The sequence below is a fragment of the Nostoc sp. FACHB-110 genome, assembly GCF_014697425.1.
Classification (GTDB): Bacteria; Cyanobacteriota; Cyanobacteriia; order Cyanobacteriales; family Nostocaceae; genus Nostoc_B.
In genome coordinates, this window is the sequence record NZ_JACJRU010000021.1 from 57,672 (window position 1) to 115,342 (window position 57,671).

Annotated in this window: 47 protein-coding genes and 1 tRNA gene (1 of these 48 only partly in view); 17 read left to right on the plus strand and 31 right to left on the minus strand. The window is 38.4% G+C overall.

Annotated features, from left to right (window positions below; translation table 11 throughout):
* Positions 1-81 precede the first annotated feature (81 nt).
* Positions 82-1,920 carry an ATP-dependent zinc metalloprotease FtsH3 gene (gene ftsH3, locus H6G69_RS19165; RefSeq protein WP_190690736.1) on the minus strand — a complete coding sequence of 613 codons (1,839 nt, stop codon included), beginning with the start codon at positions 1,918-1,920 and terminating at the stop codon, positions 82-84.
* A 78-nt stretch (positions 1,921-1,998) separates the two neighbouring features.
* Complete coding sequence (locus tag H6G69_RS19170) at positions 1,999-2,820, minus strand: aminotransferase class IV (protein WP_190690780.1); 822 nt, start codon at positions 2,818-2,820, stop codon at positions 1,999-2,001.
* Between the two features lie 112 nt (positions 2,821-2,932).
* Here H6G69_RS19170 and H6G69_RS19175 point away from each other — a divergent pair, with 112 nt between their 5' ends.
* On the plus strand, positions 2,933-4,099 hold the full coding sequence (locus H6G69_RS19175) for a transporter substrate-binding domain-containing protein (RefSeq protein WP_190690737.1): 1,167 nt from the start codon (positions 2,933-2,935) through the stop codon (positions 4,097-4,099).
* A gap of 112 nt (positions 4,100-4,211) precedes the next feature.
* Here the strand turns inward: H6G69_RS19175 and H6G69_RS19180 are convergent, their stop codons facing one another.
* From H6G69_RS19180 to H6G69_RS19195, 4 genes are all read right to left on the minus strand, one after another.
* Positions 4,212-5,069 (minus strand): oxygenase MpaB family protein, encoded by an 858-nt coding sequence (locus H6G69_RS19180; protein WP_242072114.1) that lies wholly within the window; start codon positions 5,067-5,069, stop codon positions 4,212-4,214.
* Between the two features lie 153 nt (positions 5,070-5,222).
* Entirely contained in the window at positions 5,223-6,173 is a 951-nt protein-coding gene (locus H6G69_RS19185) for an RpoD/SigA family RNA polymerase sigma factor (protein ID WP_190690739.1), read from the minus strand.
* Positions 6,174-6,544: 371 nt separating this feature from the next.
* A complete protein-coding gene (locus tag H6G69_RS19190) occupies positions 6,545-7,183 on the minus strand; it encodes a ThiF family adenylyltransferase (RefSeq protein WP_190690740.1) in 639 nt (212 codons plus the stop codon).
* Between the two features lie 2 nt (positions 7,184-7,185).
* The gene (locus tag H6G69_RS19195) at positions 7,186-8,016 is read right to left on the minus strand and encodes a hypothetical protein (RefSeq protein WP_190690741.1); all 831 of its coding nucleotides are present in this window, start codon (positions 8,014-8,016) and stop codon (positions 7,186-7,188) included.
* A 119-nt stretch (positions 8,017-8,135) separates the two neighbouring features.
* Here H6G69_RS19195 and H6G69_RS19200 point away from each other — a divergent pair, with 119 nt between their 5' ends.
* From H6G69_RS19200 to H6G69_RS19215, 4 genes are all read left to right on the plus strand, one after another.
* Entirely contained in the window at positions 8,136-8,537 is a 402-nt protein-coding gene (locus H6G69_RS19200; protein WP_190690742.1) for a hypothetical protein, read from the plus strand.
* A 48-nt stretch (positions 8,538-8,585) separates the two neighbouring features.
* Positions 8,586-8,966: a hypothetical protein gene (locus H6G69_RS19205; RefSeq protein ID WP_190690743.1), complete on the plus strand. Its 381-nt coding sequence runs from the start codon at positions 8,586-8,588 to the stop codon at positions 8,964-8,966.
* A gap of 493 nt (positions 8,967-9,459) precedes the next feature.
* The gene (locus H6G69_RS19210; RefSeq protein ID WP_190690744.1) at positions 9,460-9,705 is read left to right on the plus strand and encodes a hypothetical protein; all 246 of its coding nucleotides are present in this window, start codon (positions 9,460-9,462) and stop codon (positions 9,703-9,705) included.
* Positions 9,702-10,106: a PIN domain-containing protein gene (locus H6G69_RS19215; protein ID WP_190690745.1), complete on the plus strand. Its 405-nt coding sequence runs from the start codon at positions 9,702-9,704 to the stop codon at positions 10,104-10,106. Before H6G69_RS19210 ends, H6G69_RS19215 begins: the two co-directional genes overlap by 4 nt.
* A gap of 153 nt (positions 10,107-10,259) precedes the next feature.
* Here H6G69_RS19215 and H6G69_RS19220 read toward each other — a convergent pair whose 3' ends face one another.
* From H6G69_RS19220 to H6G69_RS19250, 7 genes are all read right to left on the minus strand, one after another.
* Complete coding sequence (locus H6G69_RS19220; RefSeq protein WP_190690746.1) at positions 10,260-11,693, minus strand: vWA domain-containing protein; 1,434 nt, start codon at positions 11,691-11,693, stop codon at positions 10,260-10,262.
* A 239-nt stretch (positions 11,694-11,932) separates the two neighbouring features.
* Positions 11,933-12,313, minus strand: a complete 381-nt coding sequence (rplL, locus tag H6G69_RS19225; protein WP_190690747.1) for a 50S ribosomal protein L7/L12 — start codon at positions 12,311-12,313, stop codon at positions 11,933-11,935.
* Between the two features lie 81 nt (positions 12,314-12,394).
* Positions 12,395-12,465 (minus strand) — tRNA-Leu (locus tag H6G69_RS19230).
* A gap of 33 nt (positions 12,466-12,498) precedes the next feature.
* Entirely contained in the window at positions 12,499-13,218 is a 720-nt protein-coding gene (locus tag H6G69_RS19235; RefSeq protein ID WP_190690748.1) for a hypothetical protein, read from the minus strand.
* A gap of 281 nt (positions 13,219-13,499) precedes the next feature.
* Positions 13,500-13,700: a hypothetical protein gene (locus H6G69_RS19240; RefSeq protein WP_190690749.1), complete on the minus strand. Its 201-nt coding sequence runs from the start codon at positions 13,698-13,700 to the stop codon at positions 13,500-13,502.
* 557 nt (positions 13,701-14,257) lie between these two features.
* Entirely contained in the window at positions 14,258-14,494 is a 237-nt protein-coding gene (locus tag H6G69_RS19245; protein WP_190690750.1) for a hypothetical protein, read from the minus strand.
* Between the two features lie 153 nt (positions 14,495-14,647).
* The gene (locus H6G69_RS19250) at positions 14,648-14,842 is read right to left on the minus strand and encodes a hypothetical protein (RefSeq protein ID WP_190690751.1); all 195 of its coding nucleotides are present in this window, start codon (positions 14,840-14,842) and stop codon (positions 14,648-14,650) included.
* 583 nt (positions 14,843-15,425) lie between these two features.
* Between H6G69_RS19250 and H6G69_RS19255 the strand changes: the two genes are divergently transcribed.
* The 9 genes from H6G69_RS19255 to H6G69_RS19295 all read left to right on the plus strand — a co-directional run bounded on the left by H6G69_RS19255 (position 15,426) and on the right by H6G69_RS19295 (position 26,305).
* Positions 15,426-15,578: a microviridin/marinostatin family tricyclic proteinase inhibitor gene (locus H6G69_RS19255; protein ID WP_190690752.1), complete on the plus strand. Its 153-nt coding sequence runs from the start codon at positions 15,426-15,428 to the stop codon at positions 15,576-15,578.
* Between the two features lie 455 nt (positions 15,579-16,033).
* Positions 16,034-17,011: an MvdD family ATP-grasp ribosomal peptide maturase gene (locus tag H6G69_RS19260; protein WP_190690753.1), complete on the plus strand. Its 978-nt coding sequence runs from the start codon at positions 16,034-16,036 to the stop codon at positions 17,009-17,011.
* A gap of 307 nt (positions 17,012-17,318) precedes the next feature.
* A complete protein-coding gene (locus H6G69_RS19265) occupies positions 17,319-19,442 on the plus strand; it encodes a patatin-like phospholipase family protein (RefSeq protein ID WP_190690754.1) in 2,124 nt (707 codons plus the stop codon).
* Positions 19,443-19,552: 110 nt separating this feature from the next.
* Complete coding sequence (locus H6G69_RS19270) at positions 19,553-19,957, plus strand: hypothetical protein (protein ID WP_190690755.1); 405 nt, start codon at positions 19,553-19,555, stop codon at positions 19,955-19,957.
* Between the two features lie 250 nt (positions 19,958-20,207).
* The gene (locus H6G69_RS19275; RefSeq protein ID WP_190690756.1) at positions 20,208-22,259 is read left to right on the plus strand and encodes an ABC transporter ATP-binding protein/permease; all 2,052 of its coding nucleotides are present in this window, start codon (positions 20,208-20,210) and stop codon (positions 22,257-22,259) included.
* Positions 22,256-22,789: a GNAT family N-acetyltransferase gene (locus H6G69_RS19280; RefSeq protein ID WP_190690757.1), complete on the plus strand. Its 534-nt coding sequence runs from the start codon at positions 22,256-22,258 to the stop codon at positions 22,787-22,789. Before H6G69_RS19275 ends, H6G69_RS19280 begins: the two co-directional genes overlap by 4 nt.
* A 79-nt stretch (positions 22,790-22,868) precedes the next feature.
* Positions 22,869-24,554: a GUN4 domain-containing protein gene (locus H6G69_RS19285; protein ID WP_190690758.1), complete on the plus strand. Its 1,686-nt coding sequence runs from the start codon at positions 22,869-22,871 to the stop codon at positions 24,552-24,554.
* A gap of 300 nt (positions 24,555-24,854) precedes the next feature.
* Complete coding sequence (locus H6G69_RS19290; RefSeq protein WP_190690759.1) at positions 24,855-25,520, plus strand: phytochelatin synthase family protein; 666 nt, start codon at positions 24,855-24,857, stop codon at positions 25,518-25,520.
* A gap of 176 nt (positions 25,521-25,696) precedes the next feature.
* Entirely contained in the window at positions 25,697-26,305 is a 609-nt protein-coding gene (locus tag H6G69_RS19295) for a PEP-CTERM sorting domain-containing protein (protein WP_190690760.1), read from the plus strand.
* A 74-nt stretch (positions 26,306-26,379) separates the two neighbouring features.
* Here H6G69_RS19295 and H6G69_RS19300 read toward each other — a convergent pair whose 3' ends face one another.
* From H6G69_RS19300 to H6G69_RS19330, 6 genes are all read right to left on the minus strand, one after another.
* Positions 26,380-29,898, minus strand: a complete 3,519-nt coding sequence (locus H6G69_RS19300; RefSeq protein ID WP_190690761.1) for an AAA-like domain-containing protein — start codon at positions 29,896-29,898, stop codon at positions 26,380-26,382.
* A gap of 589 nt (positions 29,899-30,487) precedes the next feature.
* On the minus strand, positions 30,488-31,852 hold the full coding sequence (locus tag H6G69_RS19305) for an AAA-like domain-containing protein (protein ID WP_190690762.1): 1,365 nt from the start codon (positions 31,850-31,852) through the stop codon (positions 30,488-30,490).
* Positions 31,853-32,416: 564 nt separating this feature from the next.
* Positions 32,417-33,823 (minus strand): AAA-like domain-containing protein, encoded by a 1,407-nt coding sequence (locus tag H6G69_RS19310; protein WP_190690763.1) that lies wholly within the window; start codon positions 33,821-33,823, stop codon positions 32,417-32,419.
* A gap of 441 nt (positions 33,824-34,264) precedes the next feature.
* Positions 34,265-34,669 carry a response regulator gene (locus H6G69_RS19315; RefSeq protein ID WP_190690764.1) on the minus strand — a complete coding sequence of 135 codons (405 nt, stop codon included), beginning with the start codon at positions 34,667-34,669 and terminating at the stop codon, positions 34,265-34,267.
* Positions 34,670-35,088: 419 nt separating this feature from the next.
* Positions 35,089-37,419, minus strand: a complete 2,331-nt coding sequence (locus tag H6G69_RS19320; protein WP_190690765.1) for an NACHT domain-containing NTPase — start codon at positions 37,417-37,419, stop codon at positions 35,089-35,091.
* Between the two features lie 266 nt (positions 37,420-37,685).
* Positions 37,686-38,330: a PleD family two-component system response regulator gene (locus H6G69_RS19330; RefSeq protein WP_190690766.1), complete on the minus strand. Its 645-nt coding sequence runs from the start codon at positions 38,328-38,330 to the stop codon at positions 37,686-37,688.
* 1,404 nt (positions 38,331-39,734) lie between these two features.
* Here H6G69_RS19330 and H6G69_RS19335 point away from each other — a divergent pair.
* Positions 39,735-44,864 carry a PAS domain S-box protein gene (locus tag H6G69_RS19335; RefSeq protein ID WP_190690767.1) on the plus strand — a complete coding sequence of 1,710 codons (5,130 nt, stop codon included), beginning with the start codon at positions 39,735-39,737 and terminating at the stop codon, positions 44,862-44,864.
* A gap of 132 nt (positions 44,865-44,996) precedes the next feature.
* On the opposite strand, the gene H6G69_RS19340 is transcribed toward H6G69_RS19335, so the two are convergent.
* The 3 genes from H6G69_RS19340 to H6G69_RS19350 form a co-directional block, all read right to left on the minus strand.
* Positions 44,997-46,835 (minus strand): AAA family ATPase, encoded by a 1,839-nt coding sequence (locus H6G69_RS19340; RefSeq protein ID WP_190690768.1) that lies wholly within the window; start codon positions 46,833-46,835, stop codon positions 44,997-44,999.
* A 47-nt stretch (positions 46,836-46,882) separates the two neighbouring features.
* Positions 46,883-48,757 (minus strand): ArsA family ATPase, encoded by a 1,875-nt coding sequence (locus tag H6G69_RS19345; RefSeq protein ID WP_190690769.1) that lies wholly within the window; start codon positions 48,755-48,757, stop codon positions 46,883-46,885.
* Positions 48,758-48,830: 73 nt separating this feature from the next.
* Positions 48,831-49,517, minus strand: a complete 687-nt coding sequence (locus H6G69_RS19350; RefSeq protein WP_313951482.1) for a GvpL/GvpF family gas vesicle protein — start codon at positions 49,515-49,517, stop codon at positions 48,831-48,833.
* Positions 49,518-49,664: 147 nt separating this feature from the next.
* Here H6G69_RS19350 and H6G69_RS19355 point away from each other — a divergent pair, with 147 nt between their 5' ends.
* Entirely contained in the window at positions 49,665-49,982 is a 318-nt protein-coding gene (locus H6G69_RS19355; protein ID WP_242072115.1) for a gas vesicle protein, read from the plus strand.
* Between the two features lie 211 nt (positions 49,983-50,193).
* Here H6G69_RS19355 and H6G69_RS19360 read toward each other — a convergent pair whose 3' ends face one another.
* From H6G69_RS19360 to gvpA (H6G69_RS19395), 8 genes are all read right to left on the minus strand, one after another.
* A complete protein-coding gene (locus H6G69_RS19360; RefSeq protein WP_190690771.1) occupies positions 50,194-50,571 on the minus strand; it encodes a gas vesicle protein GvpG in 378 nt (125 codons plus the stop codon).
* A 14-nt stretch (positions 50,572-50,585) separates the two neighbouring features.
* Positions 50,586-51,320, minus strand: coding sequence for a GvpL/GvpF family gas vesicle protein (locus H6G69_RS19365; protein WP_190690772.1), 735 nt, complete (start codon positions 51,318-51,320; stop codon positions 50,586-50,588).
* 121 nt (positions 51,321-51,441) lie between these two features.
* Positions 51,442-51,909 carry a gas vesicle protein K gene (locus H6G69_RS19370; RefSeq protein ID WP_190690782.1) on the minus strand — a complete coding sequence of 156 codons (468 nt, stop codon included), beginning with the start codon at positions 51,907-51,909 and terminating at the stop codon, positions 51,442-51,444.
* A 74-nt stretch (positions 51,910-51,983) separates the two neighbouring features.
* Positions 51,984-52,412: a gas vesicle protein gene (locus H6G69_RS19375; RefSeq protein WP_190690773.1), complete on the minus strand. Its 429-nt coding sequence runs from the start codon at positions 52,410-52,412 to the stop codon at positions 51,984-51,986.
* A complete protein-coding gene (gene gvpN / locus H6G69_RS19380) occupies positions 52,409-53,650 on the minus strand; it encodes a gas vesicle protein GvpN (protein WP_190690774.1) in 1,242 nt (413 codons plus the stop codon). Before gvpN ends, H6G69_RS19375 begins: the two co-directional genes overlap by 4 nt.
* 416 nt (positions 53,651-54,066) lie before the next feature.
* Complete coding sequence (gvpC, locus tag H6G69_RS19385) at positions 54,067-54,456, minus strand: gas vesicle protein GvpC (RefSeq protein WP_190690775.1); 390 nt, start codon at positions 54,454-54,456, stop codon at positions 54,067-54,069.
* Between the two features lie 197 nt (positions 54,457-54,653).
* A complete protein-coding gene (gene gvpA, locus H6G69_RS19390; protein ID WP_045871251.1) occupies positions 54,654-54,869 on the minus strand; it encodes a gas vesicle structural protein GvpA in 216 nt (71 codons plus the stop codon).
* Positions 54,870-54,970: 101 nt separating this feature from the next.
* Entirely contained in the window at positions 54,971-55,186 is a 216-nt protein-coding gene (gvpA, locus tag H6G69_RS19395) for a gas vesicle structural protein GvpA (protein WP_045871251.1), read from the minus strand.
* A gap of 453 nt (positions 55,187-55,639) precedes the next feature.
* On the opposite strand from gvpA (H6G69_RS19395), the gene H6G69_RS19400 reads away from it, so the two are divergent.
* The gene (locus H6G69_RS19400; protein WP_190690776.1) at positions 55,640-55,906 is read left to right on the plus strand and encodes a hypothetical protein; all 267 of its coding nucleotides are present in this window, start codon (positions 55,640-55,642) and stop codon (positions 55,904-55,906) included.
* A 315-nt stretch (positions 55,907-56,221) separates the two neighbouring features.
* On the opposite strand, the gene H6G69_RS19405 is transcribed toward H6G69_RS19400, so the two are convergent.
* A protein-coding gene (locus H6G69_RS19405) for a CHASE2 domain-containing protein (protein ID WP_190690777.1) crosses the window boundary here: on the minus strand, positions 56,222-57,671 show its 3' portion. It continues 803 nt past the right edge of the window; only the last 1,450 of its 2,253 coding nucleotides appear in the window; its start codon lies off the right edge, out of view; it ends in the stop codon at positions 56,222-56,224.

Here is a 57,671-nt window from a genome sequence, read left to right on the forward strand (position 1 = left end):
ACGTAACCCTAAATAAAAAAATGGGATAATTCCGTTCAGAATTATCCCAAGTCTAGAGTTTAAATTTTCACCACAATTGATTTAAGCAAAGGCGGCGGTTTTTACGTCGTTATTTGCGAGAATTTCTTGCAATTCTTCAGCATCTACGGTTTCTTTATCAACTAGCATTTGTGCTATTTGATCGAGAATGTGGCGGTTGTTAACTAATACTTCCTTAGCGCGGTTGTAAGCTGTATCTACCAGTTTACGAACTTCTTCATCAATGGCAGCAGCAGTTTCTTCCGAAAAGTCGCGCTCTGACATGATATCGCGGCCGAGGAACATATTGCCTTGTTGACGACCGAGGGCAACTGGGCCTAGTCTGTCGCTCATCCCAAAGCGTGTTATCATCTGGCGAGCAACTCTCGCTACCTGTTGCAGGTCGTTAGAAGCACCTGTGGTGACTTCTTCTTCACCAAAGATGATTTCTTCAGCTAGACGACCACCTAAGGCCACAGCCATCTGATTTTCAAGATAGGCGCGGCTATATAAACCAGTGTCCATCCGGTCTTCGCTGGGGGTGAACCAAGTTAAACCACCTGCACGACCGCGAGGAATAATGCTAATTTTCTGTACGGGGTCATAGTCGGGCATTAATGCACCAACTAAGGCGTGACCAGCTTCGTGATAAGCTACCAAGGTTTTGCGTTTTTCGCTCATTACCCGGTCTTTCTTTTCTGGGCCAGCTAACACGCGATCGATGGCATCATTAATTTCATCCATCGAAATTTCAGTTAAGTTGCGACGCGCTGCCAAAATTGCCGCTTCATTCAGCAGGTTAGATAAATCTGCACCAGTAAAACCAGGAGTCCGACGGGCAATTTTATCTAAGTCTACATCTTTGGCTAAGGTTTTGCCACGCGCATGAACTTTGAGGATTTCGCTGCGGCCAGAGTAGTCGGGGCGGTCAACCACAACTTGACGGTCGAAGCGACCAGGACGTAATAACGCTGCGTCTAGTACGTCGGGACGGTTGGTAGCGGCAATAATAATGATGCCTGTGTTACCTTCAAAACCATCCATTTCGGTGAGTAACTGGTTGAGGGTCTGTTCCCGTTCGTCGTTACCACCACCTAAACCTGCACCCCGTTGACGACCTACTGCGTCAATTTCATCGATGAAGACGATACAAGGAGCGTTTGATTTAGCTTGTTCAAATAAGTCGCGGACGCGGGAAGCACCCACACCAACGAACATTTCTACGAATTCGGAACCGGAGATGGAGAAGAAAGGTACACCTGCTTCACCAGCAACAGCACGAGCAAGGAGAGTTTTACCTGTACCTGGAGGGCCAACTAATAGTACACCTTTAGGAATTTTTGCACCGACGGCGGTGAAGCGATCGGCATTTTTAAGAAAGTCTACGACTTCATTTAACTCCAGTTTGGCTTGGTCAATCCCAGCAACGTCACCGAATGTTACTTGGGTTTGCGGTTCCATTTGCACTCTGGCTTTAGATTTGCCAAAGTTCATGGCTTGGCTACCGGGGCCATTTTGGGCGCGGCGCAGCAAGAAAAATAAACCAACTAGAAGCAATACAGGGAAGAATAAGCTGCTTAATGCCTTAAACCAAAAACCTTCGTCGGTTTGGGGCAGAACTGAAATATCAACACCTTTAGAGGCAAGATTATTAACTAGGTCAGGATCGTTGACTAAGTTGACGACTTTTTTCGTACCGTCTCTAGATGTCACAAGAGCAGTAGACCGATCTGCACTTAAGCTAACTTTATCTACTCGGCCTTTGTCAACTTCTTGCATAAATTGACTGTAGCGCCATGTTTCTCTGCTTTGTGGTTGTTTGTCAAAGAATGCTGTTCCTAGCGCAATGACAACAATAAATAGCAGTGCGTACAGCCCAGCATTTCTCCATCTTTTATTCACTGAGGTCTATCCTCCTGTATTTTTTGTGCTTTCGCGGAGCGTCTCAATTGAGAGGGCGTTATTAAGAATTATGTTAACTTATCTTAAGGTATAACAAAATGAACCGCCTGTCATGTTAAAAAGCCTCCTAATTTCCTGAAAATTCGTATGGTAGGGATTATATTGTAGCGACCCTGAAGTTTGCTCAACAGTATGAATCGGGATAATTTCAACCACACTATTAGTGTAGGCGATCGCGTCAAAACCCGTGACAAGCTCTGGTGTCCAAGGTTCTTCGCACACCTGTATTTGCTGATGTTGCAGCCATTTGAGGATGGTTGAGCGCGTAATTCCGGGTAAAATCCCTACTTCTAAGGGCGGTGTCCACCAACGCTCATTTCGCCATCCCCAAAGATTACCCGTAGAAGTTTCTAACCAATTACCCGCAACATCAACTAAAATCGCTTCTTGGGCAGCTAAACTTTGTACACTAGCTTTAGCTAACCAAGCACTGAGATAATTCCCAGTTTTATGAGAAGGCAGGTTGCGCGAAAATTCCGATTCGGATATGGCACATTTGACCCCGTGTTGTTGTTTTTCGGCTAAATCTGGGGGTAAATTTCTGCCAATTATCCACTCTCTGCCATCGGGAAACAAGGCAATTCTCAAAACTGGGAAATGACTAGATAGGATTTGTGCGCCTTGATAGATTCTGTTCCAGTCTGGTTGCGACCAAGCAAAAGTTTGGATGCTGGAGTTGAGGCGATCGCAATGAGCCTGCCAGTTAGTTAAACTACTATCGAGAGAATTTTGATAAATCCGCAGTGTAGTAAACACCGTAGCCCCATAAAGCAAGCCCGGATCGTTAATATCTAATTCCAGCGTTTGGGACTGGATTAATTTGCCGTTATACCAATAAATAATTTTTACCTGCCTTATTTAGCCATCTGTGACTGAATATTTAACGCGATGATGGGATTTTTGTGATGGGTTGGGAATGATAGATATTGCATATAAACCTTAGATAATACTTATGGTAGATGCGATCGCTCAAAAATTGAATCAATTTTTCGCGGCTAGAAAAATGAAACGTTTCCTAAAACAACATCTCTGGTTGGGGCTAGTTTGTGGAATTTTAGTGTTTTTGCTGGTAGTCCATCCAGCACAGTCACAACAACCTGCAGCACAAACTACTCAACCACCATTAACTGTAGCAACCAGAGCCATTCCCCCGTTTGTATTTGTGGAAAAAAATGAACTCTCTGGTTTCAGTATTGAACTTTGGCGCAGTATTGCCAAGAACATAGATGCAGAATTTAAATTTGTTGAGTATCCTAACGTCGCTGATTTGCTATCAGCCGTTCAAAATGGCAAAGCTGACGCAGGTATAGCAGCCATCTCGATTACAGCAGAACGTCAGCAACAATTTGATTTTTCCTTACCCATGTTTACGGGGGGATTACAAATTTTAGTCCGTGACTCCAAAGGCAGTTCTGGTAGTACACCTAATATACTGTCATTATTTTTCTCGGCTGCGCTTTTACAAGTGATTGGCTTGGCTTTGTTGCTTATTGTCGTAGCGGCTCACATCATTTGGTTATCTGAACGTAATCACAAAGAAGGTATGATTCCTCAATCTTACTTTCCTGGGATTTTTAAAGCTGGTTGGTGGGCTGCGGCTACCTTAGCGACTCAAGCGGATGAAATGCCCAAAGGAGTTATTGGTCGTGTGTTAGCTATTATCTGGATGTTTATTGGCGTTTTGTTTGTTGCTTACTTTACAGCCGCCGCGACTACTTCTTTAACTGTGCAACAACTACAAGGAGATATTAATAGTGTCGATGATCTGCCCGGAAAGGTAGTGGCGACAACAACCGGTAGTACTGCTGCAACATACTTAAAAGAACACAAAATCTCAATTTTAGAAGTGCCAAAAATTGAGCAGGCTTATGAAGCTTTAGAAGCTAAAAAAGCTGATGCTGTTGTATTTGATGCTCCTGTACTTTTGTATTATGCAGCCAATCAAGGTCAAGGGAAAGTAGAAGTTGTGGGCAGTGTTTTCCGGGAAGAAAATTACGGTATTGTCTTACCCAATAATAGCCCCTACCGCAAATCTATCAATCGTGCTTTGCTCAAACTCAAAGAGGATGGCACTTATCAAGCGTTATATGATAAGTGGTTTAGTGTGAAAAAATCTTGAATTGGATATAGCAATCATATTTGATTGTTAAATTACTGGTGAAGTTAGGAAATGGGGAGTAGGAAGTGGATGTGTTCACAAACTTAATGTGAAACAGGATTACAGGCTTTTGTCACTTTCTCTCCTCTGGCCCTACACTAGGAATTTCGTAACCATTTGGATAACTAGGAATTGGAGAATCAATATAAAAATCTGATTGACTGCGAGGTGGAAATAAATGCATTAATTTGGCTCGCAATTTCAGCAAGTTGACCATTCTAGAACGTAACAATGGTGAAGGATGTTCAAACCCGAAAGCATCGAGCATTGTCTCATCAAGCAAAGCATAAATAATCGGTTTTAAAGGGTTTTGCATCCACGAAGGAAACCAACTCAAAAATAAAGCGAGGGTTGCTTCTCCGACACGACGATTAGCATCGCAATAGCGAAAGTTAGCGCGCTCGTAGTCTAGTTTATAGCTTTCTAACTGAGCGTAGGTTTCGGGAATATTTTGAATGTGCATCCGTTTACCTACTTCGCGCCAGAAATAAAAAGAAGCTAATTTTTCCTGTTCGCACATCTGTCGCCAACCAAAGTTAGCATTCCAGTGAATAGGATCGTAAATAAAAGTTGAAAGTACATATAAAAAGTCTGCGTTATCTATCTTAAAACGCCCGTGAATGGCATTCATCCGTTGCAATGCTTGTTTACCGCGATCGCTCTCATAACCCCACTTGACGATTTCCACAATAATAATCGATGTGTCGTCGTACCTTTTTTGCGGATACTGGTAAAATTCTTTCGTCTTATCTAATAGTTTAGCAATGCTGGGAACGCAGAAAGTACGCATTAAGGCCAATTCTAGCGATCGCTGCATTTCCCAAGGAAATTCATAACCCGACATCAGATAATAAATGCGGCTATGGTCTTGCACCGGGTCAAGTTGCTGAATTAAATTTAAGTTTTGATAGCGATTAGGAAACATCGGCATAAATGACAATGACTGTATCTATTGTTAATCATTGTCATCAGATTTGAATCTGATTATTTCACTAGCACTTAGGCATAAAAACGCAAAATCAACAGTTTGGGTACGGCTGTAAGGGTTTTAGAGATATACACCCTTACACCCCATTCCCTATTTTCAAGAAAATAAATACTGTTCAATAGATGGCTGTTGACGGCGCAGCGCAGTCATGGCTTGCTGTTGGATTTGACGAACTCTTTCTCGACTCACATTGAGCTTTTCGCCAATTTGAGCTAAACTTCGTTCTTGATTATCCAACAGTCCAAAGCGCAAAATTAAGACTTCGCGTTGCACAGGTTTGAGTGATGCTAATAAATCATTCAAATCTTGGCGCAGCAATTCTTGAGTAATTTGATCGTTTGGTGAGATGCTGTCATCGCTGAGGAGTTCACTCAGTTCTGTATCTTGGTTATCCCCAATCTTCATATCTAGAGAGACTGTTGCGCTAGCAGCAGACAGATATTCTCGAATCTGGCTAGGGTCTAAATCCAATTTTTGAGCAATTTCTGTGACATTTGGACGACGACCGAGGGTTTGCAACAATTCTCGTTGGGCTTTTTTAATTTGATTGAGCTTTTCGTTAACGTGAATTGGTAGCCTCACCGTGCGAGACTTTTCTGCGATCGCTCTGGTGATTGCTTGGCTAATCCACCAATAGGCGTAAGTTGATAATTTATAGCCTCGGTTAGGATCAAACTTTTCAATCCCTCTTTGTAAACCTATTGCTCCTTCTTGAACTAAATCTAAAAATTCTAGATTGCGACGCTGATATTTTTTAGCAATGGAAACCACCAATCGCAAGTTGGCTGTAATCATCTTTTGCTTGGCTCGTTGTCCTAGCTGCAAGATTTGATTGACTTCCAATTCGCTTTTATTGACAAAATTAGCTAATTCTGTTGTTGTTGGTTGGCGATTTAATTGTTGACTAAGCTGCTGTTTTTGCTCCTCAATGGCAATCATTTGTTGTACTTGTCTGCCATAAGTTATTTCTTGGTCGGAGGTTAATAAAGGGAACTGACCAATTTCTTGCAAATATACGCGTACCATGTCAGAACTCAGGCTGGACATACAACTTTCAAACTTCTCCAAAAATAGACGGACTTAAAAGTATAAATCAAATAGCCTTACAAAAAATATCTGCCAAAAATTGCCATCTTATGCTGTGGTAGCTAGTTTGAATACCTACACCCTCTCTCAAACCCTGGATTTTGTGTCTAATATCAAGTTCTGTGTAATTTAGTGATATTCCGGAAATCTATGCAGAAAGACACAACTCTTTTTCTCCCTGCACCGTATCTGACAGGTGTAGGTTTTTACCTTCTGCCCCAAAAACATTGATTTTGGGTGTAAGGGTTTGAGGGTGATGGTTTTGTCGTTTCTGTACAAATTTGTCGAATCACCACTGATTAGCCGGAAACGATATAAGATACTACGGTAATTCACAGGTTCAAAGATTGAACGGCTAAATCTTTCAGAGTGATTGTGAAATTACGCTGCTCTTCTGTAGCAATAAATGAAACGATCGCCTCACAAGTCACCGCCACAGTTAACATCACCAAATTTCGTGCTAAAGGATAGTCACAGACATCATCGTTCACATCAGAAGGGACGCGGTAAACGTCATTCCAAATGATTTCTGCATAATCAGCAGCTAACCCAGCGTGAATACAAGGAATGCTAAATTGATCAGCATAATCTTTCACCGCTTGGCGTGACACACTGTTATCAAAAACATCAACAATTAGCTGACTATCTTTGAGTAATTGATTGGTATTTTCTGATGTCAATTCTTTAGTTTTGGCATCAACTTTAGTACCAACTGCCCGATATAAATTATTAGCCAAAATTTTCGCTTTGAATGCACCGACATCAGCACGGTAGTAAGGTTGAGTCGAAAGGTTGCGTTCTTCAATGCGATCGCGGTCGATGATTGTCAGTTTATCAAAACCAGACCGCGCCAAGTTTTCTGCAATGTTAGCGCCTAATGCACCAGCACCACAAATTGTTACAGGATAATTTTTGAGTTTTGCCATAACAGCATTGCTGCGATAAAGCTGTTCGTGAAAAAATATGCTCATCACTACTCCTGCTGTTCCATAACAGCGACTAAAGATTGCAAATCGAAATCGCGATCGCGTCCACTCAGACAAATACCAGAACTAATCACCGTCAAATCAGTTTTTGCGATCGCACTACTGTGACGCACACCATCCGCAGTTGTCCAATCGACTGTCCAGTAATCACCCCTATCGTGAAATTGGTTTAAATCACCACCACCCATCTGCAAAGCTTTTTTCAATCGCTTTTCATCTTGTTTGGTTTGATCAAAACCCTCAATTCGCTTCGTTGCTAATTCATACACTGTGCGAATTTCTGGAGTCATGTCTTTAAACTGCAATTCCTCCACGGGAATCAGTTGCTTCACAGCAGATTGCAGAGTTTCTACAATTATTGGATCTGTACGGCGATCGATATCCTCAAACCAGCAAGATTCTCCATTCCAACGAGCGATAATTTGCTCAAATACTCCAGCCTCAGTTACTAAATGTACTGCGATCGGTTTTACTACTTGCGATCGTTGACGCATATCTACTTCATTCACCGGATATGCTAACCAAGTTTTTCCCTGTAATTGATGTGCTAACCGCAGCCTGATTTGGGGAAAATGTTGCAAATATTCTCCAATTTGGGGTAAGTCGGCTTCTTCAATAACCTTTGCTGTCTTCGTATCCAAAGGCTGAAAAATACCCCAACCTTCAAATTGACTCGGCTTTGGTATGAAGGTGTAAACCATCCCCGCAACCTTTGTGCGAACTCGTCCACCTTTGACACAAGGCGCGAGAAATTGAGTAGCAAATAACTCGGCTTCTGCATTAGCAATTTGGTTAATTAGCTGACGGATGTTAGTCATAGAGAAGGGTTATTTCAGGGTAATTACACAAGCTTTTTTGGTTAATTTAAGTATATAAAATAACATATTGTCTGCCTGAGCTAGTAGCCTTTAGACAATTCTTGTCACAGGGTGCAACAATGTTTTTACGTTTCGCATATATCGGTCTAACTTTGTTATCTATTGGCTTAACTTTTTATCTCAAAACTCAACTTGAAGCATTTCTACAAGCCAATACCGCAATTACCAATGAAAAATCCCTAGAAGAGTATAAAAAAATTGTGCGCCTTGATATGTACATAGTACTAACTCAAATAATCTTACTAGTTGGTGCATTTGGTAGTTGTATTGCTTCTATTTGGGTTCAAGGTTTCAAAGGAGCATTTTCATTATTTTTATTAGGCTTTGCTCTCAGTTTTACCAAACAAGTAGGCGAGTTAGAAGAAAAAGCACGCACTCTCAATTGTGGGACTACTGAACTAGAAAGCCAATACAAAAATATTTCTCATGTTTGGCGAAAAAAAGCTTTGCCTGATTTTTAGGTTTGATATTTCTCATCTCTCCTTTCCCCTCAATACTCTAAAAAAAGCATGACTACCGAAATACAACAGATATCCGAGTCACGAAAAAAATTAGCCTCTGCTTATCGTGCAGTTTACGCAATTGGTGTTTTAAGTACATTTTTCAGTGTAATCTTTTTTGTTGTAGGAAATCAGAATCCTGAGTTTTTGCTAGTAGGAATTGTTTGTTTATTTTTTGGGATACTTTATCTAGTGCTAGGTTTTTTAGTACAACGGAAATCAACAATTGCTCTAGCGATCGCAGTAGGACTTATGTCACTCAATGTATTAGCAGCTATTTACAATATGGTTCAAACAGGAAAACCATTTGGTCTAGCTATTCCCATGATATTTTTAAGTCAGACTGTAGAAGGATTTAAAGCAATACAAGTATTAAAATCCAAGACTTAAGGTTAAATTTAATTTTGTTAGTCAAGAGGTTTCAGCACCCCGCCTTGTTTTGAGAAGTCGGGGTTTTTAGTTCCTATAAATAATTAAAGATTACAATATAATCCCGCGTGCAAGTTGGTAGAGCATTGCGTTTTCTCAGTTACTAGAGGGACTCCACTGGTGAGTTGTTACACACTCTTTCAAAGATGGCTACTTTTAAGCCAACTTCCCAGCTTCTTCGCACTCCCCGTTCACAAACGCCCACTGCATTTGACAGTGTTACTTTTCCTCTCGTACTAGTATGTAGGCTCCAAGAGTCGGGTCACGCAGGATTCATATTACATCATACTACAAAAGTTCCCATAGATAGCAAGAAAGTTTTGTAGTAGAGCCTAGTCGTCTGAATATCAGTCATCCATATCATCAGCTTGGGTTAATGTTGATGCAAGTAAAATCCTAGAAAGTACAATATAAATGTATTATGATTCTCTTGACAAATAAAGTGATAACCAATATGACCCCCGAACAAATACTGGATAAATTGCAAGAATTAAATGCAGATGAACAAGAAAAAGTTTTAGCATTTATTGATTCACTTGAAAGCCAAAAGCATCAAATAAAACATAGTTATAAGTTAGGTATAAAATTAAGAGAAATTCGTCAAGAAATTATTGACTCTGGGCTTCCTTTGTTAACTGCGGAAGAAGCAGATAGAGAGAAAGCAGAACGTCGGGGTGGTTATGGAGAAGACCTCAGATGATTCGTACATTCATTGATGCTGGTGTTTTAATTTATGCTGCTCGTTCTCAAGGAGATATTGCTGAGAAAGCTTTACAAATTTTGGAGGATGAAAACCGAGAATTTGCTTCTAGTATTTTTCTGAAGTTAGAAGTATTGCCGAAAGCAATTTATAATCAGCAAAAAACTGAAGTTAAGTTTTATGAAGCCTTTTTTGATGAAGTTTCTTATTGGGCAAATGATATAAATTCAATTATTGAGATAGCTTATGAAGAATCAAGTAAATTTGGCGTGGGGGCAATGGACGCTTTACATATTGCATCTGCAATATCTGTAAAAGCAACTGAATTTATTACTAATGAAAAACCCGAAAAATCGATTCATCGTACTCAAAGCATTAAAATGATTTCTATTCATTCATAAGATGAGTGTAAGAGGTTATTTATAAAGTAAAAATAAAATTACTGTAGTGGACTGACTGCGGGAAGCAGCTAACACGTCTATGCGGTTCGTTAAAAAAATTGCTTGAAGTTATCAGGTGCGTCAAGTATAAACATAACGCACCCATTTTTCAGTCTACTTATCCTCACGCACAGGTAATGGCATATCTAAAATCTCCATTAGCAACTCTAAACGAGAGGGACGTGTTAACAGTGGAACAAGATTAGGCAAGCTGTAGTAGTCGCCAGCAAAGGTGAAAGTTTCTACAGGTGCTTGCTGTTGCTTGAGTTGAGTTTCTACCCAGTTGTAATAAGTACCAAGACGAACAATTACAACATTAGGCATCACTGCAAACTCTCGACAGTAAGTCTTGTAGGCTTCACTGAAGTAAGGTGTAGCATTTTCACCTTCATCTGTCACCAGAATAATTTGGTCAACTACCTGCTTTTTCTTCCGCATTGCTTCCAATGCACAACCGATACTCGTACCACCACCTGCATTGATGTGCTGGAAAGCACGTTCCCAATCTGTTAACTCTTTGCCTTTAGCGGTGACAGGGTAGGGAATGGTATCGAAGGCGTAGACAAACAATTCTGCTTGGGTGATACCAGAGATCAGCGCCGCAAGTTGCTTACCAAGAGCGATCGCATTATCCATTGAACCAGATTTGTCAATCAGCAAAGCGGTTGGACGGGCAATTGTCCCGCGTCGTTTCACCTGCTCGTTAGTGACTTTTTCTAGTCGCGCAACGGTATCTGCGTCGAAGTCTGCGGTGTCTGCGGCAATCTGGGCTTTGAATGCAGCCACACGCCCACTTTTAGATGCTTCTTCCAGCTTAGAATCAATCAGCTTTTTGACTTCTGGATGATCCATTGCACCCCGCGCCTGGAGTGACTTGAGGTTGTTGATCACTTCTTGGGGAGTCATGCTGTTGATTAACGCCACCAAGACAACTGGTGTAAGTTGTTTGATTGCACCGATCGCAATAGTATAAGGAATCTTAAATTCCACAATCAACCTTGCTTGTTCTGCGGTACTGTTTGCCTTAGCCAGTTGCTTCAGCACATTTGCTAAAGAACCTTCTGGCGGAGTGTCGCGGAACAAAATCGCATTTGCGCGTTCGTTTGGCTTGATGTGCAGAGACGCATACAAATGCTTCATTGCTTTACGTCCTCGCAGCGCCGCGCGATCGAATAAAACTGGATTGCTTTCTCTGGTTTTGAGGTAACGTCGCACCGCAGTCCGCGCTGAACGTGGCATTTTATTTTGCTGCTGCTTCATAAAATCGACAACACGAGCCACCTGATAAGGCGGAAACTCTTGCAGCATCATAAATCCAGCATCTCTGTGTTCAGTCAAATTGCTAGTTAGCAAATGAGCCACAAACACTTCCTTGTGGTCGCGGACATCACCATAACGTTGATACCAAACTGCCAAATGTCCGTAAAATATGGGGTCGAGTTCAACAATTAACTTATGAATTTCTGCAACTTGCTCAAGTTTGCGGTGAGGCGTTGTCAGCAAACTGTTGAGCATTTCTAAGCGCAAGTCGCGTTCTGTAGTATTCATAATACCTCCTCTAATTATGTTGCATCAGGAGGCAGTGTTGCACGCGGGGTGATATTGTCACCGCGCAAGTTTTAGAAGCATTTTTGTAACTGATTCAGAGTTATTTAATACCAATTTAAGAAAAGAATGCGACAGATAGAAATCAGGAAAGTCTTACTGGAGCTAGATTTCTTAATTGCGAATTGCGAATTGGTATAAGCTTCTGCGATCGGGGCGCGGCAACAACTGCCGATATTATGTTATTGGAGAGAAACAACAGCACCAGTTTCCTCTAGTTGCTGTTTGAGAGTTTCAGCCGCTTCTTGATTCAATCCCGACTGCACCACTTGAGGGAGAGAATCTACAAAATCTTTTGCTTCTTTGAGTCCCATTCCAGTTAGCGTACGGATGACCTTGAGTAAGGTAATCTTTTTTTCTGCCGGAACCGATACCAATAAAACATCAAATTCGGTCTGAATTTGCGGTTGAATTTCATCTTCATCTCGTTTACCAATCCGAACTAATTTCGGTGTGGAACTATCAACATTGAAGGTTGCTTCAATCTGCTTGACTAATTGAGTAGTTTCGTTGACAGTGAGAGACTTGAGTTGTTCTAAAATTTCTAAAGTTTTCACAGACATAGCAACCTCCAATGAGTTGCATTTAACTCATAATTTGTGATGAATAAAATCACTTCATGTAAGTCGAAAAAGCTGTTGATTCATACACAGGATTTGAACCTGTATTTGCTTGCTTTTAAGTCAAGTGCCTATTCCAATTCGGCTAGTATGTAGGCTTTTACGGTTAGGACACGAAGTGAAAAATTTTAAGTTTGAGAAAGTTGTTTTAAAATCCATCGGAGTTGTTTTTTATTACACTGTTGTTTTTTCACAGCGTAAACGTCACCGGCTAAATAATACCTATTCAGTACACCTTTAAAAATATCCTTTGTATAATCTTTTGGGTCAGGGGGAAAATCTTCAAAAGTAACGAGATACCATATATCGTTTATTTTTTGGTATTGATGATAATCATCAATGCTAATAACATCATTATTGCTTGGGTAATTCCACCTACGAGCTACTCGCCTTGCTACACAAAGAATCCCAGTTTCTGGATGAACATAGAAGCAATTGCGGTCAATCCCATCTAATTTAATTCCATACCACCGATAAGACTTCCCATACAAGACACCATCAATGATTTCTACGTGGCGTTCAACGACATCCCACAAGTGACCAATAACGTGTTGTCCTGTCATTGTGTTAGTCTTTAAACGTTGACAGAGTTTGCTATAAACATCATCCCAAGGTTGTCCAATATGAGAGCGCAAAAAGCGACGCAAAGGGCCAAGCTGATCTGAAGAATGCTTTGTTCTATGTCTGCGGTTAGTTTTAATTATGTAGGGATTGAATAACCCATATTCAGTTGCTTCTTGAGTGAGTTTATACAGTTGCTTTTTATAGCCTGTCTGCTTTTTTAGACTAATTCTTTTACCATGACGAGGACGTTCAATCACCACTTCGCTCAAACGATGTTCGCTCATAACTTATGTTCTTTAAAGATAGTTTTACTGATGGGGTTTTGTGGCTACATAAGTTATGGGACATCATGGAACTCACCTCTCTATGATTGAATTAATGTTTTAGTTAAATACAATTTCAATTATTGGAATTCCGCACAAGTTAGCAAAGCAGTTTTAACAATTGCCTTTACCATTTTGGCTACGCTCCCATTAGCGGGAGCGACAGGAATCGAACCTGTATATCCATTACTGGATAGTGTGTAGGCTTTACAAGTTAGGGTGCGGAATAAATTTTTAAATCTTCAACCGTAGACAGCTTCAGGACGCACAATCAAATCACCACTAGGGCGACGATCTACTATGTAAGCAGAAAGGCGATCGCTCTTGACATCTAAATGTCGCGCTACCTGTTCTTTGACTGTTACATCATTCATTCCTGCAACAATTCCTAGTTTTCTTTCTGCAACATCAACAGAACGTCCTTCAAATCGAATATGAACCATTGGCATCACCTCTTTTAAATTACAAATGAGTATTAGTGGATCTGATCGGAATTGAACCGATACCCTCCCTGTGAGAGTTGCACTCACTCCTCATGCAAGTTGAAAAAGCCGTGGTAACACACGCAGGAGTCGCACCTGCAACTTATCGTTTCCAAGCGATCGCTCTACTATTGAGCTAGTATGTAAGCTTTTTCTGTTAGGACACAAGTGGAATCCGGGAACTCTACCACTAGAGCTACAGACCCATGTTTTGATGATTGCAATGCTCTGATTGAAATCAAAGTCAATGCAAATGGAGCCGTCGGGAATCGTAGGCTTTGCCTTCCCGAAGGGTACACGACTCCTGCAACCGTCCGTTTGTTGGTTTCGGAGTCGCTTCTATATAGTTGTCAACATTCCCAAAGGATTTATTATTGATTTTTGAGTAGATGCCGATTTCATATTACAAATGTAATACGTCACTTACATGATGTCAAGGGGGTGGATAAAGTTACTGTAGTTAGGTTAATTTGGGAATTAGTTTATGATGTTGGGATGAAATCGCCCCCTGTTGTGCATTATCGCTGGTTAGTTTGAGTTAATCGCTGCTTTGGTTGTCTGATTACGACTTTTTGCCGCTTTCTTCTATGATCCAACGCCTGACCGATGTGCCAGCCAGCACCTAATCCAAACATTCCGGCACTAATGCCATACATTACAGTTTTACCAAATATCTGAACCCCGAAATACCCAATTGCGATCGCCGCTAATGTGCCGATGATACTTGCAATAATTAGTTGATTTCGTTTCGTCATGGAAATTTTTCCTGGTTATTCTAATTTCAATAATTTCGCTGTTAAGAGATCGCCCTTTTCCTGAACAATATGAACATTTAAGAACTTAAGACATTGAGTGTATAGTTATATTGTGTACATGATTACGGGCACGAGCCAACAGCGATCGCTTACCTATAACAATTTAATTTTGATAGATAGAGTGCTAGTAGGTGGATTTTCAGGTTTCGGTGGTTCGTTTTGTGACAATAAGTCACCAAAATCATAGATTGTGACTTGGGGCTGTGGTTCTACTTCGGATTGTAGTACAGGTTCTGGTGTAATTTGAGGGCTATCTAGACCCATAGCTTCTATTAAATATCGCTCCATCAGTATTACCTCCGTAATGATTTTCAGTATTATTCCCATTCCAACCCAGCATTTACACAAGCAATCCTTAAAACCCTGACCCACTTACTAGCATTTTCCCGCAACATAGGTTATTTCGCGCTTACCAGTTGTATTAATTGTTAAAGAAGGATTCAGGAGCCAGAATCAAGACACTCGAAGCCTCGCGCTCCGCTACGCTATCTGTTGGGGATTGAATGATAGGGCAAATTGATATGAATATGTCAATTATCGAAAATGGAGCGATCGCATAGGCACAAGCAAGTCTTAAATTGTAGTACCAAAATAAAATATTAAGTCTTATTTTAATTCTCCATCTTATATTCCTAGCTTATTTAGAATATAAAAAATCTTCCTCGCTCCAATGAGATTTATCTTAATACAGATTAATATTTATTAATTATTTTTAAATTAACTATCTATGGCTGAGATTGCGGCTTAACTGTCTTAACTGTCTTAAATGCTGAGGATATTTACTTGTTAACTGTCTTAACTGTCCTTGCACACACATTTGATTACTGATATATCTTTAGTGGCAAAAACAATTTCCGTTAGGAAAAATACTATGTCTACAAAAACATTCAAGACAGGGGATATCGTAGTACCATTCTTTGCTCGTTTCTTGGAAGCACAAGCAGAGGGTGAAGGGGAAGACACTCCTACTCCTCCTTCTTTCCCTTGGACTTTCAAGTATCCTTCAGACTTTGAAGACGCTTAAGTTCCGTCTTTTTCATCTGTAAGAGCAAGAATAACTGCTAGTCTTGGGTAGAAAATATATCTAAAGAATAATACTATGTGTACAAAAGCTGTCAAAGTAGTACCATTGGTAGCTAGGCTCTGGGTTTACCGAGTGGCTAAACATGATGGTATTATTTATGCTGCGCTTGGTGATACATAGAAATTTCCTCTTGAGGAGGATAAACCACTTTCCCTAGATTCTTAATCTTCATTAGATGATGACTATGAAGTTAGTGGTTATCCTGTAGAAATTCTACTTTTGGGAAGGCGATCGCTGTCATATTATCATATCCATACTATGGAGGCGATCGCCTTTGATCGCTAGATAATTTTAAAATTTACTGCTGAAAGTTTGGCGAAAAAATATTATAGGCTTCTGTCTTGATGATGCAGAGAATTGGCATCAGATAAATAATTAAATATGATCTACTGTTTATGACCGTTTTAATAGTTACATTTAGCCAAGATAACGAAAGCATTCCTTTAGTCATCAAAGAAGTTGAAGCTAGAGGAGAAAAAGCTTTTCGTTTTGATACAGACAGATATCCTACAGAAGTTAACTTAGATATTTATTCTAGCGATCGCGCGCAGGTAGTGATTACAGATGGTGAAAACAAGCTCGATTTGAGTGAAGTTTCATCTGTTTGGTATCGGCGGATGCGCTACGGGCAGAAAATCCCCAAATCGATGGATAAGCAATTGCGAGAGGCATCAATTCAAGAATGTCGTGCTACCGTCAGAGGGATGATTGCCAGTCTTGCCGGATTCCACTTCGATAAAATGTTCAATGTGGATCGAGCAAATAATAAGCAACTACAATTACAAATTGCTCGCCAAATCGGTCTCAAAACTCCTCTAACCCTAACTTCTAATCATCCAGCAGCAGTCAAACAATTTGCCAAAGAGTGTCCACAAGGCATAGTTACCAAAATGCTTTCTTCTTTTGCTATTTATGATGAGCAAGGGCGAGAAAATGTTGTGTTTACTACTCCAGTGACATCTGAGGATCTAGAGAACATGGAAGGGCTACGTTTTTGTCCAATGACATTTCAAGAAAACGTCCCTAAAGCCTTAGAATTACGTACAATTATTGTCGGACACCGCCTATTTACTGCGGCTGTAGACTCACAAAGCTTGGCAGGCTCTACCTTTGATTGGCGCAAAGAAGGAAAAGCCTTATCGGAAAATTGGCAACCATACAACTTGCCAGAAGATATAGAGAAACATCTGCTCAAACTTACGGCTGAATTGGGTTTACACTATGGAGCAATTGATATTATTGTCACCCCCGATGGTGAGTATGTATTCCTCGAAATTAATCCCGTCGGGGAATTTTTTTGGTTAGAGATATATTCACCCCATTATCCAATTTCGCAGGCGATCGCAGAAGTATTGTTGACCAACAAAGGTTAGTATGAACAATTGTATACAGATAAGTAATCAACTAGCACGTTGTCACGCCCTTTAATAGTAGTATTATTTTATTAGTTGTATCCAGTTTGACTTCTAAACTATCTGTAATCTCTGACAGATATTTTCCAGCAAACTATCAAGGGACTCAACAATTAAAGATAACCTGGATAAAAATTACTTGAGGATAAAAAAACAATTAAATATTATTGGCAAGAAAATTAATTTAGACATCACTATATTTTTAATATTTTATTGAGAAATTACTAACTACAAACTACGAGTTATTTGATTTGGAGTTGAAGATTTCGTGACCAACCAAATATATACACAAGCAGTTTTAACGTTTGATGGTATTGATGACTATATAGATTTTGGCAGAAATGATATTGGTGGCGTGTTTGCTCAAGGCAACTCGGCATTTACAGTTTCAGGATGGATAAATCCACATGAGCTAACAAATAAATCCACGAGTTACGGAACTCGCAATGTATTTTTTGCTCGTTCCTCAGAACGCTACAGCGATAACTTTGAATTTGGCATCAGTGAAACTGGCAGCCTAGATGTTTACATAGATGAAACCGTGAGCAAAGGCATCAAAACCTTTGGCAATGGAGAATTAACCGTAGGGCAATGGCACTTTTTTGCGATCGTTTTTGATAGTGGCCAAGTCACAGTTTATCTCGATCACAATGAATACAAAGATTCGCTGCGGGGTTCATCATTAAATAAAGCCACCAGTTCTGTAACCTTGGGGGCAACTGTACATAAACAAGTTTATTTCAAAGGGCAATTAGCAAACATTAGCGTTTGGAATTATCCCTGTACTCAAGAGCAAATACATAACCATCGTCGGGGATTAATTGCAGGTGATGAAGCCGGATTAATCGCTTATTGGAAATTAGATGATGGAGAAGGAAGCAGCGTCAAAAACCAAACAGGAAATTCTTTGAAAGGTAATTTTCGCGGTAATCCTACCTGGGATTTAGCACAAATTCCCTTTGCGACGAATCAAGATGAAACAGTCATTACCTTAACTAACGAAAACGAACCACCAGCAGAAAGTATCTCCACCCTCATTAGTGGCGAAGAGTCAGAGATTATCCCCAGTCTGATACCTCTTCCTCTTGTGCCGCAAATTGAAGAATCCACAACAGATTTATTAGCAACAACAGTACCCTTAGTCAGCAACGACGAAGAGCAAACAACAGAAAATCCCCAAACACCAACCGACAGCGAAGCATCTGATAATACTCCCGCCCTGGTAACTCTTCCATTACATGACGAGGAAAGCGAAAAAAACCAAACCGAAACCCCCGTCGATATCCTTCAAACACCAACATTCATTCAGGAGGAACAGCCAGCAACTATGAATACAGAAGCCCAGCCCAAATATAAAATCCTCTCCATTGATGGAGGCGGTATTCGGGGCATTATTCCCGCGTTACTCCTCGCCGAAATTGAAAGGCGAACACAAAAGCCAATATTTAGTTTGTTTGATTTAATTGCTGGCACTTCCAGTGGCGGTATTTTGGCCTTAGGACTAACTAAACCTCAATTAAATCAGCCGTCAGAGAATGAGCCTCAAGCTGCCTATTCTGCTGAGGATTTAGTACAGCTGTTTCTAGAATATGGCGTAGAAATATTTTATGAGCCATTGTTTGAAAGATTACTTGGCCCCATAGAAGATATATTTCTCCAACCCAAATATTCTTCTAACAGTAGAACAGACATTTTGAGTCAATATTTTGGCAACGCTTATCTGGAAAATAACCTCAAAGAAGTTTTTGTTCCTAGTTACGATCTCGAACAACGCATCCCGATATTTTTTACTAACAAACTAGAAAAGCAAGATATAGACTCTAAAAGTTTTCGCAAGTTAACTGGTGGTTTTACCCTCTTAGATGCCGCTTTAGCTACCACTGCCACTCCCACATATTTTGCACCTCACCGCATTGTCAATGCCCCGGGCAATAACAACTTATATACTTTAATTGATGGTGGAGTTTTTGCAAATAATCCCACCCATCTAGCTATTTTAGAAGCACAGCTAAGTAGCAAAAAAACAGCAAATAAAGTCCTCAATCCAGAAGATATCTTAGTAGTTTCTTTAGGTACAGGTTCGCTGACGAGTATTTACCTTTATAAGGAAGTGAAAAATTGGGGACTATTGCAATGGACAAGACCACTATTAAATATTGTGTTTGATGGTGGGAGTGAAGTAGTATCGGGACAATTAGAACGGTTGTTTGAACCGAGTGTTCAAGAAGCTAAAAGTTCTTATTATCGCTTTCAAACATTTCTAGATAGCGAACTCGAAGAGATAGATAATATCAAACTACAAAATACTCGTCAGCTACAAGCAATCGCCCATCGACTCATATCTGAAAAAAGTCAACAAATAGATGAATTATGTAGTCTGTTATTGGGCTAAATCAGATTTCTTATATATTGCACTAAATAACTAGTGCAACACATAAGATGTTTAATTTCTTTTCGCAAGAAATTAGTGATCACACTTTATCAAGATTGTAGGTAAGTACAATGGATGAACTCGTCAAAAAAATCGCTGGTTTAGGATTACCCGGCATTATTTTCATAATTGCAACAGCTTCATCAGGCGGTAGCGTGGCTGCTGTTGTGACTTTGCTTTCCTCCTTGGGTGGGCCTTTGGGTTTATTAGGTGGTTTAGGACTGCTGGGTTTGGTAGGTGTTCTCACCGAATATCTCGCTAGCTTTGGAATTGAAACAATTCTCAAACTAGTTTATGCAGAACGTAGCAAAACTGAATCTGTGAGATTTCTTCTCAAAGAAATTCAAGAGTTACCCGTTACAGATGACCTCAAACTCAAGCTCAAACATCACATTAGCCCAGTAGTTGTGAGTGAAACTGAAGAAGGAGCATCACCAAAAACCATTGAAATTGTCGAAGAAGAACCAGTAACTTAGTACATTGAATTTGGTGAATATGTAGGAGTGAAATGGCCTCTGAGTCTCATCTCTCAAAGGCCATTTCCTAATTTATCCAACAGAATACATACGTCAGCAGCCAGAATTCACCAGATGAATTCTGAGCGAAGCCGCGGATGAATAACTGGGTTGAAACCACTACCAAGTTTTCAATTTACTTAAGTGATTTATTCTGAATTCTGCTTCAAAGTCTATTTTTTATATCAAAGAACGACTACATTTTGAGAATATGCAAACTTCATCTGTACGGGAGCCAAAAATCATTAATCCTTTTTCAGCTTTTACTCAGTTTTGGCAGGATGTAAAAGTAGTCGCTCAACCATATTGGTATCCAACAAAAGCAGAAGGTAGAGTATTTTCTGAGGTGATTAGTTCCTGGGGAATGCTGATTCTTTTTTTGTTGCTGATAGTGGGAATTGTTGGGATTAATGCGGCAAATAGTTACTGGAATCGTTATGTAGTTGATATTGTCATTGAAGAAAGAGACCTAGCTAAATATAACAGTACTTTATGGATATCTTCTTTAATTGTTGTAGTACTGGTGATATTAGTCACTACTTTAAAATATGTCAGAAAAAAGTTAGCTCTTGATTGGTATAAGTGGCTGAGTAATCATATTTTAGGAAAATATTTTAGCAATCAAGCTTATTATAAAATTAATTTTAGTTCTACTATTGATAATCCAGACCAACGTATAGCTCAAGAAATCGAGCCAATTGCTACTAGTGCTGTTAGATTTTCAGGTGCTTTTATCGAAAAGTTTCTCGAAATAGGCAGTTCGCTATTAATTTTGTGGACGATTTCTTCAGAAATTGCAATTTATTTAGTTATATATACAATTGTCGGAAATTTAATAGCGGTTTTCTTAAATCAACAAATAGCCAAGGTAAATCAAGAAGAAATTCAATTTAAGGCGGATTTTTCCTATTGCATGACTCATGTACGCAATCATGCTGAATCGATTGCCTTTTTTCAGGGAGAAAAAGAAGAACAGAATATAATTCAGCGTCGTTTTAATAATGTGATTAAAGGTGCAGAACGGCGCATGAGTTGGGAAAGAGGTCAAGACGCTTTTGGTAGAGCATATCAGTCTGCTATTGGTGTCTTTTCGATGTTCATGCTGACACCTTTATTTATTCAAGATCAAATTGATTATGGAGAAATTAATCAAGTTAGTGTAGCTTGTTTTATGTTTTCTAACGCTTTGGGAGAACTTATATCTGAACTAAGTGCTTCCGGGCGATTTTCGAGTTATGTCAAACGTTTAGCAGAGTTTTCTGATGCTTTAGAAGCTGTTAGCAAACAACCAGAAAAAGTAAATACCATTAAAGTTATAGAAGAAGGGCGTTTAGCCTTTGAAGATTTGACTTTAAAAACGCCAAATTACGAACAAACAATTGTTGAAGATTTAACCCTTGATGTGCAATCAGGTGAAGGTTTATTGATTGTTGGCCCTAGTGGTAGAGGAAAAAGTTCTCTGCTTAGAGCTATTGCCGGATTGTGGAATGCTGGAACTGGTAGTCTGGTGCGTCCGCCATTAGAAGAAGTCTTATTCTTACCCCAACGTCCTTACATCATTTTGGGTACTTTACGCGAACAGTTACTTTATCCGCATACAGACCGCAAAATGAGCGATCGCGAACTAGAACAAATTCTACAACAAGTCAACCTTCAACACTTGCTTACCCGTGTCAAAAGCTTTGATACAGAAGTAGCTTGGGAAAATATTTTATCTTTAGGTGAACAACAAAGGCTCGCTTTTGCCAGACTCTTAATTACCCATCCGAGTTTTACTATCTTAGACGAAGCGACAAGTGCTTTAGATTTAAACAACGAAGGTAATTTATATCAACAACTACAAGCCACAAAGACAACTTTTATTAGTGTTGGTCATCGAGAAAGCTTATTTAATTATCATCAATGGGTGTTAGAGCTTTCACAAGAATCTAGCTGGCAACTTGTTTCGATTCAAGAATATCGCCGAAAAAAAGCCATTGCTCATCAGCTACCGCAAATTGACCAAGTAACAATTGATATTGCTCCGCAGTTAGAGCCAGAATCAGCCATAAATCTAGCGGAAAATGTTGGGCTATCGCACAAAGAACTCCAACCGTTAACTGACTATTCTCTAACCACAATTAGAACCAAAGCTAGTCAAGGAAAGCCAATAATTACCAAAGATAAAGTCACCTATCACTATAATAAAAACCCTAATATTTTGAAATGGATGAGAGAAGGCGACTCACAAATTAGTCACTTAAACACCAATGCTAGAGCATGAAAAAACTGATTACCCAGCGATTATATTTAATTCCTTTTCAACGAGAAATAGTAGAAATTGCTATTTTAGGCAATACTGAACTAGGCGCATTTTTGAATGTGGATGTTTTGCCTGATTGGCACGATTTAGAGTTTCTCAGAAGTTTGCCATTTATTGCGGATATTTTGCGGAATTATCCTTTACAAAACGAATGGGGATGGGGAAGTTTAATTATTCAGCAAGCCGAAAAAGCCTTAATTGGTCATGTGATGGTGAAAATCATTCCTGATAGTACAGGTTCACCAACAGGTTCTTTGGAAATTGGTTACTACATAGCTCCGTCACATCGCCAACAAGGATATGCTTTTGAAGCGACAAAAGCTGTGGTAGATTGGGCATTATCTCAACCTAATGTCCACAGCGTGACTGCAGGTTGCGATCGCACAAATCTAGCTTCCCAAAGGTTACTCGCAAAACTTGGTATGGAACTGGTAGAATCGCGGAAAAAGATATTAATTTGGCAATTGGGAAAAACAGCCACAGTCAAGTAAATTTATCTGCTTTTTGACCAAATTTAAAGTATTTTTAGGGGTAAGATTTTAGCAGCTACTATATATTGAATAACCAGTGATGTTAGCTAGAAAGCAACAACTAATTATTTATGAATCAGTCACGATTTATGAGAAGAACTATAAATTTCCGATTTTAAAAAATCCCAAATTTAAAAAAATTCAAAAAAAAATTCAAAAATGTCAAACTCTGATTCAAACAGGTACTAAATCTCATACTTACTTTTGGGGAATCATTAAAAGAAAACAAGAAATTAGCCAAGGCGAAATCTTAGCAGCAGTAAAATTTTTAACTAAAGACTATATTCAACTGATAGATTGTTTAGAAAGTTATAAAGATAGTTATCAAGATTTTCTAGTAAAATTTATCGATGACTGGAAAAATCTATATAACCAAAAATATCGAGAAATCATTAATATCAATGAAGAAAGAAGTCAGCTAGAATTAAAAAATATCCGGAATCCGCAAATAATTGCGAAATTAAAAACAGAAAAAGCAGAAAATTTAAAATCTATTCTTTTATTAAGTAATACAAATTTTCTAATTTTAGAAAAAGTTAAATTACTGAGTGAAGGCATTAAACACTTAGCTCAAGATACGAAAACTCAAAAGCAAGCTATCCAGCGAATTGTTAAAGATATAGAAGTATATCAAGAAATATATGAATATCAAATTAAAGCAACCAAGATTCGTCAAGAAATAGCAAAAATTGCCGAAACAGCGATTAATTTAGAGCATTCCTTACAAGATTACTTTAGTCCGTTTCAGTCTTTAATCGACGAGGTAGTTAAAGTAGACGCAGATTTTTATGCTACCGTAGGCGAAATTCACAATTTAGCTAGTAGTACTTTAAATTCTCCAACCAATGTATTGTCAATTTCCGATAATAATCCAGTATCTCAGAATTTGCTCAATTTATTAGTAGCTAGTTATGAAAAAAAAGCAAGATTAGAAGATGCTTTTTGGCAAACACAATTATTAGATTGGCAAGTTGCCGCAGCTGATTTTAGTCAAGATGAAATAACCTTAAATCAAGCTATTTGTTTAATCTCTGATTATATGTCTACTCAACTATTAGCGCAAAAAAAGGTGCTAGGTATAGTAGAAACAGAGGTTGTGACAACTGCTGTCTCACCTGTTGCCCAAATAGCATTAGTAGAACCAATAAATCATGCTATTGAGATTACGCCAGAATTGCAATCTAGCCATAATATCGATTACAGTAAATTGCAAAATTTACTTGCACATCAGCAATGGCAAGCCGCAGATATTGAAACCGCAAGATTAATTTTACAAGTTCTAGGTAAGAATTATTGGCATGAAGTTTATCGAGAAGATATTCTCAACTTTCCTTGTCAAGCTTTTGATCAAATTGACCAATTTTGGCAACAATACAGTCATGGCTATTTTGGCTTGAGTGTGCAACAAAGTATTTGGCAGGAAATAGGCGGACAGGTAGATTATGAAACAGAAAAGATACTTGGCGATCGCCTGGGTTGGCGTAAAGCAGGAAAATGGTTAAACTACAATCAACTTAGCTTTAAATTGTCACCCGCCACACCATTAGGACACCTACCAGCCAAATGGTTACACTATGACAAAGACCCAGAAATTTTTCCTTTAGCACCTAATGATTCATTTGTAGAACCTATGTCAATGGCTGCTTGGCGGGTTGAGTCATGGTTAATCTGGCAAATGCACCTGTTTTTTACTCGCATCAAAACTTGCAACACACATTTGCCATAAGTTAATCACAGAAAATTGATTGATAGTCTGATATCGAGATAGAAATTTTGCTGCTGGGAAAATGGCGATTTAATACAACACTCCCGAACTGAAAAATTAAAATAAATTTATTTTTATGAATTAATTTATACATATTTAAAAATTTATTTTAGTTAATTGTCTTATCTTTCTCAACTTATTTGCTTAACTGTCTTATCTGTCCTTGTATATTTGCCAAAATTCCCCGAAAATGCCTCGATAGAAGAAATTATGATTGCACTCAAATATTGAGGCAATCAATATATCTGTGGAGGTATAAAAATGGATCTGGAAAACATATCTCAAATTTCTAAACGAGATTTAGAAATAATTCAACTACATCAGTTTCAACAACCCATCTTTTGTTGCAACGTGACAGCAATTGCTTATGCCTTAACAGCATTGGGCTACCTAACCACTGTTGATGAGATTTTTTATGTCACCCAATTGCCCATCGCATCGGTTTTAGATGATGGTATGACACTCGCCGAAACTTACGATACCTGCAAAATCTACATAGAAAGAAAAAAACTCCCTCTAGGCATTCGGATGGAGCATTTTGATAAACCGAGTATGACATTCGAGGCCTTTATTCGTGAGGTTGAAGTTGCTGTCTCGAATGAAGCTGATGTTCATATCTTAAACTTCAATACTCGGATTGCCCACGAAAACCCCAGTTTGGAAGGTGGTCACTTCTCCCTTTTGGCAGACTATGACCCTGAGACCCAAGAAGTCACCATTGCAGATACAAACCCCAAACGATATACCCGGTTTTGGCAATGCCCAATTCAGCGTTTATACGCCGCTTGCGTGGATAAAGACTCCTCTTCAAATCGCTCTCGGGGTATGATTGTGCTACGTAGATTAGAGAAAGCAAATCTAGCAGCTAATGGCGTAACTCATCCATCAGAAATTGCTTTAAATGCTCTCCATGCGGAAAACAGCTAAGTGTTGACTAAAACAATCCCAGGACTTACGTATTAAAACGAAAAATCAAGGGTTTGGAGAAGGGGGCAAGGGGTAGGGGTGTATGTATCCAAAACCCATGAACCCCACACCCATTAACCTAGCCTCCACAAACAAGATAAACTCTTTCCCAGATTGGCAACTCAATTAGTAACTTCATGAAATATCTAGCTTTACTCTCTGCCACAGTTCTGACTGCTACATCAGGATTAGTTGTTGGCAACATACAACCCGCCTCTGCGCTCACTTGGAACTGGAATTATTCTGGTACTGGGATAGATGCAAAGGGTACTTTTATCACCAATGAGACCCCCGATGAGTTTGGTTTTTACCAAATTTTGGGAATCAACGGTACACGCAACGGAGAGGTTATTACTGGGTTGCAACCCGCAGGAACTCCTATCCCTGGAAATGAACCGTTTAATGTGGACAATTTAATTCGTCTTGGCACTCAGCAATTAACTGGCGATGGTTTTGGTTATTCTACAGCAGGCGGAAACTACTCTAGTCCATTTTTTGCGAGTTTTTTGCCCACACCCAGTTATTTAGAAGTTTTTTCTGCACCACCATTAACACCAGGTTTTGAAAATTTGGGGCCGGAAGATAGTGAGTTACCCATTAGTTTTTTTGCAACTATAGCTAGTGTTCCTGAACCCACTCCTGTTCTCAGCTTACTGGCTCTTGGCTCTTTTGGTGCAACTGCAGTATTCAAACGTCAGCGCTCATCATCTAAATTAACTGCCAAAAAGCTCGAAAAAATTTCCTAAAATTATTCATCAAACTCATCTGAACTCCTCTGAATTGATTTTTTCTCTTTCAGGAGTTCATTTTTATGGTTTTGCTACTGACATATAGAGCGATCGCTATTATCCAAAGCTGTATTATTCTTTAAATAATTCTGCACGAGAGTGCAACCATAAGCCAGCGCATCTAACTGAAGAATGCGGGGCAAATTCCATAAAATCAAAGTGTTATCATCACCACCGGAAGCTAAAAAAGTTCCGTCGCGGCTAATGGCAATTTTTCTAATGGCGGCGGTATGTTCAGCGAGAGTTGTGATTTCTCTACCATCGAGTCCCCAAAGCTTGACAGTTGCATCTACACTTCCAGAAGCTAACATTTGACCATCAGGACTAAACGCTACGCCCCAAACTGCTGCGGTGTGACCTTTAAAGGTTCTCAACAACTTACCATTAATTGTCCATAACTTTACTGTATTGTCACTGCTGCCAGTCGCTACCATTTTACTGTCAGGGCTAAAAGCTACCCGCCAAACTGCTGCGGTGTGTCCAACCAAGGTTGTCAGCAATTTACCATCTATTGTCCACAGTTTTGCTGTGCCATCAGCACTCGCAGAAGCAAGCATTTTTCCATCAGGACTAAAAGCAACTTGCCAAATTTCGGCTTGATGTCCTGGAAGAACCAACGCTTTCGGCTGATGACGATGCCATATTTGGGCAATTTTATCAACATTAGCGATCGCGATCGCTTGCCCATCAGGACTTAATAATGCTGCTGTAATTTTTCCATAAGCATCTTTGTAACTCGCAACATAACTATTATCAGGACGCTTAATTGTAATTGTATTATCGTAAGCGGGAAGAGCGATTAACTGGCCATCCTGACTAAACGAAATCTCAAAGACTACCTTATTTTGGGTCAAGGTTCTGATTAAATTACCTTGGCGACTCCACAATTTAGCAGTATTTTCGTGACTAGCTGTACCAATAATGGCACTATCAGCAGTAATAGCGATCGACCAAATACCACCACCATGAGCAATCATACTTTGGAAAAAAGGATTTTCACTTTGCCAAAGTCTGACAACATTTTCTGCGCCCGCCGACACAATAAACCTACCATCAGGACTAAAACTAGTTCCCCAAATAGAAGCACTATGGCCTTTGAGGGTTCTTAATGGTGTGCCATCAACTCTCCACAATTTAATGGTTTTGTCAAGACTGGCAGAAGCAATAGTTTGACCATCAGGACTAAAAGCTACACTCGAAATTCCTGCGCTATGACCAACCAGAGTTGTACTCAGGCGGTAACTACCATTTTCCAGATTGCGCCGCCACAGTTTCACGGTTTTATCTTCACTGGCCGAAGCCAGGATCTGCCCATCAGGACTAAAAGCAACTCCCACAACCCATGCTTGATGACCTGTAAGCGGCTGTAAAGGCTTGACATTCTTCCAGCCAGCAGAACCTTTTTGCCACAGTTTGATTGTGCCGTCCAAATTAGCTGCAGCGATGGTTTGACCATCAGGACTAAAGGCCACTCCCCAAAATCCAGCAATGTAACCAGCAAAAGTTTTGATTAAAGTGCCGTCTTGCTGCCAAAGTCTGACTGTTTTATCCCAACCCGCAGAGACTAAAAATTTCCCATCAGGACTAAACGCCACTCCCCAAGCAGAAGCAGTGTGACCTTTAAAGGTATTAATTAAAGTGCCGTTGAGTTGCCAAAGTTTAATCGTTCCATCCTCACTTGCCGAGGCCAGCATTTGCCCGTCATGACTGAATTTCACCGCTCTGACGGCTCCTTGATGACCTTTGAGAGTCACAAGTAACTGACCATCACTCCGCCAAATTTTAACTGTTCTATCCATACTTGCCGAAGCAATTAGAGAACTATCAGGGCTGACATCGACTGCCATGACTGCTGCGGTATGACCAGCAAAACGATTGTATTCATCTGCACTGTAAACTGCTTGCCGCAGGATACTGTCTACGCGTTGTTCAATATTTGAGTTGGGGATGCCTAGTTTTTGCAATCTATGTTTAGCTTTGATTGCTTCTATTAAGGCATCCAAGCGCCGATTTGAAGCCAAAAGTCCCTCAGAAGAAGAGATTAAAGCCCGGATTTCACTGGTTTTGGCTTGAATTTCGCTGGTTTTGGCTTGACTGTATAAAACGAAACTGCCAAAACCCAAACAAGTAGAAAAAAGTAATCCAATACCCACGACAATTAACAAAAACCTTTGTAATGCCGCAGTTTTTTTTTCTTGGGCTAGTCTTGCTTCTACTTCTTGCGCTCTGACTGCTTCTAATGCTGTGTGAATTTCGCGCTGTTCATTTTCTTGGCTGGCTGCGAAAAACTTATAATCTAAATCGCTCAAACTTTTGCCCTGTGACCAATTTTGGGCATCTTTAAGTGCCTGTCCCCGCAGCAACCGAGACTGATCTTGATAACCTGAGGCCACCCAAGCATTGAAAAGTTGGGAGTAAGGACGCAAATTATCTAGTTGTCTAATTACCCATTGATGGTTAAAAACTTGACGATAAATCGGATTTTTAATTCTCAGATAACTGTTATGTCGCTCAATTAAACCAGATAACAACAGTTCTTTTTGTTCTTGACTATCATCAATGGGGACAAGGGGAGTGCCAGACTCAGCTTGTAACATTTGCTGATAAATTCCCAACAACCTCCCGGCGCGTTGTTCGTTAAATAGCAGCCGAGCGCGAATGGTACGCAGGTGTTCGGGTTCATCATTAGCTTCCCAGTGGAGAATAATATGTTTTTTGACAAGTTGTTCTACCCAATATCCGGCTGTGGCTGGTGGTAAATCTATTTTGCGATTTGGTGTGTCCCAGGCAATTTTGACAACTAACTGACACAGCTTTTGCGTGAGAAAAGGCTGTCCACCTGTCCAAGAAATGATGTTTTGGAGGACTGCTTGGGGTTGACTAATAACTTCTTCTAAACCTCTAAGTAATGGTGTTGCTTCTTCGGTGGTAAAACCATATAACTGAATGGCTGTACCAATATTAAAGGGTGTACGCCGCTTATCAGATATTAAGTCAGGTGGACTGGCTACTCCAAATAGGGCAAATCCTAAGCGTTTAAATTGCGGATCGTAGGCTCTTTGGTTATAACAGTGACGAATCCAAGCAAAAAAGTCACTAACAGAAAAATTTAAGCTTAATAAACTATCAATTTCATCAATAAAAATAAAAATGCGATCGCTTTGCTTTTGGGCAAGTAAAATTTCTTCTAAAAATTGATTGAGTTTTTGGATGGGCGAAAGACCTGATTGAAACTCCCACCACTGTTTAAAATCGATTGTTTGACTTAAATTCAAGCCGTAAAACAGACTGATAATAATTCCTTTGTACCATTGTTCAGTTGTTGTATCTTCACTACCTAAGCGCGTTACATCTATATATATACAGCTATAACCTTCTTTTGAAAGAGTAGCACTAGTGCGATGGAGTAAAGACGATTTACCCATCTGGCGAGAGTTAAAAACGTAACAAAAATCACCAGCTTTTAAGCTGTTATAAAGTTGTTTGTCCGCCTGTCGGATAACATAGCTCGGATCATTGCTAGGGAGACTGCCACCAACCTGATAGTTCATGTTAATTTAGGCATCTTTAACAAAAAAGAAATTATATAATATCAATTTGGACTCAAAAGGCATATAGACAATTTTCTGCTGCATAACTTTCAAAACACAGTTTGAGTTTATGCAGAACCGCTCATCAATTTGGTATAAATTTTACAATTGCTGTTTACATCTAAGGATTATTAATAACATGATTTCAACAGCATATTACTATAAAATAATCATTTTTTTATTAGTATACTTGTGTATTTTTTGGTCTGAAATCCTTTCAATGCTTAAATGTCTTAAATGTCTTAAATTTCTAAAAACTTTTTAATTATTTTTTTAACTGTCTTATCTGTCCTTGTATTTTGAGTATAAAAATAGGATGATTTTATCGGTGTCTGATTTAATTACGGAACATACTTACGTCAGCAATAAACAGGGACAAAAAAGATAGTCAAGTTATAGCAGTCAAAGCATAGATTAGGACTATGTTGATTGCGGAAACTCCTGAGAATACCGAGTTTATACTCAGCACTTTGCTATAAGCGAATTTATCAACAGCAAAAAAAAATCAAGGGAATTCTCTTGTTTAAATTCCCTTGACTAGAGAAATTGCTTAAGCAATAGTAGCTAGCTGTTTAGTAAAATAAGCGCGGTAAAGTTCACACCTGGGTAAGACCCGATCTCCTTCATAGTAAATCAATCCTAAACTTTCGAGTTTATAGGCATCTGTGGGATCGAGAAGCACACTTTGATTGGCTGTCACTAGCTCAGTATAGATTTTAATTAAATTGGGGTTAGCTTGCAGTCTGATCCAGTGTTGTTGTAAGTGGTTGCGGTAAATGCCACCATTAGCGAGGGCTTCCGCGATCAATTCTGATAAAGTCATAGTTTCCGAACCCAGATAATACAACGCCAGTTGGATTAGTGCTGGATGACCGCCGACAATAGACATTAACTGTGCAGACTCTTTACCTGTAGTCCAATTTAGACTATATCGCCTAGCCAAATCTTCGACTTGTAGCTGGGTAAATTCATACAGACGGATAGGTAATCCTACATTAAATGGAGAATGATTAATGTCTAAGGAAATATAATTTTCTGTAGAGTAAACTACTACAAGCTTAAGTTTATGCCAATGGGGATTTTGTCGTGCTTCCTCACACCAAGAGCGTAACAAAGCAAAAAAGTCATGAGCAATGTGAGGATATTCAAAAAAGCGATCAATATCATTAAAAACCAAAACTAGAGGACTTTTGTTTTGTTTGAGAATATAGTTTTGTAAGTACAAACTACAACTCAACTTACATCCAATTTCTTCATCCCAATGTTCATCCAGGTTTGGCTCAATTTTTAATTGATGTGCAATTTGCCAACAAAGGCAACGCAAAAGTTTATTCAAATCAGTCAAATATTGCTGATCAATTTGGCTACATTTGATATTGACTGTCTGATATTTTTGGAGTTTGGCAAAAGCTAAAAGACGCAATACTAAAGAAGTCTTGCCCATTTGTCTAGGGGCGCAGACCCGAATTACACAGCCTGTTTGTGTTAGTTGTTGATAGACTAACTCTTCAATTGGTGGACGCTCAATATAAAAGGGCGAATCTAAAGGTACAGCCCCATGTGGATATGACCAACTATTGACTGTGAGTGTAGATGAATTATCTAGATAAGCTCCTGTTGTTTCGTTGTCATTTTCTTCCGTTAAAATCGTGTAATCTTCCTCATTGACTTCTAAGTTAAAAGCACTAAAGCACAGTTTTAATGTTTTTTGATCGACGCTGGCACTCAAAGACCATAATCGACTCAGAGTTTTACTAGAAACGTTTATCTGTCTGCTTAATTGTTCTAAAGTTAAGCGATGACCTTTATTTTTTAAAACCTCCCAAGCTAAAATTGCTTCTTGTAATTTTTGTAATCCTGTAGGAGTTAAGATAACACCCCGTTTTCTCTTGCTCTTTGCTTGTTTTATTTCCATAGGTTATGTAACAACAATTTTAGTAGGTGCAAAATCTACATAGTAGATTTTGAAAATCCAATTGTTGTGAATTAAATATTGAGTATTTCTACACTGAACAATTGCCGATTTGAGGAACAAAAATGCTGCTGAATCTTGAGTTTTGAGTAAAAATTAATAATTTTTACTTCTCTTTGTGTCTATTTGGTTGTTAATTAAACTTGTTGCACAATTAGCTAAATAGCTGAAATTCAAGTATGAGGGAATTTAGCAACTATTAGCTGGCGGGCTAATTTAAGCTTATTGAGCAACAAATTCTTGAAATATTTATGGACTGCAATTTTAACTTACTGCATATATTTGCCGAAAAATTTGAAATTTTCATGAACTTACCTATGGAGACTATAAAATATTCTGGCTGCCTCCTAAATTACAAAATAAAAATTGCTTTTCCATAAATCCAAAAAACCAGGCTATTTGATGAGATTAAATATCAGCTTTATTTCTCAGTAAATCGCCAGTATAAATCACAAGGTATGGTTTTTTCTGGCTCTGAATTTCCAAGTGATTTGTCAAACAAGATTGCTAGAGTTGCTTAGAAAAATAGCTGCGGTAAATTTCGTAGCGAGGAAGAATGCGATCGCTTTCATAGCGGATTAAGCCCAATCTCTCTAATTTATCAGTCTGCACTGGGTCAAGCCAACCTTTTTGCTCATCAGTAGCTAAAACTGCTGCATAGGTGCGAGCTAAATGGGGATTTTCCTGTAATTTCACCCATTTTTGATATAGATGGTAGCGATATATACCCCCATTGGCGATCGCTTCTTCTACCAATTTTGTGAAACTCATTCCTTGACAGCAAAGATAATACAAACTCAGCCGAATTAATGCTGGATGACCGCCTACCAGTGACATCAATTCCTGAATTTCTTTCTTACCGTACCAGTTTAAACCGTGGCGTTTGGCTAAATTTTCTACCTGAGATTGCGTAAATTCTGGTAGAGAAATAGGCAATCCAATATTCAACGGAAAACGATTAATATCTAAAGAAATGTACTCTTCTGTAGAGTACACCATCACTAATCTCAATTTTTGCCAATTTGTATTTTGTCGTGCTTCTTCTGACCATGAACGTAACAAATCAAAAAACTCATGGGCTACGTGGGGATATTCAAAGAAACGTTCAATGCCATTCCACACTAAAACCACAGGTCTTTGATTTTTGTTGAGCAAATGGTTATGGAAGTAGAAACTGCTACTTAATTTACAACCAATTTCTTCATCCCATTGATTATTTAAATCGGGATCAATATTTAATTCCTTAGCTACTCGCCAGCAAAGATAACGTAATAATTTATTTAAATCTTTGAGGCAATTGTTATCCATTTGGTAACAATTCAAAGTGACGGTACGATATCCTTGCATTTGCGCAAAAGATAGCAAGCGTAACACTAGGGAACTTTTACCCATTTGTCTGGGCGAGCGAATTTGAATAACTGCGCCAGGTTGGGTGATTTCTCGATAGACTAGTTTTTCTATTGGCGGACGCTCAATATAAATAGCAGAATCGGTAGGAACAGGGCCATCAGAATATAACCAACTATGTTCCGGTTGTTCTAATGGATGGGTTCTATAGGAGTTAGCAAGTAAAGACTCGTTTGGATTTTTGGCAACATTCATCCTCAGCGAGGGTGCTGGCAAATTGGGAGTATTGTGATATTCATTAAAGAATGTATAGTCCTCATTACGTAGTTTGAGGTTAAAAGCATTAAAACAACATTTGAGAGTCTTCTGGTCTACCGCACTATTCAATGACCATAGGCGAGTGAGCGTTTTGATCGAAACATTGATGCGATCGCTCAGTTCGGCCATAGTAAATTTATTACCGTTATTCTCGATAATTTCTAAACTTTCAATAGCAGATTGCAGCTGCTTTAAACCAGTAGGAGTTAAAACGATTCCCCGTCTTCTTGTAGTATGTAATTGCTTCATATTAGTGCTGATTAATCTACAGAACTGGTACTTTTCTTCACTAAATTTAAAAAACTCTGGGTTAGTCAGTTAAATTTTGCGGTCAATTATCTAAATTGCGTGAGCTTTTTACTTTTGTAGTCAGTTACCAAACTATAGCCTTAGTTTTTTAAGTAGGGACAAACCAAAAATTAAATCTGCTATTGAAAAAAATATCAATTTGACTGCTGTCAAATAATTTTCAATAGCAGCCAAAAAACCTCAATAAGTTGTAAACTAGCTGATTAACTTTTTTACATTTATGACCTCCATGTTTAGGTTATAAATTAAACATCATATCTAAAATTTCTTTTGATTATCGTCTTTAGGATAACATTCAAAAATAAGAAACTTATAAGGACTTTATCGCTTTTCCTCTGGAGCTATCATTGACAAAACTTATATAAAATCAAATACTTTTATTTATCTGCTAATTTCATCCTCCACTGTTAAATTCCATCCTAAAGCACGCCTAATCTGATCAGGTAAGGTGATTGGGTTAAAGGGTTTAGCAATTGCATCAACAACCCCAAGCTCTTGAAGTTGTTGTGATGTAAACCAATCAGCCATCACACTTAAAAGTATTACCGGAATTAATTTGGTTGAATGTCTTTTATGGAACTTGTATAAAAATGTATTAACGTCCATACCAGGCATAACAACATCTAGCAAAATAGCATCAGGACTTGCTATCTCTAGCTGTTGGAGTGCAGCCTGAGCCGAGGCCGCAGTGACAACATTCCATCCCACCAAATCATTTAAACAAATTTGCACAAGGTCTCGAATAGTCGGTTCATCGTCAACCAATAATATTGTCTTGATTGTCATGATTAGAATGCTGAAAGAAGCTGGCTCAAATTGATTAAGAGGGCATAGGGACAAGCAACAGGTTCAGCCGTGACAGGCATACAGGTGTTTTTCTCCCATAACCGCACCGATTCACCTGTTTTCTGATTTAGATAAGTTCAGATTAAATCAAGAAAATAAGAAACTGATAAGGATGTCAACAATAGGGTGTAGCTGTACATGCACAAATATTTGATGAATGAAATTGATGACTGTACAACCCAGATTTTTCAACTCAAATCATATATTTATTCACATCTTGCACCTAGCCCCAGCGAATGGAATTCGCGGCTATACAAACGAAGTCCGCCAAGCGCAGCGCAAGCGCGATAGGCAGGCTTTGTTTGTATAGCCCCAGACTTCCAGTCTGAGGGGATAATTGGATTCATACAAGAGGTGTACTATATATCTGGAGGTAAAAGCAAAGTATTTTCAATCATCTCTCGTAAGTTAGTAGTTACATTACCCACAACATTGAAGCAATCTACTAATAAACTATTTGCCTCCCAGTATTGCTTAATTAACTGCAACTGTTCTTCATTGAATTGCCAATCATAAACCATCTGACGGTAGACTTTGATTACTTCCTTTAATTGACTAGTCCAAGATAACCCGTGAGATTTCCACCATACCTTTAATGCCTCTCGCTCTTGTTGAGAACTAGGCAGTTCTTGTTTGAGGTTGTGGAGAGATTGAGATAAAGATGAATGTTCATGTAGTAGATAATCAATATCCAAAGCTAATTTAATAGCAGAAATGCGCTTACAAAAAAGCTCTGGAGTCAAAGTCATACTAATTGCTAAAATATGCATTAAAGCTAAATCTAAAGCTAAATCATCAGCTAGTTTTCCCGCAAGATGGTCATCTAAAGATATAGCTAAAGTTTGGTTACGAGATAAAGAATAATCAGCAGGGAGAATCAGAGTAAAGTAAAAAGCACGTACAGCAGATGGGTGATAATCTGATTGCACTGTTGAAGATTTTTGCATCAACCAAGTCAAGCAACGATTTAACTTTTCATCGGCAACAAATAAATTCTCAATTTGTTGTTTCATTAGCTGAAATAAATGATCCACGGATCTCAGCATTTCTGTGGTGAGCAAGATAACCTCACGCCATCGCTTATCAAACATATTATCGACAACTTTATCTAAGGTTTTTTGCTCACCATTAGCCATAAACCTTGCAGTAAAGTACTCGTAAAATGTTAAATGTGAAAAAGAATAAATTCCCCTAGCATATTCAATTAATAGTCCATGCTGTAATTCAATCGATTGAAGTACAGCTTTACTATTTACTAATAAATCTTCTATATCATGCTCAGGCTCAGTTGCTGTATTAGGTAATAAATAAAGATAATCAGCAATTAATTGACAAATTTTAGTTTCTTCAAAGAAATAATCACCTTTTTCAAAAGCAGTTGCAGCTATATAACTGAGCAATTTAATTTTCTGACCTAAACTTAAATTGCGATATATGCTATCTCTTTTTATACCTCTTTCTTCATCCCAACGCACTAGTAATAACTCTAATCCTTGTCGATAAATCTCAGAACGTTTAGTAGGAAAGTCTTCTAAACATTGAAAAATTAAGCAAGTCAGATTTAATAAAAGAGGCGTAGATAAAAGATTTTGGATTAATCGGTTTTGAGAAATTGATATTTTCTCAATAAATTTAGATGCTAAGTTTTTCTTTAACCGGATATTTTTTTTAGTAAAAGCTGTAAACCATTTATTGGCAAAACTTACAATTTGTGAGTTGGTGAATTCAGCAATTTCTACTTCTGCAAAACCTTTAAATTTTTGATGTTTAAATGCAGTTCTACAACTAATAATTAATATATTTTTATAATAAATTTCGGCAAAGCTGCTAATAATATTAGCAACTTTGTCACTATTTTTATCTACTACTTCATCCAACCCATCTAACAAGATTAAAGCTTTACCTTCATGGAGTAAATGTTCTAATTCTTGTTGAGTTATTTTACAAATGCTAAAATCTTGAACTAAATAGTTTAATAAAGAGTTTTTCTCATCACAATTCATATTTTCCGCAAAATTTTTCAGACTCACAAACATAGGAACCCTATTAGCCTGAAATTTTCCTTGGTTACAGAGTATAGCAATTGATTGTAAGAAAGTAGTTTTTCCCGAGCCTGGCTTTCCCAGCACAACCAGTTTAGAAAATTTTTCAATAGCTTGTAAACCTGTAGTCTGCTTAGTACTAACTTCTTCCAAATCCAAATTTGCTAAAGTTTGATGATCAAATTTACAAAATTTGGCAATATCAATCCATCTGTGGCTAGAAATCTCTTCTATGACATTGACTTCAACAAATAATTCGTCTAATTCGACAGTACGAGAAATATCTAACACATGGATATTACCGCATTGATTTTGAATTTTTTCGGCGTGAGCAGTCCGTACTTTAGAGACTAAAGGGTCAATGATATGAGAATTTTTACTTTCTAGAATCTGCTGAGAATCTAATTCTTCACTTTCGTCAAATTCTAATCGTTGAACAATCTCCTCTGGCTCTAGTTCTAGACATAAGCAAATTTCGTTAAATATCTTACGAGCCACAGGTTTACCAGTAAAAAACTTCCAAATAGGTTGGCGACTATCTAGACCAACTCTACTTGCCAGATATTCTTGTGTCCAACCTTTATAATTAAAAGCACGTTTGGCTTTTTTAATACCTTCATTTGATGCTTGGAGAGACCTTTTGATCATGCTAATATCGAAAACTTAATTAATTCAAATGAAATCTGGGAGAGTCTGGCTAAATCTAAATTGGTAAATTAAAGCGAGACTGGATTGCACAACAGGCTTTAATTCCATCCATCTTGCCTTGTAGTCTAATGTCCATTAATACTAAGTCAGGCTGCAAGCTTTCTGCCATCAGCATAGCTTATTCTTCTGATGCTACTAAGGCTGGTACAGTATAGCCCATATCTTCTAGAGTTTCTCTTAGGTCGTCAGCTACTAACTGATCATCTTCAAGAATCAAAACTTTTAGATGATTCATAATTAATTTTTGGGTTGAGTATATTTATGGAAGTATTTGGATAGATATCTTGATAGTCTTCACTTAAACGATAAAACTCTTTAAGTTTCTTCAATATTTCTTCCTTGTCCATTAATTCATAGTTATCTATCAGAGTTTTTAAACCATATCTTACATGGTTTAAAGGATTCAATAATTCATGACTAAGTGATTGATTGATATAATTATAAGATTGCCTAATTCTTTTTTGAGTCTGTCTATTAATTATGTCTTGTTTCTCAAGAATAGCTGCAATTGCTCCTAATAAATCTGCCCGTGTAAATGGTTTGACTAAATAATCATTTGCACCCAATTCGATACCTTGACGCATATCAATTTGAGAAGATTTAGCTGTCAGAAATATAAAAGGAATCGCTTCAGTCTCTGAATTTTCGCGTGTCCAGGTGACAACTTCATAGCCATCTAACTCAGGCATGGTAATGTCGCAGATAACTAAATCTGGTATTTCTGTTTGGATCAAATTAATACCGACTTTGCCATTTTCTGCATCCATAACATAGAAATTTTCTGCTTTCAAAATTTCTACAATAATTTTTCGGACATCTTCTTGGTCTTCAATTACTAAAATTTTTGTCATTGTTAATGCTCTATTAACTATTCTAGTAGGTGCAACAATACTATGATATTAAATCTGCGGATGAAGACAGATTATCTAAATTGGACATATTACCAAAGATGAATATTTTAGGGAATTATTTTTTGTTGAGAAGGGAAAATTTATTTTTAATTAATGATAACTGAATATAGCAATCATATTTGATTTGTACTGATTCATCAAGGAAGGGAAGCAGAAACAAAAAATTAGTAGAACAGTGTAAACATTTGTAGTAGGGAAGAGGTTGTGAAGTTAGTTAATTTTTATTAACATAGTTTTTCCTCACGGACTTGAGGCTAGAGGTTAGACGCGCTTAGGCTAGGTAAAGTTAATGCTTGTTGAGACAGTAGGGGAGCAGGGTAGAGGGTTGGAAGTTTTTATCACCATGAAAATGATGCAATTTAAATGACTATTAGCTTATCAACCTCCGAAAAACTTAAAAGGTGGTTATTTGCTGTTAAATATATGTGCAATACTATGATATTTGTAGGTTGCCTATAAATAATTTAATTTTTTTTAAAATAAAATTAATATTTTTTTATTAAATTTGAATTCAATTTACTCTACTTAACAAATTTTTATGATGAGAAGAGTGAATAATTTTTGCCTGAGAATTATGATTGATTTTTAAATATTCAGTATTTTGGATGCAAAGGTTGAAATGTTAAAAGCTAAAAAGCCGACTTGACAAGTAAATTATACTTGTGAATTCAGATAAACGTTGGGAAATCATCTTGTTTTCTCTGTTCTCTGGGACTTTTTAGCAGAGATTAACTTCAGGATAACAATTTCGATAAAACTATATTTAGCGTAAGAATTCAGCACACAGAAGTCAGAAGTCAGAATTTAAGAGTAGTTTAAAATGATTGGTCTATTGCTACCCTGAAGAAAGAGATTCAATTTTCTAACATTCTGCCTCCTGGATTTTGACTACTGAATCTTTACTATTTAGCTGCTCATCAGATTAACTCATTTGAGGAATTTTATTTTGAGCCTGACAACACTTTATGAGTGAGCAAGACTGACGTTATAACCTAATATATAGAGTCTGAATCAGCGAAAAAGCTTTTTGTGATTCCCGTCAGACTTAGCGCACTTTTAGATGTTAGTGAAATTAACATAAATCTAATAAAATCTTCTCTGGCAAGAAAATTTTGTGAGATTTTTCAGTATATGGTGAATTTTTGGATAAAATATTTAAATCTTAAAGGTAATACTGAAGAGTTAAAGTGACAATTTTAGCGAGTTTTACATAAGTATGATTCAGAGATGTTATTTGTTTTGAGTAGTGTATTGAGAGTTAATTCAATTAGAAAAATATTTTTATTGAGCAAATAGGTAAGGTCAATTGATTGATGAAGGCGAGCGCCTGAAAATGTGTAATTTATGAATGATAGTTTGCCCCTGAACATTCTCATAATTGATGATTGTGACATTGATTGTCAAACGTATCGTCGGTATTTACAACATGATAGTTTGTATATTTATAACATTCGGCAGTCAGCAACAGCTAAACAGGCAATAGCATTGTGTCAAACACAGACACCAGATGTGATTTTGTTGGATTATTTGTTGCCTGACGATGATGGTTTAGGATTTTTACAGAACCTACAAAACAACTGGAATCATAGTCAATCTGCGGTGATTATGCTGACAGGGGCAGGGGATGAAAATGTTGCTGTTCAAGCGATGAAAAATGGTGTTCAAGATTATCTAGTCAAAGATCATCTTACTGCGACTATTTTACAAAGTGCAATTCATCATGCAGTAGATAGGATGCATCTGACCCGACAGTTAGAACAAAGTCGGCAACAGCAACAACTGATGACGGCGATCGCTTTACGAATTCGTCAGTCTTTAAACTTAGAAGATATTTTAGCTACAACCACAACAGAAGTACAGCAATTTTTAAAGGCAGACCGAGTACTTGTCTATCAATTTCACCCAGATATGAGTGGTACTGTCGTAGCTGAGTCAGTACTGACGGGGTGGACAGCCGCTTTAGACGCGCAAATCGAAGATGGGTGTTTTCAAAAGGGAAAGGGAGCCGACTATCACCAGGGAAAAAAACGCGCCATTAACGATATTTATCAAGCAAACCTGACAACTTGCCATTTACAGCTACTAGAGCGATTTCAAGTCAAAGCTAATTTAGTAGTACCAATTTTAGTCACAAATCAACTATGGGGATTGTTAATTGCCCATCAATGTACCGCACCCCGTAACTGGCAAGCATTTGAACTAGATTTGCTAGAGCAGTTGGCGGTGCAAATTGCGATCGCTATTCAGCAAGCCAGTGCATATCAGCAAGCACAAACAGAACTCGCACAACGCCGCCATACAGAAGAAATTTTACGAGAAAGTGAAGAAAGATTTCGGCATACCTTTGAACAAGCAGCTGTAGGAATTAGTCATGTTTCCCTCAGTGGGCAATTTATTCGCTTCAATCAGCGCTTTTGCGAAATTGCGGGTTACTCAGAACTAGAACTGATGACTCTGAGATTTCAAGATATTACTCATCCTGATGATTTAGCCGCTGATTTAGAGCAGTTAGAAATGCTCCTGGCTGGTCAAATTACTACCTACGCAATTGAAAAACGCTACATACGCAAAGACGGAATTGCTGTTTGGATTAACCTGACAGTTTCTTTGGTACATGATACTTTAGGCGCACCCCAATATTTTATTAGTGTCATTGAGGATATTAGCCAACGCAAGCACACAGAAGAAGCTCTGCGCCAAAACGAAGAACGCTTGAGTTTGGCTCTCGACGCAGCTGGTATGGGTAATTGGGACTGGAATATTTCTACAGGTGAAATTCACTGGTCAACAAACCTAGAAAAACTTTTTGGGATGGAGCCTGGCTCTTTTAATGGCAACTTTGAAACAATTGTGGCCATGATCTACCCAGATGATCGGCACAAAGTGTTACAAGCCATTAATTGTGCGGTCTATGAGCGCAAAGATTACAACATCGAATTTCGATTTGTCAAACCTGATTCTACGATTCGTTGGGCATTTGGGAGAGGCAAAGTACTGTATGACCAAAACGGTCAACCTGTGCGGATGAGTGGTATAGATTTTGATATCACTGAACGCAAACAAGCAGAAGCGGCTCTCAGAGAAAGTGAAGCGCGCTTTCAGGCGTTTATGAATAATAGCCCGTCAGCCTCTTGGATTACTGATGAATACGGCCAAATAGTCTACTTGAGCAAGACTTACTTGCGTACATTTCAACTGCCATTTGATCGGGTAGAAGATTTAATTGGTAAGCAAATATTTGAGGTTTATCCCCTAGAAATCGCCCAACAGTTTTTGGATAATATTCGCCTGGTGGCACAAACGCAACAAATTCTAGAAACTATTGAAAAAGCTCCCAGACTAGATGGGACATTGGGCGATTTCTTAGTCTATAAATTTCCTTTATCAAAAACATCTGAGCAATTACTAATTGGTGGTGTTGCAGTTGATATTAGTGACAAAATTCGGGCAGAACAGGCATTACAACAACTCAATCAAGAACTCGAAGCCAGAGTAGCAGAGCGTACCATAGCCTTACAAGAAAGTGAAGAGCGCTGGCATTTGGCACTACGGGGTAGTAATGATGGGATTTGGGATCGAAATATTAAAAATGAGGAGGTTTTCTTCTCGGCACGTTGGGAAGAAATGTTAGGCTTTAGCCCTCATGAGCTAGCTCAAAATCGAGAATCATGGTCAAACCGAATTCATCCTGATGATTATGAGCGCGTCTTTATGGCGATAGCAGCCCATTTAGCCCGTAAAACAGCCTTTTTCCAAGAAGAATACCGGATGCAATGCCAAGATGGCTCTTATATCTGGATATTAGACCGGGGTCAAGCATTGTGGGATGACGCAGGTAATCCCATACGGATGAGTGGCTCGGCAACAGATATTACTCAACGCAAGCAAACAGAAGCTGAATTATTAGCTGTTTCTGGATTGCAACAGGCAATTCTCGCTAGTATCGATTATGCAATCATTACTACCGATTCCGCAGGCATAATTCAAACTTTTAACTCTGCTGCTGAAAAAATGTTGGGTTATACAGCCAATGAGGTAATTGGTAAATTAACACCAGATAGTTTTCATGACCCAGAGGAACTCCAGCAACGGACTGATGAACTCGCACAAGCAATGGGTAAAAAAATTACGCCTCAAGATTTACCTATGCTCAAAATCCAGCAAGGAAGCTCTGAAGAGGAATGGACTTTTATTCGCAAAGATGGTTCACGCTTCCCTGTGCTTTTGTCGGTGAAACCCTTGTGTAATGGAGCGGGCCAAGCTATTGGTGGTGTGGGCATTGCCAAAGATATTACACAGCAAAAACAGTTAGAAGCGCAACTCCGCAAAAATGCTTCTAGCCTAGCTGCGGCCCAACGGATTGCCCATCTGGGTAGTTGGGAAATGGATTTAGTAACACAAAAGATAACTTGGTCAGAAGAAGTATTTCGGATATTTGGTTACAATCCTAAATTAAGTATACCTAGCTACACTAAAATGCTTGATTGCATTCATCCAGACGATCGCACTTGGCGAAATCTTGCTGTGCAGGAAGCAATGGAACAGGGAACACCTTATGAAATTGAGTATCGCTTTTATCGTGCTGACGGCAGTTTAGGTTATTTACTGTCACGCGGCGAAGTTTTATTAGATACTAATGGTCAACCATCCCAGTTGATTGGTACTATCCTAGACATTACCAACCGAAAACAAATTGAAGAAAAATTACGTAACCTTTCAGACCGCTTAACATTGGCACTGAAGTCAGCAAATATTGGTATTTGGGACTGGGATATGAGCCATGAGGCCGAATGGGATGAGAGAATGTATGAATTGTATGATTTACCATCATCTAACAGGGTTGCCCTATACCAAGACTGGCTAGACAAACTCCATCCAGATGACCGAAACTCCGCAGAAGCCGCTTTTCAAGATGCGGTGCGGGGAGGCAAAGAATTTGATACGGAATTTCGGATTGTGATTAATGATGGCAGCATCCGCTTTATCAAAGCCTCTGCGCTAGTTCAACGCAATGAACAAGGGCAACCGCAACGTATGGTCGGGATTAACTATGATATTACTGAGCGCAAACAAGCAGAAGCCGCCTTGCGCGATAGTGAACACCGTTACGCTACCTTAACCGAAACTGCTCCAGTTGCTATTTTTCGGCTGGATAGTGGTAGTAATTGTATTTATGTAAACGAGCGCTGGAGTTTAATGACGGGTAGACCGACGCAAGCTGCATTGGGTAAAGGGTGGCTAGAACATATTTATCAACAAGACCGCGATTTCCTGTTAGTGAATTGTCCTGGCCCCTGTGGCAAAAGATGTCACATAAATGACACTTGTCGGCGAGAAGTTCAATATGTACGTCCCGATGGCAGCATCGCTTGGTTTTATATCCAAATAGTCCCCGAAACTAACCCAATTGGTAATATCATCGGTTATATAGGAACCCTCACAGATATTAGTATTCGTAAACAAATTGAGTCAGAAGTGATTCACCATCGTGATTTACGAGAAGCCATTTTTAACGAATCCGCCGATGCACTTTTTTTAGTAGATGTTGATACCCAATTAATTTTTGATTGTAATCATCGGGCTGTGGAATTGTTTGAAGCACAAAACAAAGCAGAATTACTCAATATTCAGGGAAATACTCTGCAACTTCACCAGTTTATGCCGGAAGAATTGGATAAACTTGTCCAAGAATTGAATCAAAAATCTTATTGGAGTCAGGAAATAGAGTATGTCACTAAAAAAGGTAACATTTTTTGGGGTAATTTAGCTGCCAAACAAATTACTGTCGCAGGTAAAGGCATTAATTTAGTAAGATTATCAGATATTAGCGATCGCAAACAAGCCGTCGAACAAATTCAGCGATCGCTCGAAGAAAAAGAAACGTTACTTAAAGAAATTCATCATCGCGTCAAAAATAACCTGCAAATTATTTCTAGCTTGTTGAGGATGCAATCTCGACGTTCCGATGACGAAGCCACTTTATTAATGTTTACTGAATCTCAAAACCGTGTCCAGTCAATGGCTTTGATTCACGAGCAACTTTATCAGTCAGCAGATTTACATCAAATTAATTTTGGTAGCTATATTAAAAGTTTGACAGATAGTTTATTTCGCTGCTACGGAATTAATCAAAAAAATATTCATCTCAATATAGCTACAAACAATATTAAATTGACTTTAGATAATGCGATTCCCTGCGGATTAATTATTAACGAGTTGGTTTCTAATTGTCTAAAATACGCATTTCCTGGCGAAACTCAAGGCAAGATTACCATTGCTTTGAAATCAGCCCCAGAAAATAAATTAATTTTAATTGTCCAAGATGATGGAGTGGGTATTCCTGCAACATTAGACTGGGAAACTGCCAATTCTTTAGGTTTAAGAATTGTGAAGAACTTAGTCAGACAACTCAAAGGTAATATTCTTTTAGAACGCGATCGCGGTACTGCCTTTTATATTGACTTTCCTCAATGATGAAGAGTAGGGAGTAGGGAGTAGGAAATTAAGGTTTTAGAGAACGGTGTAGGTGTTCAAAACCCTTACCCCCTATACCCTTACACCCTTACACCCCTATACCCAGTCTCAACAGACAATCTTTATGCGTCGTTAATCTGCGCGCTGTTCTGTCAGAACTTGATAAGCGTAATTGAAATCATCTGTCGTAATCTTGATTTCCGCAGGATCTGTTAGACCTTGGGCGCGAAAACGCCGAATTGCTTCGATTGCTGCTTGATTGCAGAGTAAAGTTAAATCTGCACCATTCCAGTCTTTGGTCATCTCTGCCCAATAGTTTAAATCCACACCATCTAGAGGTCGGCCGTGACTGTGAACTTCGAGAATAGCCAAGCGACTAGCTAAATCGGGTAAATCTACCTTCATTTGTAAATCTAAACGTCCAGCGCGTAACAAAGCTGGGTCAAGGGCATCAGGTCGATTTGTCGCCCCAATAACTAAGATAGTGCTGCCTACTTCTATACCATCCAACTCAGTCAGCAATTGTCCCACGACGCGATCGCTCACTCCCGAATCACCATTGAAACTACCACGCGCTGGGGCTAAAGTATCAATTTCATCAATAAATACAACACAAGGCTCGGCCTGACGCGCCTTGGCAAATAACTCTCGTACCGCCTGTTCACTTGCGCCTACCCAACGACTGAGTAATTCTGGGCCATTCACACCAATAAAATTCGCTCTGGCTTGGGAAGCAACCGCTTTGGCTAATAAAGTCTTGCCTGTCCCTGGAGGCCCCCACAGTAAGATGCCTTTGGGTGCTAATGCTTTGGTTTGCAGATATAGTTCAGGATAGAGTAACGCTCCTTCTACTGATTCTTTGAGAGTCTGCTTAATGTTGTCCAAACCGCCAATATCTTCCCAAGCGATTTGAGGAACTTCTACTTCCACACTCCGTAGGACAGCAGGTTTGATTTCTTTGAGAGCTTGGAGAAAGTCTGCTTGGCTCACTGTCATATTCTCAGGAATTGCGCTATCAATCGAAGGCACTTGACGGCGCAAGGCAGTATAGGCCCCTTTTTGACAAAGAGCTTTTAAGTCTGCGCCAACAAACCCTACAGAACGTTCTGCGATCGCATCCAAATCCACGTTTTCCTCTAAAGGCATCGCCCGGGTGAGAATTTGCAGAATTTCTTTGCGTCCTTTCACATCTGGAACGCGAAACTGAACTTCGCGGTCAAAGCGACCAGGACGACGCAACGCCGGGTCTAAATGGTCAGGACGGTTAGTAGCCGCCAACACAATCACACCTTGACTTTGCGAAAAACCATCCATCAAGCTCAATAACTGGGCTACAAGGCGTTTTTCGACTTCGCCTTCTACCGCACTGCGGTCTGGGGCTAAACTATCAATTTCATCAATAAAGATGATACAAGGAGCATTCTTAGCAGCTTTCTCAAAAATACCCCGCAGTCTTTGTTCCGCTTCACCGTAGTATTTACTAATTACTTCCGGCCCGACTAAAGCAATGTAATTCACTCCTAGCTCTTCTGCTAAAGCGCGTGCCGTGAGAGTTTTCCCAGTCCCAGGCGGCCCAACTAACAATACACCCCGTGTCGGTTCTAGACCCAATTTAGCTAACAAGTCAGGACGTTTTAAGGGAATCGCAATCAGTTCTTTTAGCTCTTTGAGAACTTCACTCAATCCTCCTACATCTTTTAACGAATAATCAGAAAGGCCATGAGGCGGGACAACTTCTGAATCTCCATCATTACCACTATTCGGATTAGGAGCAGGTTGCGTCCGAATGCGGCTCGTACCAACATCATTACCCATATTATTCGGACGTGGGATACCGCCATGACGAGGGATATTACTCATCGGACGAGAGTTAATCTGGATGTCTGTTTTCAGTTCTCCCTTCTCGGCTTTTTCTTCTAACGCCTTGGCTAATTCAATTAATTGTTCAAATCCCTTGAAAAATTCACTCATATCATCACTCCAAAAATCTCGCAAATCCTACTTTTATTTGACTGGGTTCATCTTTTATTCGGAGTTAATTCCTCAACTGCAAATAAAAGATTTGCTGCCCCTTGAATGCGGGCTATAGGTTCTACAGAACGGGGTAAACCAGGTAGGCGAATCATAGTTTGTTCAGGAAATAAACTTTCATCAATTTTTACTTCTTGACTGTAGCGATTCTGCACTACATAACGCTGACTCACAGACATCTTTTTCAGGGATTCTGTTAAACGAATATGTTCAGCCACAATTGCCGCTTCAGCTTGAATTACCCCAATAAATTGAGTATGTTTGGGATTTTTTAATTTCTTTTGTGCTTGGACAACTTGTTGGCGTAAATGCCGTAATCTGCCAATAAAATCTACTCGACCCAAAACATCTTGATATTTGATCCACAACTTAAATATCCAAGATAACCAATCTCCTAAAGCTGTTGGCATTTCTAAAAAGCTGAGAAGATGACCAGTTGGTGCTGTATCTAAAATAATTAAATCTTGCTGGTTATTTTCGAGTAAATCCATCACCGTTACCAGAGATAACATTTCATCGATACCTGGTAAAGCTTGAGACATAATTTGTCGCCATGCTTCGGGAACATAAGCCACATTTACAGTTGTCTCTGTTTGCGAACCTTCGCCACTAATCATATCTGCTAATTCCCACAGATAATCGGCGCGGAATTGTTCTAAAACTCGATTGGCATCAATTTCTTGCCCACTCAAATTCGATGCTAAAGATATAGCTTCATGCCCTAATTCTTTGCCAAAAGCATCTCCTAAAGAGTGCGCCGGGTCTATAGAAATAACTCGAATATTTTTATCGGGATGTTGTTGAGCAGAAGCCCAAGCTACAGCAGCTGCTACTGTTGTTTTACCTACACCTCCTTTACCACCTACAATAATCAATTTACAATCTTCATTGATAAAATCACAAAAGCTAGGTAAAACTTTTGCAGGCCATTGAATAGTTGGTGGTGGTGCAAGTTCAACACTGACAATTTTTTGAATTTGAGATGCTAAAGCATCTAACGCCACTGCACCTAAAGGTTCTACTCTTTGTTGTGGGACAGTAAAAACAGGCTGATTCGGATTTAGTTTTAAGAATTTATCAAGTAAATTTTGTTGTTCAGCGTAACGGTCAGACTCTAACTCTGAGTTTAATAAAATGTGATTAATAAATAATCCCGCGTAAGGAACTTCTAGGGTTTCTAAACTATTTAAAAAGCGTTCAGTTTCAGCAAAACACATGGGTTCAGCAATTCCTACAACTAAACACCCAGTAAATTTTTCATCTTGCAGTAAGCGTCTACCTTCTGCTAACTGAGTTTTTAAGTCTACTAAAAAGTCATCAACTGAATCAGGTGTATAATTACCTGCAAAACTTTGGGTAATTACTCGGTGTTTTTCTTGAAACAATTCTAAAGAATTTAAAATAACATCTAAAAAATCTTTTAACCGTAACAAATTTAAGGTATGACCAGAAGGAGCCATATCTATAATTACCCGATCTACTTCTTTTTCAGCTAGCAGACGTTCAATTTCTAGCAATCCCATTAATTCATTTAAACCAGGCCAGTTTAAATCCCATACAGGTGCTAAATCGTCTCCATCAGCTAAACTGCCTCGTTCTACAAGTATTTCTAAGAAGTAACTATATTTGGCTTTAAATTCCAACAACAATTTTTGAGCATCTAAGGCTTGAACACTTAAATTAGGTAAATCTGCTTGTGGTAAAGCAATATCTTTCACTTCTGATTGCAAGACATCACCTAAAGAATGTGCGGGGTCTGTAGAAATTAACAGAATTTTTTCTTGAGGAAACCTTCTCGCCCAATAACGTGCAAAACTGCAAGAAATGGTGGTTTTACCAACCCCACCTTTGCCGCTAAACATAAGTAGATGCAATGAATCGTAATTGCTCATCATAAAATTAGGAATTATTTGTATGTAAGTTTGTTAGTAATAATTAAACAAAGTGATAAGGAGGTAGCGGTTCACCTAAAATAAATTGCCAATGTGGGCATTGTGCTTGCCAATTAACTACTTGTTGTTTCAGCAAAGCTTGTTCATGGTCATCGACTAAAATATGCAGGCGTACTTCTTCTGTATGCTGTTGAATAATGACATCTGATGGCAAAGCCACTGTAATTAAATTTATGAGATGAGTCTTTTCCTCATTTTGGGCATTAATAAAGCTTTTTTGATACTCATAATGTTGTTTTTTCGCCATAAAATAATCTCTGCCACTGGCCGCTACAGGCATTGCCATCTCGGCGATTTTTTGAGGAATGAGTTTTAAAGTGTATTCGTGCTTGCCTTGAATTTTATTGAGCTTTTGTTCATATTCTGGAGTATGAGTCTCGATATGATTGAGCAGTGCCGCTTGGGAATGAAAATAAGTACCAAAGCGTAATGGTAAAACTGTCATTTGATGAGATAGTTCACAAATTACTCGGTCATGATTTAATACCATTTTAATAATTTGCTCATCATTATTTTGGCTAGATTCTAAAGATATATCTAGTTCGACAACAGCCGAAATTTGATTGCCTTTGATTATCACTAAAGGGGCAAGATTACCCTTGGGTAAACTCACAGGAAAATTAAGATTTTTGCAAAAAGCGTAAGTATATAAGTTTGGCGATCGCATCATTTAACCCCAACCATAAAATAGAAAAATTTTAACTATCTATCAGCACAACCATCTTGGCATATAAATATAGAAAATGCTGATTTTGATGAAACTATTTACATTTTTAAAATCTTAGCTATAATGCTATCAATTATTCAGGTATATTCAATGAAGAAAATACGTAATCGCGGCATAATCAGACCTAAAATTACCACAATGCCTCGGAACAAATCAGAAGCTTCTAGCCAATTAGAACTTTATAAATTAGTCACAGAACGCCAAAGAATTAAGCAAGAATTAGCTTTTATCGAACAGAGAGCCATCTTACTCAAGCAAAGATTGGGTACACTCGAAAATCAGATCAGTAATACAGAAATTACCATCAAAAATTTACGTAATTCTGAGCCAAAATTCTCTCAATCAGTCATTCCCAAGATTATCTTTGAACCTTCGAGCAGTTACCAAACTTTTGAATTTGAATATTAAAATATTAACCCGCAAAAGCGGGTTTTTTCTTGTTTAATTCTAAAACTAAAGTTGATTGAACTTTTGATTTAAGAGAGCCATCGATTAAATCCACAGGCTTCAAATTATTAATCAAGGCTTAATTAAAAACCATCAAACTTCTGAGTGGTTGCTACCGATGCTCAGAAGTTTTTACTGCAATAAAAGTCACCTAATTATTACCGAATAACATTTAGGGCGATAAAACTAAATTTTGGTTATCTTCATATTCTTTACTACCCATAGGTCTATCTTGATAAATCTGTATTTCTTCAGATACGGGGATAAATGTAGCTTGTACAGCTAAATTTTCCTCTTCTTCTAACTCTGCATTTAAGCGATTTTCTTCTTCTAAAGCTTGAATTCTTAATAATAGTTCTTCTTCTTGCAGTTCAAATTCCTCTTCAGAAATCTCACCCATATCAAACTTTAATTGCAGGCTTAAAAGTTGTTTATGGAGATTTTCTTGAGCATCAAATTCAGTATTAGTACGCTCTTGAATTTGTTCTCCAATCCACATAAGTCCATTAATTGGCCCCATGACTGGTAATAGTAAAATTTTCCCAAGCATTTTATTGACTCCTATCAAGAAATTTGAGCAAAGGTATAAGGTGCAGTAAAATTGTTGTAGCGAATGCGTAAACGTTCACCAAATTTTTGGTCAATCGCTTCTACTAACTGGCTAAATATCGGTTCTTTATCCCAAGGGATTAAAAAAGCAGCATTGTAAATCATGTCTTCGGTCATGGGGTCACTTTCAACAACCTCATCTGCCAAAGGGTTTAATTCATTAAAAAAGGTTTGAATTACAGATGCTTTGCGGTCTGCTAAATTACTTTCAATTAATTGCCCAATATGAATTACTTCATCCATACTTAATGCTTTGCCTTCCATTTGGTCGCGCTGCTGTTTTAAGTCTTGATGAGCTTGCATCATTGCTTGTAATTCGGATTTAGTATCCCAAAAAATTTTCACGCTGACTTCTCTGCGACCATCCAATTTTTGGAATAACTCTCGTAACGGCTCTTTGTATGGTTGCAGCAGTTGTGTCACTACTGTTTCCCAATCTTTAACAACTAAGCCAAAACGTAAAGGTAATAAACTTCTATAACCAGCCTGCATGGCCTGTTCTAGTACTTTTTCATGATTAATTAAATTACGCCGAGAAGCCAAATATTTTTCTTGTTGGGCTTCTGAATATAAAAAATTAAATCCATCAATTAAGTGGCTAAAAACAGGTTGACCATCTAATCCTTGCAATTCCAAGGTTGCTGGAATTTCTTCAGGGAAAATACCGTATAGATAAAGACCAAAACTCATAATAATCAAGAATATGCGAACTAAGGGAATAAATAATTAATCTTAACTGTAGGCTTTTGACTTTTAATTATCTTCACTTTTTTTGGCAGTGTAAGTATTAGTAACAAAAAGTTATGGATAACTAACAAGGTTTTGCAGTTAAGACTAACCGCAACTTAGCATGGATGAGATTGAGTTGCGCTAGACCTAAATCTATTTCACCATCTACAACAACGCCTGTATTTAATAGACGGTCTAGCAGTTCTAGTATCGAAGGTTGATTCCCGACTTCACCCGGATAATAAGAGCCAGGTTTTGGCAAAAGAGTACCAATCTCGCCTAAATTGATATTCAACTGTGCAGGATCAACCTCAAAAATTTCACACAAGTTTAAAACTTGTTCTTCTAACTTTTGTAAACTTTCACTAGCTCTTTCTAATTCAGATTCGCTGAGACAGTCTTGTTCCATACGCCGAATTACTTGTGCTTCCATCAGCTGGCGAATTAGTTCCACAACAGTCAAAAATAAAGGGGCTAAACCTGCTTTGCTGTTAGTTTGAGAAGCGGTAGGTAGCAAATCAGGCGACTTTTCAATTGGAGTACAAACCATTGTCATGATGCTATCTACCTTTCCTAAATGTTACTAATTCGAGTCAATGATTTAGACGGAATATTTCTCAAAACTTACTCAGCTTCAACTTGAAACTCCTCTTCGATTTGACTATCTTCTTCAGCAATAGGGGTTAAATTTACCTCATCTTTCACATTTGCTGCAGTGAGTAAACGCAGCTGTGTTTCTAGACTATCTAAACGTTGCTGTAGTTGTTGATTTTCTTCAACTAAACGTTGAGATTTGCTACTGAGATATGGGTCATTTTCCCACCAATTGATACCCATTTCCCGGGCTTTATCAACTGAAGAAATTAGCAGACGAATTCGGATATGTAATAGTTCTGTCGAAGCAATAGATACAGAAATATCACCAGCAATCACAATTCCTTTATCTAAAACTCTTTCGAGAATATCCGCTAAGGTAGAGCCTTGTGTCGAAGTAGGAATTACTCGACTTGAGTTAGTTTGAGGACGTGTTGGGTGTATTGGGGTGGTAGTCACGATTGATGCGGCTCTTCAATTGTATATACACGGTTGTTCTTGCTCACTAAACCTTTTTGCTCTAAAGCATCTAGAGCATTCATAGTTACAGTGCGGTTGATGTCGAATTCTTTTTGAATTAAAGCTAATGCTACGCTTTTATGTTGCTGTAAGTAGTTATAAATTTCTTTCTCAAAGGCAACAAAATGATCTTCACCTGGCTGTTGTGCAACTCCAGAAGAATCTTCTGCATCAAAATTAGAATCGATGATAGTAGGAAAACCGCTTTCGGCGATCGCATCTGTATTTTCATCTGCTGCTGTGATACCATTATCCGATTCCTCTATTGCCTGTACGTGCAAGTGGTTGAGTAATTCTAGAAAAATCGTTGTCGCTTCGCTAGCAGACCAATTTGTGCGGTTAAACAGCACATCTGCACAAATTTCGCGGAAATCAGTATTTTCTGGCAATACCAAAATATTATGTTCCGCACAGACTTTTGCAATCATCAAACAAGAGCGTAAACCAGAGGTCTTTTCCCCGCCTGTACCCAAACGGAAAGCTTTCACTAACCGGACAATCAATTGAGCATCGGCTCTATTAATACCAGTTTTTTGAGCCAATATCTCGATTTGAGTTTGCTCATCTGGCTCTGGCATATTAATAGTTACCAACCGATCCATTAAAGCATCTTGCGTTGAATGAACTCCACAATACTCTTCTGGATTGGAAGTGAAAATAGCCCGAAATTGAGGATTAACGTGCAGGTATTCTGGCTGATTACTGCTAGGAGGAAGGGTGAGAATTTTTTCTTCTAAAGCTGAAAGTAACACGTTATTGACTTCTGGTCGGGAACGGTTAAATTCGTCATAGACCAAAGTTAGTCCTTCTCGACAAGCTAGAGTCAGCCTAGAATCAACCCAATTTTGTTTGAGTTCGTCTTCAACCTTCAGAACGTTATGAATGTAATTGTCTAGTAATTTTTTATGGGTGTAACCAGATTCGCTACCAATCAAATCAGAACTTTTAAATTCATCATCTCCAAAAACCAACATGATTGGTCTATCTAGACAGTTAGCTAAATGCATAGCTAAGGTTGTTTTCCCTGTACCAGCAGGGCCGCGTAAGTGAATAGCAAACCCTGATGTCAGATAACGTAACGCCCGAATTGCTACTCGCTCAATTGCAGGTGTAATGACAAATTGTCCAGGACGGACACGCAGCACAGCTCTTTTCTTGTTATTTGTAGCGATAGCCATAGATTATGAGGATGAAAAATAGTTGGGAAAGTAAAAATTTAGATTTTTAGATTGCCAATTGCAATTTAGTATGCTAACTTAGTAAAACTATCAAATAAAAAGTTAATTCTTATTTGTCATAAATCACAAATTAAGGGAACACTTTAAAGTTTGATAGCGTCTAGAAAATAAGTTAATCAATAACATCTAAAAATATCTAAAGTTTTACATTAAAACTCATTGTTGATTTCGCCCCCTTTTCTCATCAGTTGTTTAACTGTAAGATTAGGGGGTTTTACTTTTGAGTGGACTTTGCCAATCAATGGCTAATTCTCTAAAATACTATTTACAGATAGACAGCAGAGAGCAGAAAAAGTTTATCTGTAAAAGATGTACCAAAACAGAATTCGCTTTTTAGGCAGAAGTACCGACTATGATTAAAATTTGCCAAAAATACTAGCAAACAAATCCTGACGGAATTGATGCAGATATTGTCTTTGTGCTTCGGCTTTCTCAGCTCTATCTTTAGCTGTTTCGGCTAAAAACTCTTGGGTTGTTTGCTCAAGTTCTTGGTAGAAATTACGTAAAAACTGAGCTTGTGCTTTAGCTTGAGCAGCTCTTTTTTTAGTAGTTTCTTTGAGAAACTTGTGGGTAGTTGTTTCCAAGTCGTAATGGAACTGATGTAGCTGTTGCGCCTGTTTTTTGGCTTCTTCTTGTCTATGTGCTTTTGTAGCTGACAAGAATTCTTGAGTCTCTCTAAATAGTTGAGTTACTTCCTCAGCTATCGACCGACGCTCTTGCCGGATTTTTTCCATTAAAGCCGTCATGAGGTTCTCCGTAATGTGATTACAACCGTCAAGAAACTACATTTACCTAGAAATTACATCTGGTAAATGTAGCTCAAAAAAGACCTAGAATTTTTAACTGATGACTCAGTATCTCAATCATTAACAAATAATGGCACACAAATCAGAATTACTTAACTTAATTAGTAATTCTGATTTTATTACCGCCTATTTAATAATTAAGCAGGTACAGCAGCTGATTGTGTTAGACCAACAGCTTCTGCATATTTCAGGTAGGTTTCAACGGAAGCAATGACGATGCGAGCTTCAATTGCTAGTAATTCAATACCAACTAAAGAAACACGTACCCAAGCATCTACAACGATACCTTTATCTAGGATACGGTCAATAACTTCTGCCAAGCTTGAAGAAGAGTTAGTTTTTTCAACTGCCATGATTTTGCACCTTAATTTAGTGGATTGAACATTTACTGATTGGAAGAATAATGCCGTAATTACTAATAGCGAATTACGACAATATATAAGCTAGACAATGATTAAGCAGGTACAGCTGCTGATTGGGTTAGACCAACAGCTTCTGCATATTTCAAGTAGGTTTCAACAGAAGCAATCACGATGCGAGCTTCAATCGCTAATAGTTCAATACCAACTAAAGAAACACGTACCCAAGCATCTACAACGATACCTTTGTCTAGGATACGGTCAATAACTTCTGCCAAGCTTGAAGAAGAATTAGTTTTTTCGACTGCCATGATTTTAGACCTTTACTCATTGTTGATTATTTAGTATTAAGCTTTGCTCTAGGCATCGCTCGCTACTGAATAAATATTAAACATACATTTTCTAGATGTAAATAGTCGATCAGCATTAAGTAATGTAAAAAGCAACGTTTCTGAACAATAGATGAGAGTTTTAATGTTGAATCTATGTTGGCTTTTGCTATTACTGAAATAAAAATGTAAGTTTTTAACTATTATGTTGTTTGTTTTGTATGTTTTGATGTAAATTTTCAAAGAAATTCAATCTTTACATTTTTTTTACATCGAAATGTAATTTTCTAATTCCATTTCGTGAAAAAAGACTTTTATCAGTAAAAACCCAGAGATTTTTTGTAAATTCGCTGATTAAAATACGTGAGATTACGGCTACTAATTTCTTGAGTAAATAACATAGGATATTTTCAACAATTAACTTGAGGCAAAATTATGTCTACAGAAAGTAGTACAGATCCCGTAAGGCGAGAAGCCTTAGAGGGACTAATTGCTCATTTCATTAGTCAAGGGCATAAACCTGAATATGCACAGGTGATGGCAACTTCCATTATTTTTCAAACAGACTTAGATTTAAGAAATGCCCAAATTGCCAGTCTTTTAGGCTGGTTGAAACAGGAACATGAAAATATCTATCCTGCTTGTTTATCTATAGTGGAAAAAACTCGTGAGGAATTTGAAAATCGAGTCCAAGCAGGTTAAACCCAAGAGCATTTCTGGCAATGAGTTTGCACTCATATTATTATGTCCGGTGAAAGGCTGATTGATCATTCAGGCAGCAAGCAGAGAGCAAAGGAAGAAAAATCAAGGGTTGGGGGAAGGGTGTAAGAGCTTACGGGGGTGTATGTATCTAAAACTCTTACACCCGACACCGAATGCCAATAAGTTAAGCGTAAACCCTTGATATGGTTGGCTTGTGGGGTGTGGGGTGTGGGGAATTAAGAAGATGTGAACTCCCTTAGGCAATTAAAATTTAATTATCTTCAGCACTACACCCACTCAGCCACCCCCAACACCCTACCCAGCAAATTCAGTGATTAACAGCTTATTTAGTTGCTCTGCTACTGTTGGCGGTATGTTAGTAAAGCAAATATAATAACTGTTTGGTTGTGTTGTTTTGTCTAAGACTTTAGCATAGATATCTTCAGTAATTGTGGCATTGGGCGGCATAAAAAAGTTTAATTTTAAATTGGTAAACGGCGGCAAAATTACTGGATGTATTGTTGAATCATAGTATATTTGTCCTCCTTTAGCTGATAACTTAACTAAGTTACCCGTTCTGAGGATGGTCTCTACATCTTTACCATCCAAAACTGCATACTGTAGGGGAATTGCTATTGGGAGTTGCCAAAATATTTCGTCTTCTTGAGCTAGATATAAATTGTATTCTCCAGCAATACCCCCAATTTCATATATTTTAATGGGTTGGGTGATTCCTTTGGCTTGTACTTCTTTAACTCCCATAACTTTGACAATAGAACCAGCTTCGTTAACAGTTGATTCAGAAACAAAAATTTGTCCACCGATTGTATAAGATTCAATTCGATAAGTTAAATTTACTTGACTACCAATAATTCCATATTTGGTGCGTTTTTCTGAGCCAATATTCCCTACTACTACTTCGGCTGTATTAATACCGATGCCCATTTCTAGTTTTGCTAATCCCATTTGCTGGATTTTTTCATTGACATCTGCCATTGCTAACTGCATGGCCACTGCACAAGCAATTGCTCTATTAGCATCATCTTTTCTCGTAATTGGCGCACCAAATAAAACTAAAATGCCATCACCCATAAATTCATCAATGGTTCCTTGATATTGAGTGATGATATCTGCCATATAACCTAAATAAAGGTTAATAATTTTAATCACTTCTTCTGCCGATAATCTCTCAGAAGCTGCGGTAAACCCTCTTAAGTCAGAAGTGAGAATGGTAATTTTCTTACGTTCTCCACCAAGTTTTAAACCTTCAGGATTTTCTAATAAATTGGCGACAACATCATCGTTAAGATAGCGACCAAAGGTTTTGCGAATAGCTCCCGCAGTTCTAGCTACATAAGCGGTGACGGCAATTCCTGAACCAATTAATGTCATTAATGATGGAACGATGGGCATCCATAAACCTGTCAAAAAAGCTAAATAACTAATGCCAACAAGACTAAATCCAGCCAATAATAAACTAATAATAGGTAATAGAGATTTACGTTTAGATATGCCACTATATCTTTGTTGCCAACTTAAGCTAGCACCAATCAATGCCCACAAAGAAATCCATAACCATTCTTGTGGTTTATTCCATGTTGTGATTAATGGTCTTTTATCTAAAGTTGCACTTAAAATTTGACTGATAGCATGACCATGAATTGCTATGCCTGCCATGCGTTTTGGCGCTGTTAATATTGTGCTGCTATAAGGAGTGTAAAATAAGTCTTTGAGGCTTTCAGATGTTGGGCCAATTAAAACAATA

Excerpts from the sequence above, each read along its gene's own strand:
- H6G69_RS19185 (WP_190690739.1), bottom strand. The coding sequence starts at position 6,173 with ATGTCCAGCCTGAGTTCTGACATGGTACGCGTATATTTGCAAGAAATT.
- H6G69_RS19250 (WP_190690751.1), bottom strand. The coding sequence starts at position 14,842 with ATGGAGCGATATTTAATAGAAGCTATGGGTCTAGATAGCCCTCAAATT.
- H6G69_RS19255 (WP_190690752.1), top strand. The coding sequence starts at position 15,426 with ATGTCTACAAAAACATTCAAGACAGGGGATATCGTAGTACCATTCTTT.
- H6G69_RS19345 (WP_190690769.1), bottom strand. The coding sequence starts at position 48,757 with ATGTTTAGCGGCAAAGGTGGGGTTGGTAAAACCACCATTTCTTGCAGT.
- H6G69_RS19365 (WP_190690772.1), bottom strand. The coding sequence starts at position 51,320 with ATGAGTTTTGGTCTTTATCTATACGGTATTTTCCCTGAAGAAATTCCA.
- H6G69_RS19285 (WP_190690758.1), top strand. The coding sequence starts at position 22,869 with ATGTTAGCTAGAAAGCAACAACTAATTATTTATGAATCAGTCACGATT.
- H6G69_RS19320 (WP_190690765.1), bottom strand. The coding sequence starts at position 37,419 with ATGATCAAAAGGTCTCTCCAAGCATCAAATGAAGGTATTAAAAAAGCC.
- gvpC (WP_190690775.1), bottom strand. The coding sequence starts at position 54,456 with ATGACGGCTTTAATGGAAAAAATCCGGCAAGAGCGTCGGTCGATAGCT.
- H6G69_RS19300 (WP_190690761.1), bottom strand. The coding sequence starts at position 29,898 with ATGAACTATCAGGTTGGTGGCAGTCTCCCTAGCAATGATCCGAGCTAT.
- H6G69_RS19295 (WP_190690760.1), top strand. The coding sequence starts at position 25,697 with ATGAAATATCTAGCTTTACTCTCTGCCACAGTTCTGACTGCTACATCA.
- H6G69_RS19215 (WP_190690745.1), top strand. The coding sequence starts at position 9,702 with ATGATTCGTACATTCATTGATGCTGGTGTTTTAATTTATGCTGCTCGT.
- gvpA (WP_045871251.1), bottom strand. The coding sequence starts at position 55,186 with ATGGCAGTCGAAAAAACTAATTCTTCTTCAAGCTTGGCAGAAGTTATT.
- H6G69_RS19400 (WP_190690776.1), top strand. The coding sequence starts at position 55,640 with ATGTCTACAGAAAGTAGTACAGATCCCGTAAGGCGAGAAGCCTTAGAG.
- rplL (WP_190690747.1), bottom strand. The coding sequence starts at position 12,313 with ATGTCTGTGAAAACTTTAGAAATTTTAGAACAACTCAAGTCTCTCACT.
- H6G69_RS19240 (WP_190690749.1), bottom strand. The coding sequence starts at position 13,700 with ATGGTTCATATTCGATTTGAAGGACGTTCTGTTGATGTTGCAGAAAGA.
- H6G69_RS19205 (WP_190690743.1), top strand. The coding sequence starts at position 8,586 with ATGACTACCGAAATACAACAGATATCCGAGTCACGAAAAAAATTAGCC.
- H6G69_RS19175 (WP_190690737.1), top strand. The coding sequence starts at position 2,933 with ATGGTAGATGCGATCGCTCAAAAATTGAATCAATTTTTCGCGGCTAGA.
- H6G69_RS19360 (WP_190690771.1), bottom strand. The coding sequence starts at position 50,571 with ATGCTTGGGAAAATTTTACTATTACCAGTCATGGGGCCAATTAATGGA.
- H6G69_RS19350 (WP_313951482.1), bottom strand. The coding sequence starts at position 49,517 with ATGATGCGATCGCCAAACTTATATACTTACGCTTTTTGCAAAAATCTT.
- H6G69_RS19180 (WP_242072114.1), bottom strand. The coding sequence starts at position 5,069 with ATGCCGATGTTTCCTAATCGCTATCAAAACTTAAATTTAATTCAGCAA.
- H6G69_RS19340 (WP_190690768.1), bottom strand. The coding sequence starts at position 46,835 with ATGAGTGAATTTTTCAAGGGATTTGAACAATTAATTGAATTAGCCAAG.
- H6G69_RS19260 (WP_190690753.1), top strand. The coding sequence starts at position 16,034 with ATGACCGTTTTAATAGTTACATTTAGCCAAGATAACGAAAGCATTCCT.
- H6G69_RS19315 (WP_190690764.1), bottom strand. The coding sequence starts at position 34,669 with ATGACAATCAAGACAATATTATTGGTTGACGATGAACCGACTATTCGA.
- H6G69_RS19335 (WP_190690767.1), top strand. The coding sequence starts at position 39,735 with ATGAATGATAGTTTGCCCCTGAACATTCTCATAATTGATGATTGTGAC.
- gvpN (WP_190690774.1), bottom strand. The coding sequence starts at position 53,650 with ATGGCTATCGCTACAAATAACAAGAAAAGAGCTGTGCTGCGTGTCCGT.
- H6G69_RS19235 (WP_190690748.1), bottom strand. The coding sequence starts at position 13,218 with ATGAGCGAACATCGTTTGAGCGAAGTGGTGATTGAACGTCCTCGTCAT.
- gvpA (WP_045871251.1), bottom strand. The coding sequence starts at position 54,869 with ATGGCAGTTGAAAAAACTAACTCTTCTTCAAGCTTGGCAGAAGTTATT.
- H6G69_RS19280 (WP_190690757.1), top strand. The coding sequence starts at position 22,256 with ATGAAAAAACTGATTACCCAGCGATTATATTTAATTCCTTTTCAACGA.
- H6G69_RS19210 (WP_190690744.1), top strand. The coding sequence starts at position 9,460 with ATGACCCCCGAACAAATACTGGATAAATTGCAAGAATTAAATGCAGAT.
- H6G69_RS19305 (WP_190690762.1), bottom strand. The coding sequence starts at position 31,852 with ATGGAAATAAAACAAGCAAAGAGCAAGAGAAAACGGGGTGTTATCTTA.
- H6G69_RS19355 (WP_242072115.1), top strand. The coding sequence starts at position 49,665 with ATGAAGAAAATACGTAATCGCGGCATAATCAGACCTAAAATTACCACA.
- H6G69_RS19200 (WP_190690742.1), top strand. The coding sequence starts at position 8,136 with ATGTTTTTACGTTTCGCATATATCGGTCTAACTTTGTTATCTATTGGC.
- H6G69_RS19190 (WP_190690740.1), bottom strand. The coding sequence starts at position 7,183 with ATGAGCATATTTTTTCACGAACAGCTTTATCGCAGCAATGCTGTTATG.
- H6G69_RS19310 (WP_190690763.1), bottom strand. The coding sequence starts at position 33,823 with ATGAAGCAATTACATACTACAAGAAGACGGGGAATCGTTTTAACTCCT.
- H6G69_RS19290 (WP_190690759.1), top strand. The coding sequence starts at position 24,855 with ATGGATCTGGAAAACATATCTCAAATTTCTAAACGAGATTTAGAAATA.
- H6G69_RS19245 (WP_190690750.1), bottom strand. The coding sequence starts at position 14,494 with ATGACGAAACGAAATCAACTAATTATTGCAAGTATCATCGGCACATTA.
- H6G69_RS19330 (WP_190690766.1), bottom strand. The coding sequence starts at position 38,330 with ATGACAAAAATTTTAGTAATTGAAGACCAAGAAGATGTCCGAAAAATT.
- H6G69_RS19220 (WP_190690746.1), bottom strand. The coding sequence starts at position 11,693 with ATGAATACTACAGAACGCGACTTGCGCTTAGAAATGCTCAACAGTTTG.
- H6G69_RS19275 (WP_190690756.1), top strand. The coding sequence starts at position 20,208 with ATGCAAACTTCATCTGTACGGGAGCCAAAAATCATTAATCCTTTTTCA.
- H6G69_RS19370 (WP_190690782.1), bottom strand. The coding sequence starts at position 51,909 with ATGGTTTGTACTCCAATTGAAAAGTCGCCTGATTTGCTACCTACCGCT.
- H6G69_RS19195 (WP_190690741.1), bottom strand. The coding sequence starts at position 8,016 with ATGACTAACATCCGTCAGCTAATTAACCAAATTGCTAATGCAGAAGCC.
- H6G69_RS19270 (WP_190690755.1), top strand. The coding sequence starts at position 19,553 with ATGGATGAACTCGTCAAAAAAATCGCTGGTTTAGGATTACCCGGCATT.